The organism is Candidatus Hydrothermales bacterium, from assembly GCA_039630235.1.
Taxonomy (GTDB): Bacteria; Hydrothermota; Hydrothermia; order Hydrothermales; family JAJRUZ01; genus JBCNVI01.
Genome location: JBCNVI010000003.1, coordinates 115,344 through 173,014 on the forward strand (window position 1 = coordinate 115,344; position 57,671 = coordinate 173,014).

A 57,671-nucleotide genomic window follows, 5' to 3' on the forward strand; every position below is an offset into this window, starting at 1 on the left:
CGCTTCTTCCTAAAAATAGTATTCCCACGTTATAGACACTTACAATGTTTCCATGCAAAACTGTGTATGGCGATAAAAGGGAAGATAGGATAAAAAAGAGTTCCCTCATAAATGAAGTTGTAGGCTCAGTTACAGTAAAAAGTGGTACCTTATTTTCTTTTGCCCTTTCTAAAAGATCAAAGGGGGGTTTAAAACCTTTTGTAACGAAAATTGCAGGTATAGGGTATGAAAAAAATTTTTTTATAGCCCTTAATCTTTCTTCTTCATTCAGAGATTCAAGAACAAGAATCTCAGTCTCACCAATAATCTGAATTCGGTCGTATAAAAATATTTTTTCAAATCCCTTAAAAAGAAGAGCGGGTCTATTTAAGTTAGCATTCTGAATTACAGCACTAAGCCTTAATTCCGGAGTATGGTTTATTAATGTAAATCTTTTTTTTAAAATATTAACAAGATCACAAACTTTAATTTCGTTAAAGTATATTTTTAGATTTTCGAGTTCTTTCACATTCCCTTTAATTTTTGTTCATATTTTTTAAGCTGGGAGGTAATTTTATCTTTAAGATCATCTACAACTGAAAAAAAGTCTGAATTTTGTGCTTCTGCTTTTAAGATCCCCTTTCTTGTTACTTCTATGATTATTTCTCCACGATATCTCCCTCTTTGTTCTTCAAAAATTAGGTTTGACTTTATTATATGATTTGAAAACCTATCAATTTTCGAAAGCCTCTTTTCGACATATCTTCTCATATCATCGGTTAATTCAAAATTTTTTGCCATAATATTTAGACTTTTCATGGAAGTAAAATTAAATTCATAGGGATTGAACCTTGATAAATTTTATTATAATCTAAAAATTTAATCAATAAAGTAGGCTCTTGCCTCTTTGTCTTCAAGCTTTTGAAACTCTTCTATAGTTCCAACAAATCTTACTCTTTTGTTATAAAGCCAAATAATTTTGGTAGCAACAGCTTTTGAAAAATTAAAGTCATGAGTCACTGCTAATGAGGTTATCCCTCTTTGCTCCCATAATCTTTTTATTAAATTTGTTATCTTATCGGCTGTCTCTGGATCTAATCCTGTAGTTGGTTCATCATAAAAGATATAATCAGGGTCATGAACTATTGCTCTTGCAATAGCCCCCCTTTTTTTCATACCCCCTGAAAGCTCTGAAGGATAAAGATTTTCAAAGCCTCTTAAATCAACTGCTTCAATAGCCTTTAAAACCTTATATTCGATTTCTTTTTTAGTTAACTTAAAGTGTTCCCTTAGAGGCAGTGCCACGTTTTCAAAAAGTGTCATAGAATCAAACAGAGCGCTCCCCTGAAAAACAAACCCTATTTTTTTTCTTAACTCAATAAGATCTTTTTCACTTGTCTTAGTTATTTCTAAATTATCATAAAAAACATAACCCCTCTCAGGTTTTAAAAGCCCTACCATTATTTTAAACAAAACAGACTTCCCGACGCCGCTTTTACCAAGTATTATGACAAACTCACCATCGTAAACCTCAAAGTTTATATCTTCAAGAACCCAATCAGAAAATCTCTTATATACCTCTTTTACCTTTATCATCCAAAAATTAAGATACCCAGGATATAGTCAAGAACAAGAATAAGTATAGAAGATAAAACAACTGCTTTAGTCGTAGCTTTGCCAACTCCTTCTGCGCCTCTTTCAGATGAGAGGCCAGAAATCGCTCCAGATAAAGTAAGAGCATAACCGAAAAACATTGATTTTAAAAGTCCACCAAAAAGATCTCTTGGAAGGAAAAACATTTTAGCGCCTGTTGAAAATTCAAAATAATTTGCCACCCCAGAGAGATTCGCTATAAACATACCTGAGAAAATTGCAACTGCAATAGATACTGAGGTGAGAAGGGGTAAAACAATAATTCCAGCTAACATTCTGGGCATTACGAGAAACCTATAAGGATTAATTCCCATAACATAAAGAGCGTCAATTTGTTCTGTAACAACCATTGTTCCAAGCTCCGCAGCAATGCCAGAACTTATTCTTCCAGCTACTACAAGCCCAGTTATTACAGGACCAAGCTCAATCATAACAGCTTTTGCTACACCAGACCCTATGTAAATAACAGGTACATAATCTCTTACTTGGTACGCAGTTTGAATTGTTGCTACCATTCCTACAAAGGAGGATGTAAAAATTACAAGTAAAAGTGAATTGTATCCTATTTCATAAATTTCATAGATTATCTCTCTAAAATACTTTCTGACAAATCTTAAAGAGGTGAAAAAGCTAACTGTAGTATAAGAAATTTCACTTAATAATTCTAAAAAAGATAAAAAAAATCCTTTAAAAGGGAATACCACCTTCCTCAGTACCAAGATATTCTCTACCAGGATTTTCAAATTTCATGAATTCTTTTCTAAACGCGAGAACAAACTTCCCTTGAGGTCCATTTCTATTTTTTGCCACATAGAATCTTATCAAATTTTCCGCATATGGCTCTGTAGGTTCAAAAACTTCATATTCCTCTTGTTTTTTGTAAAGAAAGACAACAATATCAGCATCCTGTTCAAGTGCCCCTGATTCTCTTAAATCTGATAGTTTGGGAGCCGCATCTTCTTCTTTTCTTTCCTCTGCCTTTCTTGAAAGCTGAGATAGAGCTACTACAGGTACGTTTAACTCTCTTGCCAATTTCTTTAAAGAGTCTGTAATATAAGCTAATTCTCTAGGTCGGCTCTCAAATCTTGGTCTTGATTCATGTAAGGGGGCTTGAATAAGTTGAATATAATCAATAAAGATAATTTTTACTTTATGTTCAAGAACTGCTCTTCTTGCCTTGGCTCTAAGTTCCTGTATTGATATTGATGGTGTATCATCGATAAAAATTGGAAGATTTTCAATTCTACTTGCTGCCTCAAGAAGTCTTCTCATTTCGCTTTCACTTAATGAATTTAGGTTTCTAAATTTAATACTGTCAATTTCAGATTCAAGAATTAAAAATCTCATTGCTATGTGTATCTTTGACATTTCTATGCTGAATAGAGCAGATGGAATGTTATAAAATTTTGCTAATCTATATATTACATTGAGAATAAAACTTGTTTTTCCTACTGAGGGTCTTGAAGCAACAACTACAAATTCTCCTGGATGGAATCCCCCTGTAATTTCATCGAATTTTGTATAACCTGTTAAAATACCCTGTACACCTTCTCTTTCTCTTCCCTTTATTTCGTTTATGTAAATTTTAAGCACTTCACTTATTGGCAAAAGTCCCTCCCTTATCTTTATTTGGGCAATTTCAAAAATTTTTCTATCTAATTCATAAAGAATCTCCTCTGCTTCCTCTTCACCACTTTCACATCTTTTTATAGTGTCATAACAGAGTTCTATTGTTTTTCTTAAAATGTACTTTTCAGTCAGTGACTTTATGTAATCGTCAATGTAAGATGGATTTATTGCATATTCTCCCAGCTCTACAAGATACTCTATTCCTCCAATTTTATTTAGAAGATCTTCTTTTTCAAGAACTTCTGCTACGTTTATTGGATCTAGTTTCTTTCTTTTGTCAACTGTTTTTAACATTGCTCTATAGATATCTCTGTGAGAGGGTTCATAGAACATCTCCTCTTTTAGTTGTTCGAAGGCTTTTGTTGCGGCACTTTCTAGAACAAACATTGATCCAAGTATTGCTTTTTCTATCTCTATATCAAAGGGAACTTTAAACTTTTCGTCTTTCATTGAAAAATTTTACTGTTTCTTTTAGGGCTTCTTCAATATCCCATTCGGGTTTAAAATTTAATTCTTTCTGAGCTTTTTTAATATCAAGAGCTATCCTTGTAATTTCAGCTTCCCTTTTTGCTAGATAAATTGGCCTTTTTTTATAGCCTGTTAATTTTTTTAATTTTTCAAATATTTGGTTTATACTTGTCTCTTTGCCTGTTCCTATGTTAAATATTCCCGTTTTGCCTTTTAGTATATATTCTGTTGCAAGGAGATTTGCTTTTACTACATCATTTATAAATATAAAATCTCTTGTTTGGTTTCCATCACCATATATGTGAACCTCTTCATTATTTAGCATTTTTTCACAAAAAATAGCAACAACTCCGCTTTCACCGTGTGGATTTTGTCTTGGTCCAAAAACATTTCCGTATCTTAAAGAGACAAAAGGTAACTTCTTTGAATAATAGAGGCCGTACATTTCACCTGTTATTTTGGATATTCCATAGGGGCTTATGGGAAAGAATCTATAACTTTCTTTTACAGGCAATTTTTTAGGTTCACCGTAAACTGTACCTCCGGAACTTGCAAATATGAATCCCTTTAGATTACATAAAACTGAAGATTCAAGCAAAAAAATTGTTCCTCTTATATTGACTTCCATATCAAGAATCGGATTTTTGACTGATTCTACTACTGAAGATTGAGCAGCATGGTGATTTACTATGTCAGGTTTAAACTTTTTAAATATTTTTATTATCTTGTTTTCATCTGTTATAGATACCTTTTCAAACTCAGCTTCTTTAGGTAAATTTTCTTCTTTACCTGTGGATAAGTCATCTATTATAAGAATTTTAAATCCCATTTTTATATATAACTCAGAAACATGAGACCCTATAAAACCTGCTCCTCCAGTTAAAATAACACGCATTTTCTAAATTACTTAGCCTTTATGAACTTTATTTTTTCTATTTTACCTTCTCTATTTTTTAAAACTAAAAAATAGATCCCCCCTTTTTCTACGTTAATGATTATCTTATCTTTTTTTATTTCATGTGAAAAATAAACTTTTCTTCCAGCACTGTCATAAATTTCAAAACTTTCTATAGCTTCAAATGGAGTCAAGATTATCTTATCGCCCTTAATTAACAATTTTACGTCTAAATTTTTTATAATGGATTTTTCAGATAACTTAGTGAATGATCCTCCGATTATTTTGGAGCCTGATAAAGGATTGTTATAGTAGTCAAAAATAAAGTTGTTTAAAAATTTGACAGTATCACCTGGTCTTACGCTTGGTTTTCCACCATCAGTTGAGAGAAATACAAAAATATAGCTGTCATAAATTATGATATTGCCAATTTCTCCATTTCCTGAAAGCCAACTGTGATTATTTGAGAGTTTAAAAACACTGTTTATATTCATTTTATTTATTTCATTTTTAGGTAAAATATTTTCAGAAAAATAAAAGGCTATAAAATCATCGCTGTCGATGGAAGTATCTGGATAGATATTGTCAAAAGCTAAAATACTGTCGCAACGTGGAAGTTCTAAATCAAAGCTACCTTCAATAGGAGAAAAACCGAAGCATGGATTACCCTTTGTATCATAAATCCTATAGCCCCTAACATAAACTGTATCAAAGTTAAAGATTCTGGAATCCGAGCCTGTAAAAACAAAAAGAAGTGTTTCAGGAGTTATCCAAAGAGAGTAAAAGTTTTCTCCAAAATATCCCCCTTTTTTAAAGTAGAAAAAAGAGTCAACATTTGCTGGATAAATATGAGGCATATTTGTTTTTTCATTAAATATAAAAAACATTGAGTCTCCACTGTTTATACCGTTATCAAAGAAACTCCCATCTTTAGCAATTGCCCTTATTAATTTTGGACCAAGAATATCATCAAAGCTTCCACCTATAATTACTTTTGATCTTCTCCAAAAGCCAAAAGAGTCACTCATTTTTACTTTTACTGTGTCACCCACTTCTACTGAGGGGTAAGTATTTCCTGAGAAGGCAAGAAACACTTTTAGGGTTTCTCCGTTTGTTGACCATTGGGCTCCCCCAAAGTCTCCATAAATATTAAGCCATGAATGATTGTTTGATAATTTAAGGAGGCTATCTACGTTATTTTTATTTATAAACAGCTTTGAAGTCGGTTCGTTAAATATAAAAACTACATAATCATCAGGATCTTTACCGTCCCTTTGAAATGTACCATCCTTAGCCTCAGCCCAAATAGCTATGGGTCCAGTTGTGTCCTCCTCGTAATAAATTCTAATTTGGTCAACAATGGGAGAAAATTCAGGATTTGATGTAAAAAGTTCTAACTTGTATTGAAAAAGAGTATCAGAAAATTTAACAAAACTGTAATTTTCTAAAGATGAAGAGTCAGCTTGTAAGGGGGTAATGTGGCTAAAAGGAATGGTATCATTTATGTTATTAAAACTTCTTATTTTTAATTTGAAGTTGCCAAAAAGCTTACCCTTAATTTTGTATGCCTTAACCTTTATTGGTCCTCTTCCCCCCTTCAGTTTAATATAATTTGAGATTATGTGACCACTACTTTGAAATTTTGACTTAAAAAGTCTTGGTTTATATGAGGTTCCGACTAATATTTCGTTTCCTTTATATCCTATCCCCGTAGAGGGTATAAGAGTTCCAAGATTTGAGTATTTATCGAGCGATTCTATAAGGTTCCATTCAATTCCATCAGAGGAAGCATAAATCCTTCTTTTAGGGTATGTATTTTCGCCATAGGCAAGTAAATATATAATTCCGCTATTTGATTTAAAAATATCGAAAATTTCTACTTCAGAGCTTTGGAATGTTGTGTAGTAACTATTATTTTTTATCAAATAACAGGCTGTTGGTAAATTTCCTGCCACTATAAGGTTTTTCTCAGGGTTTGATAAAACCCCGCCCACTATTTGTTTTGAAGGTAAAAGGGGTGAAATTGGATAAAAGTTTACATCATCTAAGGTTTCATAGATTTTTGATCCACTTCCGTCAGCTAAAGCAATAGCTATTCCTAACCCATTTCTAGTTTTAAAAAGACAATGTGCATCAGGCTCACTTCCAGGAGGTGATGGGAACTGGTATATACTCTGCCATATATTTTGTGATTTTAAATATCTAAAAATTCTTCCCCTATTTGTAGAGCAGTACATTTTAAGAGGAGAAAATATTAAAAAGTCTGAGAAACTATGACCCGAAGCACTCGGTGAGTTAGGAATCCACCTGAAATTTTGTGGAGGAAGATATTCTAATTCATTAGAGTAAAATATCCAACCTAACCCAGAAACAGAGCCAATCCATAAATTATTCCCAAAATCTTTGGAAAAATAAATCCTTTTTACAAGGTTAAAAGATTTATCGTCGTACAGCACTCTACCAGAGGTAAAACTTAGAGAGTCAAGAGTGTAAAAGATTTTAAAATTTTGGACAGTTATGTTTGGATAAAAAACACCTACAAATACAGTATCAGGAGATTTTAAGGCTATACCCTTTACTTCGTATCCACCGAAATCGAAAACTTGTGAGCTTGGAACTAAAAAAAGTGAGTCTCTTGAAATTATTAAAGAATCAGTTTTATAAAAGGGGTCAACTTGATAAGCCTTTAAAAAAGTTCTCAGTGTATCTCTTTTTACTACTATTGTGTCCCTGCCCCCCGCCCAAGTATCTTGGAGAATAAAACTTAAAGAGAAAATTAAATTAATAATCATGCTTTTAATTTTTTAATTTCTTCTGTTAGTGCAGGAACAACTTGAAAGAGATCACCAACAATTCCATAGTCTGCTATTTGGAAAATCGGGGCATTTGGATCCTTATTAATTGCAACGATCACTTTACTTGTTCTCATCCCTGCAAGATGTTGTAAAGCTCCAGAAATTCCACATGCAATGTATAAGTTTGGAGAAACAGTTTTTCCCGTTTGACCCACCTGGTGTGAATGGTCTATCCAACCTGCATCAACTGCAGCTCTTGACGCTCCTACTGCTCCCCCAAGAATTTTTGCTAATTCTCTTAGGGGTTTAAAACCTTCGGGTCCACCAACACCTCTTCCACCTGATACAATTATCTCTGCCTCTGTTACATCTATTTCTTCCTCACCTTTTTCCCTTGTTTCCTTTATTTTTAATCTCTCAACACTCTTTACTACTATTTTTTCAAATTTACCACTTTTTGGATTTTCAATGGGATTTACTATGTTTGATCTTAGGGAAATGGAGTATTTTTCGGAGTTAACCACTTCCCAGACATAGGCCTTTCCAGCAAAAATTGGTCTCTTAAAGATTTTTTTACCATTTTCTTCTTTTACTTCGATGATATCTTGGATTAAGGGTAAATCAAGTAGCGCTGAAACACCAGCTGCAATTATTCTTCCAGTGTTTGAAGCAGGAAAGATTAAAACGTTAAAGTTTTTATCTTTTAAAAACTCAAAGAGAGAATTTATAATTCCATCTTCAGATTCTACTTTTTCTGAGGGTGAAATAAGATAAAGATAATCTGCTCCGTACCTGAAAACTTCTTCTTTTTCTATTTCTTCACCCAGGGCAAAGGCAAATATCTCAGAACTATAGTTCTTTAGGGCAAAAGTTATTAATTCTAACGAGTGTTTTTTTACCTTTCCATCCTTTGTTTCAAGATAGATTCCTATCATTTTCCCCTCCCTTTTAAAGAACTTTGGCTTCTTCCTTTAACAGCCTTACAAGCTCCTTAACATTATCAGGAAAAGGCAAATTTATAATTTTTCCAGCTTTCCTTGCTGGAGGTGACTCAAATTTTAGTGTCTCAATCTTTTTATCCACTAAGTTTGATACTACTATCTCATCCATCTTCTTAGATTTTGCCATCATTATTCCTCTTAAAGATGGATACCTTGGTTCAAATTGACACTTGTCAAATATAATAAAAGAGTTAAATGGGACTTCGTATACAACGAGCCCCTTCTCGGCTTCCTTTGTTACTTTAAAACTTGAATTATCTACCTCAAGATTTACTGCGCCATAAATAAAAGGCTTTTGAATTTTTGTAGCTAGATATATATGAATATAGTTTCTTTCATCGTCAACGGCCTTTTTTCCGCAAAAGATAGCATCTGGATTTTCTTTTTTGATTTCTTCAAGTAAAAGGTTTGCTATTTGAAATGAATCAAGTTCACTTACTTTTTCGTATTTAATAAGTTTTGCTCTATCTGCACCCATAGCAAGTCCGTGTCTCAGTGTTTCTTTATAATCTTCACTACCGAGTGAAAGTAAGACTATTTCCACATTTTCTTTTTTTTCTTTTACTCTTAAAGCAGCTTCCAAAGCATATTCATCGTAAGGATTCATAACAAATGGTATTGATGAAAGGTCTATACCACTACCGTCTGATTTTACCTTTATGGGTACGCCTGTATCTGGAACTCTTTTAACTAACACCAAAATTTTCATATATTCTAACGAAAAATTAAGGGGAATTTAACCCTTTAAACCACAACTTTAGATAAATCTCCATACTTCCTAAAAATTTCCCAAACTCTTTTAAGCAAATTCAATCGATTCTCTCTTAATTCTATATTCTCCGTCATTACAAATACATTATCAAAAAATCTGTCTATAGGTTCTCTTAGTTTTAAAAGTTCTTTTAAGGCCTCCTCAAAGTTTTCTTTTTCCATATGAATCAAAAAAATAGGTTCAATTTCCTTTACTTTCTCAAAAAGCACTTTCTCTTCAATTTTTTCAAAGAGATCTTCTCTAATTTCTCCACTCAACTTTTGATCCCTTATTATATTGTATGCTCTTTTTTGTCCGATTATGATTTTTTCAAACATTTCTTTCTCTTTCTGGAAATACTCTTGTAAAACTAAGGCTTTTTTGTATATTAGATACAAATTTTTAGTTTCACTCTCTATTGTAGCATCTACAAAATCGTATCTTATACCTTTTAGTTCTTCAAGATAATTCTCAAATCTCCTTAAGATCTCTTTCTCTATTTCTTGAGCTTTTACGTTAATTCTAATGTTTTGTTTTCTCAAAAGATTTATCACTAGTTCAATTAATTTTTCAAGGTCAAATCTTATGTCCTTTTCTATTATTAAATAAAATGTTGAATAAAGGGTTCTTTTGAGCCCAAGGGGATCCTTTGAACCTTTTATCTTGTAGCCGTTAGCTAAGAGAGAGATAATTGTATCAATCTTATCAGAAATTGAAATTAATATACCTTCTGTTGTTTGAGGTAATTCATCACCATGAGTTTTTGGGAGCCTATACTCTCTTAAAATTTTAACTATTTTCTCATCTTTTCTTTGAATCCTTGCATACTCTGATGCTATTATACCTTCAAGTTCAGTAAATTCTTTACCGTCCCTGACCATCTCAGTTGTAAGGTCAGTTCTAATTAAATCAATAATTTTATTAATAAATTCTCTTTCCTGAGATAGATTAAGGTTTGAATTTTTTACAAAAAAGTTAGTAATTTCTTTTACTCTTGAGTTTTTTTCGTATATGCTTCCAAGGTCTTTTATCCAGACTACTCCCTTTAAATAATCGGTTCTTTCTTCAAGTGGAATTTCATTATCTTTTTTAATGTAAAATATCGCATCTTCAAGTCTTGCTATCAAGACATCAATAAGGCCCTTTTTTATTTTATCAGCTTTTTCCTCTTTGTTGTTTATTACAGCTATGAAATAAGGCAACACTTCCTTATTTTTTGAAACAAGAGGTATATATCTCTGGTGAGATCTCATAGCAGTAAATATTATTTCTTTTGGTATTTCAAGAAAGTGAGAGGGAAAATCACAGAGGATAACACCTGGATATTCAACAAGACCTGTAAGTTCTTCAATGTGTTCTTCAGTTAAAATAGGCTCAGCATTTAGCTTATCAGCAATTTTATAAATTTTTTCTGTAATTTTATTTTTTCTTTCCTCAAAATCAGGTATAACCCCGTTATTTTTTAGTGCCTCTTCGTATTCATCTATGGAGGTGATTTCAATTTCTTTATTACTAAAAAGTCTATTGGGTCTTGTTTTATTTGAAACTCTAATAGGTAAGGGAAGTTCAAGAATTTCATTATTCCAAAGAGACAAAATCCATCTGATAGGTCTTGCGAATGTCAAATTTTCTATACCCCATCTCATCCTTTTAGTAAATGGTGTCCTTTTTAAAATGTCCAGAATATTTTCTTTTATTATTTCTCTTGTGCTCCTGCCCCCTCTTTTTATCTTCAAGAAAACATACTTTTTCCCCTGTTCTTCTTTTATATAAAGTGTATCAGGTGAAGCCCCCCAACTCTCTAAAAATTTTTTTAAAATTTCTGTTTTTTCTCCCTCTTTATTAAAAGAAAGATGATAGGGCGGCCCCTTTATTTCCTCCTCATACTCTCTTTGCTTTTCATCAAGATTCTCTACCAGTATAGTAAGCCTTCTTGGTGTAGCAAAGGTGAGCACTTTCTCATAACCGATCTTGTTCTCATTAAATAAATTTTCAAACTCTTCTTTAAGTTTCAAAGAAGAACTTCTAACTTCAAGTGGCGGAAGCTCCTCTGTACCAATTTCAAGTAAATATTTAGCCATAAATTTCTATATACTTTTTTGCAACTAGATGACTTAGTCTTCTTATCCTCTGTATCATAACTTGTCTCTCAGCAGGGGAAATTACCCCTCTTGCATCTAAGATATTAAAAGCATGGGACACCTTAATCACACAATCATAGGCAGGGAAAATCAGTTCTTTCTCGATTAATCTTTCCGTCTCCCTATACAATTCTTCAAAGAAATTTCTCCATAAGAGGGGATCTGCTAAGTGATAGTAATACTCAGAAAACTCTTTCTCATTCTGCTTATAAATATCTCCCCACTTATAATTTTCATTCCACTCCACTTCAAATATTGACCTTTTGTTTTGAAGAAACATGGCAATTCTTTCAAGTCCATAAGTTATCTCACAGGTTATAGGATCAAGGTCAATTCCACCTATTTGTTGAAAGTAGGTAAATTGAGTTATTTCAAGTCCATCAAGCCATACTTCCCAACCGATACCCCATGCTCCTAAAGTTTCTGACTCCCAATCATCCTCTACAAATCGAACATCGTGATCTTCAACATTTATACCTAAACTTCTAAGTGAATCAAGGTATATTTCTTGAACATTTTCAGGGGGAGGTTTTAAAACAACCTGATATTGAAAGTATTGTAAGACTCTATTTGGATTTTCACCGTATCTTCCGTCTTTAGGTCTTCTTGTTGGTTCAAAATATGCACATTTCCACTCTTTTTTTCCGAGACACTTTAAAAAAGTAGCCGGATTAAAGGTGCCCGCTCCGACTTCAGAGTTATAGGGAGTAAAAATTAAACATCCTTTCTTTTTCCAAAAATTATTCAAACTCTCAATTAAATCCTGAAAATACATACCTTTAAATTTTATAACAAGTATTGAAATCCTATCAACAAGGGAGTATAATTAATCCTTAAAGGTTCAAGCCCTAAAAATCTAAGGAGTTACAAAATGTTTGAAAAGGTCTCAGAGAAAGATGTTTCGAGGGCTATTACAGTTTCATTTTTAAGGATGTTTGAGAGTGTGATAGAAAGTGATGTAATAGTAGTGGGAGCAGGACCAGCAGGTTTAACTGCTGCGAGGGAGTTAGCTAAAGAGGGTTTAAATGTTCTTGTGATAGAAAGAAATAACTATTTGGGGGGAGGGTTTTGGATTGGTGGTTTCTTTATGAATAAGGTAACTTTTAGGGCACCGTCTCAGGAGTACCTAAGAGAAATTGGAGTTAGATTTGAAGAGGCAAGTCCTGGTTTATATGTGACTGATGGAGCTCAAGCTTGTTCAAAACTTATTGCTGCAGCCAGTGATGCTGGAGTTAAATTCTTACAGCTTACAAAGTTTGAAGATGTAGTAATAAGAGAGGAAAATGGGAGTGCAAGAGTTGCAGGTGTTGTTGTAAATTGGTCACCAATAGAAGGCCTTCCAAGACAAATAACTTGTGTTGATCCTATAGCTCTTGAATCTAAATTCGTTATAGATGCATCTGGTCATGATGCTTTTGTGGTAAAGGCTCTTGAGCAAAGGGGTTATATTAAAGTAAAGGGTGTAGGGGCTATGTGGGTTGAGGCTTCAGAGGATGCTATAGTGGAATACACAGGTGAAGCTTTCCCTGGACTTATAGTAGCTGGGATGGCAGTTGCTGAAACCTTTGGTTTACCAAGAATGGGACCAACTTTTGGCGCTATGCTTTTATCTGGAAAAAGAGCTGCTGAAATTATTATTGAAAAACTTAAGACTTACGTGAAAGTTTAATTTTTATCAGACTGCATCATGGAAAATAGGGGAAGGAAAAAAAAGGGGGAAGAAGGAAAAGGAAAAAAGTTTCAAATTTACTGTTCTTGAAAAGAAAAATTTACATCTACAAAGTGAATTATGAAAGTGTTAATTACAGTGAAATAAAAGATTTTTTTGAGAATGAGGGTTTTTCTGTTTCATTAGAGGAAGATCCACTTTTAAGGCTTGATCGTGAAAAGTTAAATGATATAGCGGTTTTTTTTGCGAAATCGAGAATTTTAAATGCCTTTAAAAGGGAGCTTAATGAAAATCCCTTAAATGTAGAGATTGAGTATGAGAAGAGAAATTTAGTTACTCCTAATAGAAAAAAGGGTATTATATATGATGGGCTTAGACTTATAGAAGTTTATAGAAATTTCATTCCGAAAGAATTAAGAAATATAGAAACTTTTGCGCACTTTTTTTTAACAGATCAACTTATTTCTACGTTTTCTGACAGGTGGCATTTAAGAGTAATCATTTTTTCTTTTCCTGTTTTAATATCTATTCCTGGAATTATTTACGCTCCTGCTAAGGATAGAGACTATTACATTTCAAGTAGTTTAGGATATCTACCGGTTCATAAAGATTATTATTTAACTGAAAAAGATAGAAGAATTACAAAAATTATCTGTGCCTACATTATTCAGGGGATGTTTTTTTATAAATCAATCATAGAAAAAAGTGAATTTAAGTTCTGTGATAACAAGAGATGTCTTATGTATAACAGTCATTATCAAAAAGAAGTAATAGAGGCTCAATTTAACCTAAATTTTTGCGATAAACATAAAAGTGAGTGGAAAAAAATAGTTGCTTAAAACAATTGTTTAAAATAAAATTATCTTATAATTGCTTAAAAGGAGGTTTAAAATGAAGAAAGCCTTTATCGGGGGAGTAATTGGTATAATAGGAGGGTTTATGTTTACAGGTTTAATACCTAACTTTTCGGGCAAAAGAGAAAACCCAAGTCTTTTATGGATTGGGCCACGAATGGGTTGGGAAGTTGATTACACAAATAACAGAATATATGCCATTGATAATTCTGGAGGTGTTACACCAAGTGTAGGTATTGGAACAAATTCGCCTTTATCTAGATTTCACCTGGTCGGTGATTTTTATAATCAAGGATTTGTTGGAACACAGAGCTATTACGAGCCTCCTGGTATCTCTTGGGCGAATGTAGCTTCATTAAGCTATACTTCTCACGGTTCAGGTGAAGATAACTCAGTTGTGTTGATATACGCTCATCTTATATCAAATACAAGTGGTGGTTATGTAGATGGTTTTATAAGAGTTTTAAGGGGTAATACACCTATTGCTATTGCTTGTGGCGGCGGTTACTATGATGTTTGGTCTGGTTTGTCAGCATTTTTTGGAGTAACTCTTATAGCCTATGATAACCCACCTCCAGGTACCCATACTTATACCTTACAGCGAGAAAGTGTAATACCTCAATACGGATATACTTTTTATGTAATAGAGCTTAAAAGGTAATTAATTTTTTTACTTTTGTTCCTTCTCTTATAAAATATATTCTTCTTTTCTTAATCCCTTTTTCAATTTTTCTTCCTGCAGGATTAAAATAAAGAGAAATTTTTGGTTTTTCAATTTCAGATTTCTCCCTAATTTCTGTTACATTAACGAAAAAGCCATAAGTAATCGTAGGTGCCCCCTCAGGATCGTAACTTATATTTCCAGGTATATCTTTAGCCTTAATATAATATCTTATAAAAGTTGGCCCATTGACTTGAGGGATTAAAAATAAAAACCTATTTAACATAGAGTCACAGGCATAAATTGAATCCCAAGGCTGTGTGTTGAACTTATAGTATAAAATCTTTTTCTTTACACCAAATAAATCTCTTATTGTGGACCACGTAGGAAAAGGCCCAGGAAAGCTTGTATCTGACCAAACTGTTGTGCCTGATATAAAAGGACCTATAGTATCGTTTCCACCTAAGCAGGCTAAAGCGTCTATTCTACCAAATCCATAAAGAGTATCATAACCTGGTGAACCTAAGTCTTTTGAAAATGTTCTAATTATCTTTCTAACATTTTTTGAGGGTATTCCATAAGAAAGCATAAGTGCTATTACCCCTGTTACATGAGGAGTTGCCATAGAGGTGCCACCCATTCCAACATAAAAGAAAGTATCAGGTTTTGGCTTTGAAAATCCTATTGCTCTCATACCTATTGTTTGTTGAACTACAAGATCTGGGAAGCCATTATAATCTCTATCTATTAAATCTCCACCAGGTGCTACAACATCAATGGTATCTCCGTAGTTTGAGTAAAAAGTAAGTGAGTCTGCTGAATTTGTAGCTCCAACTCCTATTACCTCGATATAAGCTGCTGGAAAAGTAGGTTGATTGGCACTATTATTTCCTGCGCCTGCTACCATTATTACTCCCTTTGAGTGTGCGTATCGAATTGCTTCATAGAATATTGGTCCTGGATCTTGTGCTGAAGCAATACTCATATTTATAACCTTACATCCATGCTCTACCGCATAGTAAAGACCATCAGTTACCCAATCAGTTGATCCCCACCCTATACTGTTTATAACTTTTATAGGCATTAATGTTACGTTAAAAGCAATTCCAGCAACTCCTATGCCGTTATTTGTGCTCTCAATAATTGTTGCAGATACAAATGTTCCATGTCCGTGATCATCATTAGGATGTAAATCGTTATGGACAAAATCATAGCCCGGAATAAAGTTCGCAAAGTTAAAATCTGGTGCTCTTTTATACGTAGTGCAAGAGGGATGTACTTCGTCTTTTTCGTACGGAGGTACGGGATAGTCTTCATAGGCACAACCTGTATCTAAAACTCCAACCACTATCTCTTCCTTTCCCCCCTGTTCAATATCCCAAGCTTCAAAGAGCCTTATTTTGGGGAAATGCCACTGGTAGGATAGGTAAGGATCATTTGGTATCCATTTTGGTTCATACTCCAGTACATACCATCTTACGTTTGGTTGAACATAAAGAACTTCCCTCTCAGTTTTCAGTCTTTCTATTAAATTGTTAACGTCCTCCTCGGTAAAAATAGTATAAAAGTTTCCGTATCTACTTTTTCTTATAACTTTTAGTTTCCTCTTTTCAAAAAACTTTTCTACATCTACGTTCTCTCTTAATTTGATAAGTATTTGATTCTCTACATAGGGTGGAAGAGGAGGACTCTGTTCTATTTTTTCGATCTTAATAATACCAAAAATTAAAAAAAGGTATATTTTCATTTCAAAAGGATGATCCTTTCAACTTTTCTTTCTTTACTGGAGTTTAGAACAAAATAGTAGATTCCTTCTTTTAGTTCCTTGAAGCTAAACTCATATAGTCCCTTTTTAATGTTTCCTTTTATAAGTATTTTCCTTGTTCTCCCGATAGCATCATATACTTTTAGAGAAATGAAATCGTTGTAGGGGATATAGAGGGAGACCTTTTTCTCTTTAGTATTTACTTTAAAAGAAATCTCTTTCCGTTTGAAATGACTTTCCTCAACATCTACGTAAGTTGCAATAAATTGATAGTACTGTCCTGGAGCAGCCGGGTCTCTTCCAACGTTTTGATTATTGTCTTTTGCTTTTAGGTAGTATCTTATTACAGAGGTTTGGGTTATTGGTGGGATGTGGAAATAAAAGGTGTCTCCTTTTACGGAGTCTGAGGGCAGTGAATCCCATGGGTTTATATGGATTTTGAAGAAGATCTTTGCCTGTGCGATTCCTGATGGATCCCTGATAATAGACTTTACAGGGAATGGACCGTTAAAAGCGGTGTCTCTCCAGACAGTTGTTCCTGTAAATGTGGGTGGAACCTTATCACGAACGTTAAATCTATAAACTGAATTTGGTGCGTTCTGAGGATCGTAGCCTACATTTCCATTAGTAGACATGTCTTGAGCTAATAAATAATATTCCACAACTGCCGGTGGAACAACAGAGGGGATTTTAAAATAATAGTTATTTTGTCTTACTGAATCAGGTAGCCTTGCGGTAAAGCTACCAGTGGTTCCTATTCTGTAGTATAAAATTGCAATATCTACACATCCTCCTGAGTCTATAATCGTAGATTTTATAGGAAAGGGTCCTGCGTAGGATGTGTCGGTCCAAACTGTTGTTCCAGAAAATTTCGGAGGATAATTATCCTGATTTGGATCGATGAAAAAGAAAGAGTAAGTATTTGTCGGTGCTCCTTGAGGATCTGTGCCTCTGTTTTGATTTACTGAGTTATCGTATGCAACAAGATAGTAGCGTACTGTTACAGGTGGATTAACAGCAGGGATTGTAAAGTAATAGATGTTATTTTTGACGCTATCATGAGAGACCCTTACCCAACCACCGGTTGAAATCTTGTAGTAAAGTGAGTCTTTTAGAATACCAGCAGGATCAGTGATTTTACTTCTCACAATGAATGGACCGTAACATGAAGATGGAGTAAGTAGTCTTGTATCTGAAAAAACAGGTGGGGATGTTTCATTAATTGAAGCGCCTTTAAGTCTTATGTAATATTCTGCTGTTGTAAAGTAAGGGTTATATTCAGGAGATTGGCTTCCAATAAATGCAGCTACTCCCAAGTTTGGAACAACCCACTCATAGTTATATCTATGTTCATTTATAAATCCGTAATCATCCCAAGCGCGATACTTTTGTCTAATAACAAGACAGGGATAGGGTCCTCCAAGCGGATCTGGCAAATATACTGTTCCCTCTTTAACTATTGTATCTACATATTCCTCATAAATTGTAATACCGTAGTATTCCCATTGGAAACTACTTATCCATTTAGATCCAAGTTGCATGGGAAAATCATAAGGAATCCAATAAGGAGTAAATGTTATTTGTCCATATGATTGATTATAAAATCCGTATACAAACATGGCATTTATGTTTTCAGACTCGTACATGTACGTTAGCGGGTTCCCAGGGATTTGTTGCATTTCTGCAAATTGTGAACCAGGTGGAGGTGTTCCTGGGGTTTGATTTAATGCTATAAGTGTGCTTGTCCATATTCGTGCAGTTGGCCCTGTTTCAAAATGCCATACATTTGTCTGATTTATAAGGGAATCCGTGTTTACAGGTACGGGTGAAGAGTTTGCATACCATTGCCACTGGTTTCCTATTTGATCTAATCCATAGGGCCAATTTGTATGAGTAATTATTATTTGGGAATAGAGAACCCCACTTATTAATACCATGAGCTTTTTCATTTTAACCCTCCTTTAATTAATTATAATTATACATCTTCAAATATTCAAATTCAAATATTCAAAAATCTTCAAATATTCAAAAAAGCTAGGACTGGGATTAACGCTGAAAGGTTCTAACTTAATTAAATAATATCAAAATTAAGCTTACCCTTTTCTCCCTTAACAACTATTTTACCTTTTTCCCTTAATTTACCCTCTATGATAAAATTTGCTATTTCATTTTCCACATATTTTGATATCGCTCTCTTTAGGGGTCTTGCCCCAAAACTTGGATCATAGCCTACCGATATAATAACTTCTTTTGCCGAGTCCTCAAATATAAGATCTATCCCTTTTTCTTTTAACGCTTCTTTCAAAGGCTCAAGCTCAAGATCAACTATTTTCTTGAGATCTTCCCTTGAAAGAGTTTTAAAAATTATTATTTCATCTATTCTGTTTATAAATTCAGGCGGTAAAGTTCTTCTAACAAGATTTAAAACTCTTATTTTTTTACTCTCAAAATCTAAGGTATCATCAAGTAATAGATCTGAACCTAAATTACTCGTCATTATAAAGATCGTATTTTTAAAATCTACTGTACGTCCGTGAGAATCCGTCAATCTCCCAGCATCAAAGACCTGAAGTAGAAGGTTTAAAACTTCAAGATCTGCCTTTTCTATCTCATCAAGCAAAATAACTTGATACGGCCTTCTCCTTACTGCCTCAGTTAATCTTCCCCCCTTTTCATATCCCACATATCCAGGTGGAGCCCCAATCAACTTAGATACTGAGTGTTTCTCCATAAATTCAGACATATCTATTCTTAAAAGAGCATCAGGATCTTTGAAGAGGAAACGGGCAAGTTCTCTCGCTAAATGAGTTTTACCAACTCCGGTTGGACCCAGGAACAAAAAAACACCTATTGGTCGATTTTTAACAGAAAGACCTGCTCTTGACCTTTTTATTGCCTCTGATATAGATTTAACTGCTTCTTCTTGACCGATAACTCTCGCCTTTAACTCATCCTCCATCCTTAGTAGTCTCTGCGCCTCCTCTTCAACCAGTTCAGTAGCCGGTATTCCAGTAATTTTTTCAACTATCTTCGCTATATCATTTTTATCTACTATATCATCAAATTTGTATTTTTCCTGATACTCTCTCTTTTTTTCTTCATAAATTTTTAAATACCTGTCAAGTTTCTCCTTTATTATTTTTGCACCCTCATAGTCACCGTACTTTGCTTTTGTTTCGCCTTCTTTTTCTAATCTTTCTATCTCTTCTTTCAAAGACTTTATATCTTCAGGCATTTCAGATAGTTTCATTTTTGTGTATGCACAAGCTTCATCAAGTAGATCAATTGCTTTGTCGGGTAGCTTTCTACCTTGGATATACCTTGCTGATAGTTTAGCAGAAGCCTCTATAGCCTCATCTGAGATTTTTACCTTATGATGCTCTTCGTATCTTGGTCTTAGTCCCTTTAATATTTCAACTGTTGCTTCAACAGTAGGTTCACTTACAAATATAGGTTGAAATCTTCTCTCTAGTGCTCCGTCTTTTTCAATCTTTTCCCTATACTCATCAAGGGTTGTGGCACCTATAACTCTTATTTCTCCTGATGCAAGTGATGGTTTTAAGAGATTAGCAGCATCTATAGCACCCTCTGCCGCGCCTGCTCCAACTATAGTATGAATTTCATCTATAAAAAGTATTATTTCTCCCTTTCTCTTTTTAACTTCATCAATCACCGCCTTGAGTCTTTCTTCGAATTCCCCCCTGAACTTTGTACCGGCAAGTAAGGCTCCCATGTCAAGTTGCAAAATTTTTTTGTCTTTTAGTGGATCCGGAACCTCCCTTTTTACAATCTTATAAGCAAGACCATTCACTATAGCTGTTTTACCAACTCCTGGCTCTCCTATTAAACAGGGGTTATTTTTTGTTTTTCTTAGTAATACAAGGATCACCTTCTCTATTTCTTCTTCCCTACCTATCGTAGGATCAAGTTTTTCATTTTTTGCTAAATTGGTTAAATCTATAGTAAATTTTTCCAAGGCCCTATATTTACTTTCAGCCTGTGGATCGAGAACCCTCTGTGAACCTCTTATTTCGTATAAAGCTCTATAAACTTTTTCCTTATCTATTTGATAATCCCTCAAAATTTTACCGGCATCCCCATCTTTTCTTTCGACTATTCCCAAGAAGAGGTGTTCGGAGGCTATATAGTCGTCACCCATTCTTTTTGCCTCTTCTTCAGCTATTTTAAATACATCATTTAGCCTAGGAGTAATATAGATCTGGTTAATTGGAAGACTTCCCTTTTCAATCTGTGGTAATTTTTCTAAGGCTCTTTTCAGTCTTTCTTTTACAATATGTGGGGAGATGCCTAATTTATTCAAAATGTCAGGTACAGGTGAGTTTTCAGTATCTAAAAGGCCATAAAAAAGGTGTTCTACATCTAATTGTGTATGATTTAGATCCATAAGAATACTTTGTGCCTTATATATTGCCTCCCTTGCACTTTCAGTTAGTTTTTCTATTTTCATATTTTCAACTTTAAAAATAACTTTAAATTTCATTATTTGCAAGCCCTTAATTAAATAAATTAAAATCTATATTCCACAGAGCTTTTTAATTTGGTAGTATGAAATATGAAATAAAAAGAATCTTAGTTGTTTTTAATCCTAAAAAAGAGAACGTTAAAAGTGTAATAAAGAGAATAGAAAAATTTTTTAAGGGAAAGGATATTGAGATAGAGTATACAAGTGAGCCAGAGAAATTGGGGCACAAAGGTTTTGATCTTGTTATAACTCTTGGTGGTGACGGAACACTTCTCAGGGCAGTTCACTGTTTTCCTGATTCTATTTTTTTAGGGGTCCATCTGGGTAAAGTTGGCTTTTTGTGTGATGTAAAAGGAGAAGACTTAGAACTTTATCTTAATGAAACTTTGAAGAATAACTTTCATATACTTGAAAGGGAGACAGTGTATATTAAGTGGGATAGTGAAAAACATTTTGCATTAAATGATCTTTTAATAAGAAATGAGCCGGCTGGAAGAATAATGGAATTTGACCTTTATATTGAAAATGTTAAATTTTTTTATTCAGCCGATGGAGTTCTTATATGTACTCCTACAGGTTCAACTGCCTATAACCTTGCTCTAAATGGTCCCATTTTATATTATGATTTGAAGGGTTTTTGTATTAACGTAATTGCACCATTTAACGTTAATTCAAGACCAATTGTTGTTCCATCAGGTAAAAAAATATATATTATTCCAAAGGGTAAGACTAACATTCCCAAACTTTGGGTTGATGGACAGAAAGAGTACATTCTGCCCTTAAATAAAAAAATCTTAATTTCAAGTGGTGAGAGAAGAATAAAATTTATTAGTTTTAAAGATAAGGGGAAAAGTATTTATAAAAGGTTAAAGGAGAAGTTTAACTTTTAGAATGCTTCTTTATTTACACCTTAAAAACTATTTGTTGGTACCAGAGGTTGAGCTTAATTTTAAGGAGGGATTTATTTGTTTTACGGGAGAGACCGGTGCAGGAAAGTCAATGATTTTAGAAACGCTTCTTCTTTTAAGGGGAGAAAAGATTGACTGGTCTATATTTGAAGGTCAAAAAGAGATTATACTGGAGGGTTTGTTTAAAATTACACAATCTCTAGATTTTCTTAAAAAATATGATATTTTTCCTGAAAATGAGGTTTTTGTTCAAAGGGTTATTAGCCCCGAACACAAAGTATCAAGAGTTAGGATTAATGGTATTCCCGTTTCACTTTCAGTGCTTAGGGAAATTCTGGGAAAAGAGATAGAGATACACGGTCAAAGTTCTCAACTACACTTTTTTAATAAAAAAAACTACTTAGATATTTTAGATAGATACTCTAGAATAAAAGAAGAGTCGCTCAAGTTTGAGGAGCTTTTTAATTTATATAAGAAAAAATTAAAAGAGTTAGAGGAACTCGAAAAAGATTATGAGAGAATTTTAACAATGAAAGAGTTTATGGAGCATTCTGTTAAAGAGTTAGAGGAAATAAATATTGAAAAGTTAAATGTAAGTGAAGTTTTTAAGGAATATGAAAGACTTATAAAAAGAAGAGAGTTAAAGGAAAAAATTGACGAAATAGTTTATTCCTTAGGCGAATCCGAAGACGCGGTATTAAAAAATATTTCAAAAGTTCTGAAAAAAAAGGAGATATTTAAAAAAATGGGCACAAGGGCATTTGAATTGTTAGAAGAAGCAGAAATCTTGCTAAATGAGGCTTTAAGTGAATTTGTTAAAATGAAGTTTGAAAAAGAGGTAGATGAGAAAAGATTAGAGGAGCTTGAGAATTTACTTCAGAAAATAGAGGAGTTAAAAAGAAAGCATAGAACCTTTGAGGATGGTTTAATAATACTTTATAAAAAATGGAAGTCTGAGCTTGAAAATCTTGAAAATCTGAGAAGAAAAATTTTTGAACTTAAAGAAAATATTAGAGAACTCGAAAATGATTTAGAAAAAAGAGCAGAGTTTATTTCCTCTGTGAGGAAAAAAAAGGCAAAAGAATTTGAAATAGAACTTGAGAATATGCTTTTAAAGCTTGGATTCTCTTATGTTAAATTTGAGATTCAATTTTCGGAAAGAAAGATTTATGAAAAAGGAAAGGATGAAGTCGATTTTTTGATTTCAACTTTAAGAGATACAAGTCCTTTTCCTTTAATTAAAGTTGCCTCCTTAGGTGAGCTTTCAAGAATCATTCTTGCGATTAAGGCCCTAATTTCAGAGATAGATGAAAAAAAGATAATGATTTTTGATGAGGTGGACACAGGAATAGGGGGTGAAGTAGCAAGGATAGTTGGTAAGAACTTAAAAAGTATATCTAAGGGTAAGCAGGTTTTCTGTATTACTCATTTACCTCAAATTGCCTCTTATTCTGATCAGCACTTTTATGTCTATAAGGAAACAAGGGGAGATAGGACTGAAATTGCTGTTAAGGAGTTAAAAACTCTTAGTGAAAGAAAGGTAGAAATAGCGAGAATGATATCTGGGAAAAGTATAGATGAAGTTTCTTTAATGGCTGCTGAAAAGCTCTTAAGGGAAAGTATATTATGAGTGAAATTACAAAGATTCAAAATATTTTGACTCTTCTGAGATTACCGATTTTAGCTATTGTTATTTATCTATTAAGTAAAGATGAAAAGTTTTTAGTTCTTATTTTTCTTTTACTTTCAGTTTTAACAGATATTTTGGACGGTTATATAGCAAGGAAAAGGGGTGAACACATGGGCCTGGGAAGAGTGCTTGATCATGTTGTTGATAAAGTTTTTTTTAACTCACTTTCAGTTACTCTGTATCTTTTAAAAAATTTGCCGCTTTTTTTTGTTTTAATTCTTTTAATAAGGGATTTTTTAATTATTTTTTTGGGTTATTTTCTTTTAAAAAAGAGTAATGTTTTAACTTCAAACCTTTATGGTAAACTTGCTGGATTTACTCTTTCACTTCTTTTTGTATCTTATATTTTCGAGTTAAATTACAGAGAAAGTTTAATTTTTATTTCGCTTTTTTTTATTTTTTTAGCCTCCATAGTTTATTTTAAAACTTTTCTACTTTATATTAGGGGAAAATAATCATAGCGTCACCGTAGCTGAAAAATCTGTATCTTTTATTAATTGCCTCCTTATATGCTTTTTTTAAAAAATCATCATCTTTTACAAAGGCTCTTGTTAACAAAATAGGGGAGAGATTTTCAAGGTGGAAATTTGTTAAAAGGACATCTGTTATTTTGAAATTAAAGTTTGGTTTAATTATAAGATCTGTATATCCTTTAAGAACTCCCTTAATTCCCCATGTTTCAAGAGCTCTTGTAACTGTTGTTCCAACTGATACTATTTTTGATCCTCTTTTTTTTGCTTCTTCAATTTCCCTTGCTGTATCCTCCGGCACTTCATAAAATTCTTTTATTATCTCGCTATCTTCCATATCATTTAAAAAAGTGAAGGGTCCTACATGAAGAGTTATCTCTTTAACTTTTATGTTTTTTTCTATTAATTTTTTTACAAGTCTTTTTGTAAAGTGTAGAGAGGCTGTTGGAGCTGCAATTGAGCCTTCCTCTTTTGCAAAAATTGTGTTGTAATAATAATTGTCCCTCTTTATAGGTTCTCTTTTAATATAGGGTGGTAAGGGCATTTTCCCATACTTTTTAATAAGCTCTTCTACCTCTCCGTTTTTTATTTCAACTATATAAAATTTGTCTTTATCTTTTACTTCGAGTTCAAACTTTCCTATATAGATTTTTTTTACATTTTTTCCTTTTAAGAGAGAAAGAAATTTTCTATCATCAATTTTTTTAACAAATAAAAGCTCAACTTTTCCACCTGTTGGTTTAAATCCATAGAGTTTTGCTGGAATAACCTTAGTATTGTTAACAACAATAATATCACCACTTTGTAAAAATTCGTAAAGCTTATTAAATTTTGAGTGAATAATCAACTTTTCTTTTAATTTTAAGACCATAAGCTTACAGGAGTCTCTTGGTTTTGCTGGAAAAAGGGCTATATAGTTCTTTGGAACCTTTATCATAGAAAAATATTATAAATTTAATTTCTTTTTTTCAATACCTTATTCTCAGTTAGTTTGCTCATCAATATAAGCTACTAGCTGTGTGTACTTGTTATTTTACTCCTACTTCATAGGATAGATAAGGAAGTGCGGATTATAAATAGGTGTAGAGTAGATTAACTTGAAATTTCCCAGTTTTTACCTTTAAATTAATTAATGCCAGCGAATCTTACTCCAGAGTACCTGGCAGCTGAGAAAAAGTATAGAGAAGCGAAGACTTTAGAGGAGAAGCTTTTAGCATTAAAAGAAATGTGGGCTAAACTTCCTAAACATAAGGGGACAGATAAACTTCAAGCTGATTTAAAAAGAAAAATATCTCAAATTAAAAAAGAAATAGAAGAAGAAAAGCAGAGGAGAAAAAGGGGGGCTCCAGCCTTTCTTTTTCCTGAAAGGGAAGGAGCTGGCCAGGTTGCAATATTAGGAAAGCCTAACTCTGGAAAATCTTCAATTCTTAAAGCTTTAACAAACGCAAACCCAGAAATTGCAGATTACCCCTTTACTACAGTTTTACCAAGAGTAGGAATGATGGCTTTCGAAGATATCCAAATTCAGATAATCGATTTACCTCCTTTTTTACCCTCTAAGTACCAATGGTGGCAAAGAGAAATTGTCAGAGGCTCAGACTCAGTTATGGCTGTTTTAGATGGCTCATCAGATGAAATTATAGATGAATTTTATGAATTGAAAGAAATTTTAAAAGAATTAAAGATAGAGTTTTCTGATAAAAGAGAGTATAACTTTGAGGGAGTTGTAAAAAAAGGTGGATTTTTTGTTGTTAATAAAATTGATACACCTGGGGCAGAGGAGAGATTTAAGATCTTAAAAGAAATTTTTATAGATGAAAAAATTTTACCCTTTTCAGCTGTTACAAATTACGGTATAGAGGATCTAAAGAGAGAGATTTTCAAGTCCTTAGGAATAATAAGAGTGTATACTAAAGAGCCAGGTAAAGAGCCTGATATGAAGGATCCAATGATTTTGAAAGAAAATTCTTCTATTTTAGATGCTGCAGAGGAACTTCATAAGGATTTTGCAAAAAACTTAAAGTATGCAAGGGTTTGGGGTTCCACTAAGTTCCCTGGCCAAAGAGTTGAAAGAAACTACATTCTAAAAGACAAAGATATAGTAGAATTCCACATTTAATGTGTATATAATTTTAAAATTTTCAGAAATCTTCACAAAAACAAAGAGAGTAAAAGAAAATTTTTTGAAAATTTTAGAGAACAACATAAGGTCAGCCTTTGAGAGGGAAAATTTTCAAGGTACTCTATTTGTTGAAAGGGATAAGATTTTAATAATATCTGATAGTTATAATAACTTTTTTCAGAGAATTTTTGGTGTTAAAAAAGTTGTCGTCGCAGAAAGGGTAAATTTTGAGGAACTTAGAGATCTAAAGGAGAGGGTGGCAGAAATTTTTGGTGATAAGGTTAAAAATAATACCTTTGGAGTAAGGGTTAAAAGAAAGGGAGTCCATAGCTTCAGCTCTCTTGAAGCTGAAAGGGAAATAGGAAGTTTACTTGTAGAAAAGGGCGGTAAGGTAAATTTAAAAAATCCCTCAATATGGGTGAAATTAGAAATAGAGGATCACAAAGCTTATGTAACTTTAGAAGAATTTGAGGGTGCGGGAGGTTTGCCCCTTTCTTCTCAAGGAAAGGTTTTATGCCTTGTTTCAGGGGGATTTGATTCCATTGTTGCCTCTTACATGTTAGCTAAAAGAGGCACAGCTTTGTCGTTTTTATTTTTTAACCTTGGAGGCTACTCTCACCTAAGGGGAGTTGTTGAACTTTTAAATTATTTTTATAAAAGTTATCTCTACGGAATCGAACCAGAACTTATCGTTTGTGATTTAAGACCTATAGTAGAAGATATAAGAGGCGTTATACCCAGTTCCTATTGGGGTATTGTCTTGAAGAGAAGAATGTTTGAGATTGCTGAAATAATAGCAGAAGAGAGAGGTTTTAAAGTTATAGCAACTGGAGAATCACTTGGTCAAGTTTCTTCACAAACACTTGATTCCCTCTTTGTGATAGAAAAAATCTTAAAAAAAACTATTTGTCTTAGACCCCTTTTAGGTTTTGATAAAGAAGAAATAATAAATTTAGCAAGAAAAATCGGAACCTATGAGTTTTCAAGTAAAGTAAAGGAGTACTGTGCAATAGTACCAGAAAAACCTGTTACAAGACCTAAACTTGAAGACATAGAAAAATTAGAGAATTTACTTGAAAAAAAGTTAATTCAGCTTATTCCAAAATCTGCAAGAGTTCTTTATCCACCATACAAAATTGAGGAAGAAGATATCGAAATCGAGAAAGTTCCAGAGGGAGCAATTAAGGTTGACATAAGAGAAAAATATGGAGCTGAAAGTATTCTCTTTAATGCTGACTTAAGAATTCCAAAAAGTGATATTGATAAATATGATTTTGATAAGGATAAGATCTACGTAATTTTTTGTAACTATGGTCTATTTTCACAAGAAGTCGCAATAAGACTCAGAGAAAGGGGCATAAGAGCTTACGCCTACAAAGGAGGAATAGTTAAATACAGAGGATAAAATTTTTTAAAAATTTATTCTCCTTTTATTTCACCTGTTCCTAATAGATAAAATAAAACTGCCATTCTAACCGCTACTCCATTTGTAACTTGTTCAAGAATTACACATCTTTTATCTTTTGATACCTCATAGTCCATTTCTACCCCCCAGTTAACAGGCCCAGGATGCATAATTATTGCATTTTCTTTGATAAGTTTTAGTCTATCTGTGGTTATTCCAAAGAATCTCCTATAATCCTCAAAAGAAGGTATGTAATTTGCGCCCCCTCTTTCCTTTTGTATTCTTAAACCCATGATAACGTCCATATCCCCTATTTCCTTATCAATATTTTTCAGTATTTTTGCACCAAGTTTTTCAAACTCATCAGGAACAAGGGCCGCAGGACCTGCCAAAAAGACTTCTGCTCCAAGCTTTAATAGACCAAAAAGATTAGATCTTGCAACCCTTGAATGAAGAATATCTCCAATTATAAGAACTTTTTTCCCCTTTAAGTCTCCTAGGTGCTTTCTCATCGTAAAAATATCTAGTAAACCTTGAGTGGGATGTTCATGAGTTCCATCACCAGCATTTACAACACTTGCACTTGTATTTTTAGCAAGAAAATGAACAGCACCACTGTAAGAATGTCTTACTACAAACATATCAACTTTCATTGCAAGAATATTTTTTAAAGTATCAAGTGTTGATTCACCCTTTTGAATTGAGGAAGCACTTGCAGTAAAGTTTATTACATCAGCAGACAATCTCTTTGCAGCTAGCTCAAAAGATAATCGCGTTCTCGTTGACGGCTCAAAAAAAAGATTACAGATTGTTTTACTTTTTAACGTAGGTACCTTGGGAATGGGCCTTTTAAGTATCTCTAGGAATTTTTCACTTAAATCCAAAATAGTCTCGATCTCTTTCTTTTCTAGCTCCCTTAAACTTAAAAGGTCCTTTCTTTTCATTTAATAACTCCAATTTTGTTGTTCAAAGTGATTATTAGTGGTGCAAAAACAAGTGAAACTATGGCCATTAACTTAAGTAGTATATTTAGAGAGGGACCTGCCGTATCTTTAAAGGGATCTCCTACAGTATCGCCCTCTACAGACGCTTTATGAGCCTTTGACCCCTTCCCTCCATAATTTCCAGCTTCTATGTATTTTTTCGAGTTATCCCATGCTCCGCCAGAGTTAGCCATAAAGAGTGCAAGGGGAACCCCAGTTACAAGAGAACCAGCAAGAAGTCCTCCAAGCGACTCTGGTCCTAAAATAATTCCCATTACAAGTGGTGTGAAAAAGGCAACAAGACTTGGAATTATCATACTTTTTAAAGCTCCCTGTGTAGTAATATCTACACATCTTGCATACTCTGGTTTTGCTTTTCCCTCCATAAGTCCTTGTATCTCTCTAAATTGTCTTCTCACCTCTTCTACTACAAGTCCTGCTGTTTTTCCTACTGCTTTTATAGCTGATGCTGAGAAAAAGAAGGGGATTATGCCACCTATGAAAAGTCCTGCTACAACCCTTGCGTCAAGTATATTTAAATTCAGAGAAATCCCTGTAAGTGACCTTATAGTTTGGGAGTAAGCAGTAAAAAGGGCAAGGGCTGTTAAGGCAGCAGAACCTATAGCAAAACCTTTTCCAATGGCAGCCGTTGTATTACCAGCCGCATCTAAAGAATCGGTAATTTTTCTTATATCTTCTCCAAGATGAGACATCTGAGCTATACCACCTGCGTTGTCAGCTATTGGTCCATAGGCGTCTACTGAGACTGTCATACCTGCAATCGAAAGCATACCAATACCGGCAAGGGCAATTCCAAAGAACCCGCTTGATATATATGAGATAATTATTGCTATGCTAATTAAAATCACTGGTATAACAACACTCATCATACCTACTGAGACACCAGCTAAAATGTTGGTTGCAACTCCCTTTGTTGCAGCTTCTGCAATTTCTTCCAAAATCCTTTTATTGATCGTATAGTACTCTGTAATATATCCGATCAAAACGCCTACAAGAAGACCTGATAGTATTGCCCAATAAACTCTTAGATTTCCGTAAAAAGTTACTGTGGCTAAAAATGAAAAAATAGCAAATAGAATTGCTGAAACTAACGTAGCCCTTAAAAGAGAGGCAGAAGCGTTTTCTTTTGCAGTTTTAATTGTAAAAACAGATATTATTGAAGAGGCTACTCCAAGGGCAGCAAGGAAAACTGAAAAATAGACGCCCTTTAGATCGGCATTGGCAGCTGCTATTACCATACCTGAAAGTATTGATCCAACAAAGGATTCGTAAAGGTCTGCACCCATTCCAGCACAATCACCTACGTTATCACCTACATTATCAGCAATAACTGCAGCGTTCCGGGGATCATCCTCAGGGATACCTGCTTCAACCTTGCCAACAAGGTCTGCTCCAACATCGGCAGCCTTTGTGTATATACCTCCTCCTACTCTTGCAAATAACGCAACAGATGAGGCTCCCATTGAAAATCCTGTAAGTATAGAAACCACAAACTTAATATTTTCTGGAACGTCTTTAAAAACGTTTGTAAAAGTTAAAAATAAGACCGTTATTCCCAGGACACCAAGACCTGCAACGGTCATTCCCATAACAGATCCGCCAAAAAATGCAATTTTTAAAGCTTCAGAAAATCCCTTCCTTGCACCCTCTGCGGTTCTTGCATTTGCCCTTGTAGAAATACTCATTCCAAAATAGGCTGATAATAAAGAAAGTGTAGAGCCAGTAATGTAAGAAATCGCAGTTGCAAGAGAGTAAGAAATACCGTTATAGGAAAGACCTATAAGAATAAGGATCACAACAAACAAGATAAACCATAAGATTGTTTTAAACTCCCTTTTTAGAAAAGCCATTGCACCTTCATAAATTGCATTTGAAATTTTTACCATCTCCTCATTTCCAGGCGAGTGTTTCAAGACATACCTTGACATTAAGAGAGAATAAATAACTGCAGAAAGACCTATTAAACCACTTACAATGATAACTTCCATTTTGATTGTTCCCTACTATTCTTTTTGTCTGGGTTTTAAACCCTCCCTATTAAAGTTATTTATATAGTTTTCAAATTTATCAATCATACCTTCTTTTAGAAATTTTTCTATACCCTCTTCAATATAGGGAAAAACCTTTTTTTCAAGGAAAAAAAGTTCATCTTCACTAAATTCCTGAAGGACATAAATTTCAGCAGGTATATCGTAGTTAAATCCTATGCCAATTCTTAGTCTCATTATTTCGTCTGTCTGTGCATAATAAATACATGATCTTAGTCCCTTATGACCACCATCTGATCCCTTTTTTCTAAATCTTATTGCTCCAAAAGGTAAGTTTAAATCGTCAAGAAATATAATTAAGTTTTTTAAATCAAAGCTAGAAAAGTTTTTTAAATCTACTATAATTTTCCCATTTTCATTCATAAAAATAAGAGGTAAAATTCCAATAAAAAACTCCTTTTGCGCAAATAAAAAATTAAAGCCCTTCGGTTTAAATTCACAGGTTCTAAAAAAATAGCTTATAAATTTATAGCCTGCATTGTGTCTTGTATTCAAATGTCTTTTTCCAGGGTTTCCAAGACCAAATAAAAAATAATTTATCACTCCTTCTTTTTCTTTTCCTCACCCTTTTCTTCTTTAATTTCTGGAGCAATGATTTCCTGAGCAGTTACCTCTGTTACTCTTTTTCCTACTATAGTACATATTGTTTCATCAGGACTTTCCTCTATCTTTATTCCCTCCTCTAATTTTATGTCTCTAACGTGAATACTTTCCCCGATATCTAAATCAGAAATATCTATCTCGATGTGACTTGGAATCTTAGATGGAATTGTTCTTATATGTAATTGATGAGCAAAGTGTTCAAGTATGCCTCCTGATTTTACTCCCTTAGCTTCTCCCTTTAATATTACAGGTACAGGAACAGTTATCTCTTCTTTTTCGTGTAAAATCTGGAAATCTATATGTATTGGATAACCGTAAAGCACATCTCTTTGGATTTCCTTTATGACAGTACTATACTTTTTATCGTTAAATTCAATCTCGAAGATAACAGTTTCTCCGTGAATTTCACGCCAAATCTTTTCAAACTCTCTTCTTTCAAAGAATATGTGATAATTTTTTTCTTTTGCTCCGTAAACTTCACCTGTTATAAAGCCTTTTCCCCTTAGTCTTCTTGATTCCCTTGTACCAGTTTTTTCCCTTATTTTTGCTAATAATTTAACTTTTTTCATTTCCTCCCCCTTTTAAACATTTAAATAAAAAGTTCACTTATAGAGACCTCTTCATGAATTCTTTTAATAGCCTCCGCAAGTAGGCCTGAAATATCTAATATTTCAAGTTTTTTAAATCTTTTATGGTGCGGTATAGGAATAGTGTTTGTAACTATAACTTTTTCTATAGGTGAACTCTCAAGTAACTCTTTACAGTTTTCGGATAAAAGGGCATGTGTAGCACAGACCCATATACTACGGGCCCCCTTTTCTTTTAAAACAACTGCCCCATTTGAAACTGTCTTACCCGTATCAATTAAATCATCAACTATTAACAAATTTTTATCCTTTACATCACCAATTACATTTATTATTTCAGCAAGATTCGGCGCAGGTCTTCTTTTATCAAGAAGAGCTAAAGGTAAATTTCCTAACCTTTTGGCAAAAGCTCTTGCTCTATTTGTTCCGCCAACATCTGGCGAAACAACAACAAATCTATCGTTTGGTAAAACTCCAAAAAAATCTCTAAAGACTGGAAAGGCATATAAATTGTCAACAGGAATATCAAAAAATCCTTGAATTTGATCAGAGTGAAGATCGCATGTTAAAACTCTATCTGCTCCTGCTGTCTGAATTAGATTTGCGACAAGTTTGGCAGAAATGGGAACTCTTGGTGCATCTTTTCTATCTTGTCTTGCGTAACCAAAGTAGGGCACCACAGCTGTTACTCTCTTTGCCGATGCTCTAACAGCTGCATCAATTAAAAGTAAAAGTTCCATTAAGTTATCTGAGGGTGGATGAGTTGATTGAACTATGAAAACATCACATCCCCTTATATTTTCTTTAATTTGAACTCTTATCTCACCATCTGAAAATCTTGAAACTTCTATGTCAGTAGGTTCTATTCCAAGTTTCTTACATATCCTTTCTCTTAACTCCCACGATGCTGTACCGCAAAGTATCTTTAATTTATTCATTTAGCCTCTTTTGCTCATAAAAGAGATCTTATTTTATTCTCAAAGAAAACCTCATCTCTATAGCCAACAATTTTTTCTACTATCTCACCTCTTTTATTTATTATAAAAGTAGTCGGAATAGCTCTTATATCCCCAAATTTTTTAACAACTTCCCTATTTCCCATCATAATAGGGTAGTTTATATTGTGGTCTCTAGAAAAACTTTTAACCCTTTCTAAGGCATTCTCGCCTAAGTCAAGCGATATGCCTACAATTAAAAGGCCCTGATCTTTATACTTATCATAGAGTCTAATAAATCCAGGAACTTCAGCTCTACAAGGTGGGCACCAAGTTGCCCAAAAGTTTATTAATATAACTTTTTTTCCAAGGTGTTCACTTAAGTTAAAAACAGATCCATCTATAGTCTCTAATGTAAAGCTTGGAGCCTTTTTTGGGGTATTACCACCACACGCGAGTGTCCATAAAAAGATTAATGAAATAACTTTTTTCATCATATTTCACTCCTTAGGTTTTCTTCAATAATTTGTGAGAGTTTCTTAAAGAAGTTTTCATCATCTTCTTTAAAGCCCTCTTTAGAATTTGTTCTCACAATCAATTTAGCTATTTCTTCATCATTTTTAAATAAGGGGAATTGAATTTCATGATGTATACTGGGCTTTTTTTTATTTTTTCTTTCCTTTCCTTCTCTATTAAAAGAGTAAATAAATTTCCCTTCTCTCATAATACCGACAAATGAAAAATCTTCAAAATCTTCAATAAGTAAGTTTAGGATTTTTTCAACTTTATCCCTTTCGTTTTCTGTAATTAGATTTTTTATAGTTTTTAGGAAACTTTCCTGCTTGAGTTTCTTTTTATAGTGTCCCAGTTCCTCCTCCCATGTAATAATTGAGTGAAAGAAGATACGATCACCCTCTTCTAATCCTCTTGTAATTTCACTAATATGGACATTTTCAGCTTTAAATTCTTGGAGAGCAAAATTAACTGCTGCTTCAGGATTTGAATGTTCGCCACATGTATATATATCAAGTGCAACATAACTATATTCAGGCCAAGTATGAACTGAAATATGTGATTCTGAAATCACAATGACACCAGATACTCCCTGAGGAGGAAACCTATGAAATGATACTGCCCAGATCTTTACATTTGCCTTGTGTGCCGCTTTTACAAGTATCTCCTGCACTTTCTCAACATTTCCAATTATTTCGGGGTCACAACCTGACGCCTCTACGATATAATGCTCCCCGACTGGTTTCATCTTTATCTAAGTATCTTGGAATTGAACCATTTTAAGGTTATCAGTATTAATATTAAGTAAAAAGAGACCAATTTTCAAATTTAAATAACACATTTTAGTTTAATATAATTAAAAGATGCAAAAAGGTGAACTTTTTGTGGTTGGAACTCCTATTGGAAATCTTGAGGATATAACCTTAAGAGCTTTAAAAGTTATTAAAGACTCAGATTTAATAATATGTGAAGACACAAGAAAAACGCTTATTTTACTAAAAAAATACAATATCGAAAAAAAACTATACGCTTACTTTAAGGGACAAGAGAAAAAAAGAGCTGAGTATGTAATTGATGAGCTTAAAAAGGGCAAAAAGGTTTCCCTACTTTCTGAAAGTGGAACACCTTGTATTCACGATCCAGGAGTTTATCTTGTAAGGAGGTGTCATGAAGAGGGAATAAAAGTTATCCCAATTCCTGGACCTTCAGCACTTACCTCTTCGGTTTCTATATCAGGAATCGATGGAGATAAGTTTGTTTTTTTTGGTTTTCCTCCTAAAAAGAAGTCTGAAAGGGAAAAAGTATTTCTTTCTCTAAAAGAAGAGACAAAAACTGCAATCTTTTATCTACCGCCACACAGAATTGAGGAGATCTTGAAGGAAATGTCAAATCATATTGGAAACTCAAGGAAAGTTTTTATAGTAAGGGAGATGACAAAAAAATTTGAGGAATACTGCTACGGAACAATTGAAGATGCAATTTTATGGGTTAAAAACAAAAAGGGTGAGTTTACCATTGTAATAGAGGGTAAAAGGTGAAAAATCTAAAAAAAGCCTTTGAGGATAAAATTGTGCCCTTACTTAAATTTTTAAATAAAATTGGAGTGAGACCCCTACATCTGACTCTTTCAGGCTTTATCTTTTCCCTGATTCCTGCCATGTTCTACATAAAAGGCAAATTCTTTTTAGCAGGAATCCTTTTACTTTTATTTTCCCTCTTTGATACTTTAGATGGTGCTCTTGCAAGATATCAAAATAGTATAACTGACTTTGGTGCCTTTTTGGATTCTGTAACCGATAGAATTCAGGAAGCTACAATTTTTCTATCTCTTATATATTTTTATAGAGAGAAGCTTGCTTTCTTACTGATTATATTTCTCTCTTTTCTATTTTCTTTTCTGATCTCATATACAAGGGCAAGGGCCGAGGGTCTTAATTATAAAGTTAAAAAAGGCCCTATGGAGAGAGAAGAAAGGATAGTTTTCTTAGGTGTTTCATCTATAATTGGTGAAAAAGTTTTCCCTTATCTTTTAATATTATTTTTAATACTTGTAATAATTACATTTATTAGAAGAATGGATGAAGCCTACAAAATTATGAAAAAATGAATAAGGTTCAAGTCCCTGAAACAATTAGTCTAAAAGGAGAAAACTAATGGGAAAGGTCAGAGTTGCTATAATTGGAGTGGGAAATTGTGCCTCCTCTTTAGTTCAGGGTGTTTATTACTATAGAAACTCTAAGGAAGATGAATTTATACCTGGAATAATGCATGTGAACCTAGGAGGGTATCATATAGGTGATATTGAATTTACTCTTGGCATTGATATAGATAAAAATAAAGTTGGAAAAGATCTTGCAGAAGCGATATTTACTTATCCTAATAATACTTATAAATTTTGCGACGTTCCGAAATTAAATGTTCCTGTAGTAAGAGGAATGACACATGATGGACTAGGAAAATACTTATCCAAAATCATACAGAAAGCTCCTGGAGAAACAGCAGATATTGTAAGGCTCTTAAGAGAGACAAAAACAGATGTTGTTGTAAACTTTTTACCTGTTGGAAGTGAGGAAGCCACAAAATGGTATGTAGAACAGGTTTTAAAAGCTCGTTGTGCCTTTGTAAATGGTATTCCAGTGTTTATTGCAAGGGAACCCTACTGGCAAAGGAGATTTGAAGAGGCAGGAGTACCCGTAATAGGTGATGACACAAAATCTCAGGTTGGGGCTACGATAGTTCATAGAACACTTGTTCAACTTTTTATAGATAGAGGAGTAAAGATTGAAAGAACAAGCCAATTAAATGTTGGAGGAAATACAGATTTTCTTAATATGTTAGAGAGGGAAAGGCTTGAGTCAAAAAAGCAGTCAAAGACTACCGCTGTAACATCTCTTTTGCCCTATGATATAGGTGAAGAGAATATATATATAGGACCATCTGATTATGTTGCCTGGCTTAAGGACAGAAAGTGGGCTTATATGAGAATAGAAGGAAGAACATTTGGGGATGTGCCTTTGAATTTAGAGCTTAAGCTTGAAGTCTGGGATTCACCGAATGCAGCCGGAGTAATTATAGATGCCGTAAGATGTGCTAAATTGGGGTTAGAAAACAATTTAAAGGGAGCTTTGATAGAACCATCTGCATACTTTATGAAATCACCACCGAAACAGATTCCTGATCATTTAGCAAAAAAGAGGCTCGAAATGTGGATTAAAAAATACTCTAAAAAGAGGAAAAGGTGACCTCTTGTGGGTAAGTGGGGCTTTTTTATAACAGTCGAGGGTATAGAAGGAAGTGGAAAAACAACATTAGCAAAGAGTTTGTTTAATGAGTTAAAAAATAAGGGATTTCCAGTTATTTTAACTTGGGAGCCAGGGGGAACAGAGATTGGCGAAAAGATCAGAAAAGTGCTTTTATATTCAAAAGATCTATCAAGCTGGACTGAACTCTTACTTTTTCTTGCATCAAGAAAAGAGCATGTAGAAAAGAAAATTCTTCCTGCACTAAGGGAAGGCAAAATTGTAATAAGCGATAGATTTGATGACTCAACTATAGCTTATCAATGTTTTGGACGCGGGCTAAACTTAAGAATTGTTAAAAGAATTAATAAGATTGTCACTTTAGGTTTAAAACCTAACTTAACTTTTCTATTAGATTTAGAACCTGAGTTAAGTCTAAAAAGACTAAAAAGAAAAGATAGAATAGAAAGAGAAGATTTGGATTTCCATAAAAGAGTAAGACAAGGGTACCTGGCAATTGCTGGAAGGGCTAAAAAGAGGGTTGTTGTTATTGATGGTAGTCTCAATAAAAAGAAAATTTTAGAAATAGCTCTTTTGAAAGTCATTGAAAGACTAAAAAGTAAAAAAAAGTTTATTTCACTTATAAAGTCAATGTAGCTTAAAATTTTATTTAGAGAAAGGAGGATAGGATGAAAAAACTCACAGTTGTTATATTGCTAGTATCACTTCCCTTTTTTATTTTGAGGGGAAAAGATGAAAAAGAGGAGAGAAAGCCGACCTTAACTTTAGAATTAAGGAATTTTTCAAAGATTTTAACTCTTATTCAGGAAAAGTATGTTGATGAAAAGTATCAACTTGATGAAAATTTAGCTCCTGTGCTTGAAAAATCTATTGATTACATGCTTCAACAACTTGACCCCTATTCTGAACTTATGACACCAGAGGAGTGGGAAGAACTTAACGTCCATTCTACTGGTAGATTTGGAGGAATTGGGATTCAAATTGGTATTAAAGAGGGTATATTAACAGTTATTTCTCCCCTTGAGGGAACACCAGCATACAGAGCAGGAATACAGGCAGGAGACCAGATCATTGAAGTAGATGGAAGATCAACTAAGGGATGGTCTCTGCAGAAAGCAGTAAGAAATTTAAGAGGTGAGCCAGGAACAAAAGTCAAAATTAAAATTAAAAGACCATTTTTAGATGAACCCTTTGAAGTTGAGCTAGTTAGGGAAATGATAAAAATTAACGTGGTGCCCTATTATTCAATTATTGAACAAGATATAGGGTATATTAAAATCAATGAGTTTTCAAATACAACAAAAGAGGAGGTATCTAAGGCTATAGAGGATCTGAAAAAGAAGGGAATGAAAAAATTGTTGATTGATTTGAGAGGTAATCCAGGGGGATTACTTGATGCTGCTGTTGAGGTTGCTGATCTTTTTTTACCAAAGGGTAGTGAGATTGTTTCAACGAGGGGAAGAAACAGAGTCTTAGAGCATTCCTTTAAGGCAATAAAAAGAGATAGCTTTACTGAGGAAATCCCACTTGTTGTACTGGTGGATGGAGGATCTGCTTCAGCTTCTGAGATTATTTCAGGTGCTCTTCAAGATTGGGATAGAGCTATTATTATGGGTGACACCACTTTTGGAAAAGGCTCGGTTCAGAGACTTTTTCCACTGGAGGGTGGATATAAGGTTAAGCTAACTACAAGCCTTTATTATTTGCCTTCAGGTAGATCAATCCACAGGTTTGAAGTAAAAGATGATACTACAAGGGAAACAAGTGATGAAAAAAGCCTTAAGAGTCTCATAGCTTTCCATAGAACAATTAAGTTAAAAAGAAAAATGGTAGAGGGTTTTGGTGTAATTCCAGATATAGTCTTAAGATCTCCGAGGATCTCATCAGAAGTAACAAAACTCATTTCAAGAAGGGTTTTCTTTGATTATGCTCTAAGACTTAAAAATAACGAAGTAAAAGAGGTTGATATGTCAGAGGTTGATAGGTTTATAAATTTTTTAAGAGAAAACTATAAAGATATAAATTTGAATGAACTTACAAAAGAAAGGGAGGTTCTCTATAATTATATTTTAATCAACTTAGGTGAGGTGTGGGGGGGTGAGAGGGGAAGATATGAGAAACTTTTGAAGAATGACGAATGGGTTAGAGAGGCAGTGAAGATTTTAAAAAGAGTTAACAAAAAGGAGGATCTTTTCAAATACGTTGAAAATTAAACTATAGGGGGAAGCATGTTTGTAGTTACTCCCCTTGAAATGAAAGAAATAGACAGAAGAACAATTGAGGAATTTGGTTTAGACGGCAGAATTTTGATGGAAAATGCCGGAAGGAGTGTATTTGAAGTTATATTGAAAAAATACCCTGATTCTTATAAGTTTACTATTTTATGTGGCAAGGGAAACAATGGAGGTGACGGATTCGTAGTTGCGAGATATCTTTTAAATAGAGGTAAGGATGTAAACGTGTATCTTTACGGGTCACCCCAGGAGCTAAAGGGAGAATCTCTTTATAATTTCCGATTACTCGAGCTAATGAGGACAAAAGTCAAAATTCTTGACTATAACGATCCAGAACTTAAATTTGATATTCTCTCGTCAGATGTTGTTGTTGATGCGATCTTTGGAACCGGCTTTAAAGGTGAAATTCCGAAGGATCTAAAATTAGTTATGAGTTTATTGAAGGAAAGAAGAGGTAAGCTTGTTGCTGTGGATATACCTTCTGGTGTTGATGGAGAGACAGGTGAGGCAGAAGCGTTTTTACCTCAGTGTGATTTAACTGTAACTTTTGCTTTCCCAAAATTGGGACATGTTCTTTACCCAGGTAGAGATAAAGTTGGAGAACTTTACGTTACTGATATAGGGGTTCCCGGATTTTACTCAGATTCAATAAGAAGAAAAATAATTTTTCCTGAAGATGTTTATCCTTTTTTGCCAGTAAGGGAAAAAAATGTGCATAAGGGGAAGTGTGGTAGGGTTTTGATTTTAGGTGGTTCAAAAGGGTATGGTGGAGCAGTGTATTTAGCATCAAAGGCTGCATACTTTGCTGGAGCAGGTCTTGTTTACACTGCTATTCCAGAAGATGTTTATCCTTCTATAGAGGCAAATTTAGTAGAGGCAGTGAAAGTACCCTTACCATCGAAAAATGGAAGGCTATTTTCAAAGTCTATAAGTCCTATTATAGAGTATTTAGAAAAGATAGATGTTGTGGCATTTGGGCCTGGTCTCCAAAGAGCGGATGAGACAAAAAGTTTTATTTTAGAACTATTAGAGAAAATAAAGGATAAAAGGGTTTTAATAGATGCGGATGGAATTGTACTTTTGAGAGACAATAAGGAAGTTTTTAAGGAAAGAAAAGAGGCGACTATAATCACACCTCATCCTGGTGAAATGAGCCTTTTTTTAGGTGAAAAAAGTGCAGAGGAGGTTGATAAAAAAAGAGTTGAGGTAGCAGAGAGTGTTTCTTTTGAATATGATATTGTTGTTGTTTTAAAGGGAGCTCCAACTGTTATTTCCTCTAGTTATGGTACCCGTATATGTATACTTGGAAATCCTGGGATGGCCACAGGTGGCTCAGGTGATGTTTTGACTGGACTTATAGCTGGACTTTGGGCTCAGGGCATTCCTTCTGAGAAAGCGGCACAACTTGGAGTTTTTCTACATGCTCTTGCAGGAGACATTGCTGCCTCAAAAAAAGGTATTTATTCTATAGTTGCCACAGATATTTTAGAAGAGATTCCTTCAGCTTTTAACTATAAATTTCAGCTTGAATCTATCGGTCTTACTACGAAGATATTGCCTCTAATTTGATAATTTTCCTTCTATTTTTTTTAATTAAGATAAATGAAATTCCTCCACTTTTAAATCCCCATTTTGTTTCAAGTGATGATGAACATATCTATATTACCTCGCAAGATGGGATAGGAATTGTTGAAAAATCTAGTTTTAATTTTAAAAGGGGAATTATATTAGAAAAGATTCCAAGATACAGTTTTCCTGATCCTTTTACTGGTGAACTTTATATCTTTTTTAGTGATGGTGAGCTTGTTTCGCTTTATTATGATAAACCATATCACCAAGTTAGAAGAGGATTTTTTCCAGATGCAACCTCCTTTTCTGTATCCTCTACAACGTTTAATGTTGAGTTTAATGATGTAATTAAAATATTTGATAAATACACGATGAAGGAGGTAGAAAGAGATGAGAATTCTCTATTTTGGTGGGGTTTAAAAAGTATAAAAAGCTTTGAGAAAAACGATATTTCTTTTCTTGCTCCCTTTTATTTTTTTACTGAAGATGGAGAAAAAGTAAATTTTAGTGTTATTTGTGAGGATAGGGATTTTTATTATGTATGTACTGAAGGAGAGGGTGTACTTGTTTATGAAAAGAACTTTTGGAGAAATGTAGCCAAGTTAGCCATTGGAACAAATTATATTGAAATAAGGGTAATAAAGAGGTTAGAAAATGGTTTAATTTTTATTGGAGGTATAAGAAAATATGGAGACAAAGGTGGATTGATAGTTAAAAATAATTTTAATTGGAAGAGGTTGAGTAAATTTCATTTTGGACTAAATATTGAAGATTTTTACTGTGGAGGAAGCTATAAAAACATTTTGGTTCTTGGATCAATAGGAAAGATAGCTATTTATAGAGATGGTAAATTTATGACAAAGAATTTTGATAGATTTGGTTTGATTTATAGCATTTTAATAGAGTCGCCCATTTTATTTATTGCTACTGAAAACGGATTATATTTATCGGACATTGAAAAGTTAGATATAACTGAAGTTGTGAAAGACTTGAGAGTATATTCACTCGAGGTTACAAATAGTTATATATACCTAGGGACAGACTTAGGTCTTTTTGCAATAAAGAGAGATAATTTAGAAAATATTAGGGTTCTTGACAAAAAACTTTTTCTTTTGAGTAAAATAAATACTATAAGGAAAGATAGAGGAGATAATATTTGGGTAATGAGCGATAAGGGTCTTGTGAAAGTGATGGAGGTGGCTGATACTTTTTCTTTTTTTTATCCAGTACCTGTTCCCTTTAATCCATCAAATTTTTTTGTACAGGCTTCGATGTATCTACATGATAGTCTAATTTTTGTTGGGACTTATAAAAGTGGTTTTTATATATACAACTTAGTTAAGGATAGATGGGAACGTTTAACTGACGATAGTTCAATTATAAAAAGAACTGTATATACTTTTGAGGTTAAAGAAGATACTCTTTTTGTTGGCACTGACAAAGGAATTTTCTTATATAAATTTAATCGTGAGTGAGATATTTGAAAGACTCTTGGCTCTTTTAATGCTTTTTTTTCTATTACCGTTTATTGTAGTAATTGCAATAATAATAATGTACGAAAGCAAGGGAAAACCCTTTTTCAAACAAAGAAGAGTTGGAAAGGGAAAGAAGGCTTTTTATATGTATAAATTTAGAACGATGTATGTAGATCAAGAGGAGAAGTTAAAGGATTTTCTTGAAAAGAACTTAGTAGCAAGGGAGGAGTGGAATATTTACAGAAAAATTAGGGGTATAGATCCAAGAGTAACCAAAACAGGAAAGTGGCTAAGAATTTACAGTTTGGATGAGATTCCACAACTTTATAACATATTTAGAGGAGAAATGAGTTTTGTTGGGCCAAGACCCTACCTTATGGAGGAATTAAATCGCTTCTTAAGTGAGGATGAAATAATTTTTAGTGTAAAACCGGGTTTAACAGGTCTATGGCAAATAAGTGGTAGAAATAAACTAACTTTTAGAGAAAGAATTGAACTTGACAAGATTTATATTAAGAAAAAGAAATTTATATACGATCTTTTAATTATTATTAAAACTATAAAGGCTGTGATTAGCAAAGAGGGCGCCTATTAAAAATTAAGTTTTTTAGCTATTTTATTGAATAAAAACCCCCGCCGTGATTTCTGATGATTCCTTTGATTTCGAGATTAATAAGTAAAGAAATTAAATCTGCCGTATCTATTTTTAGATTCTCTCTAATTTCGTCTATATGTGTTTTACCCTTTTCTTTTAGATAATTAAAAATTTCTTCTTCTTCAGGTTCAAGTTTTATTTTTTCATCAGAGGGTTTATGTTTTATGCCTAAGTGTTCTAGTATATCAGAGGGATCAGTTGCAAGATGTGCTCCCTGTTTTATTAGAAAATGTGGTCCTTTGCTTTTGGGTGAAAAGATTTCTCCTGGTACGGCAAAAATATCTTTACCCATTTCAAGAGCCCATTTTACCGTAATGAAGGTTCCAGACTTTTCTCCTGCCTCAACAATGATTATTACTTCTGAAAGAGCTGCTATTAGTCTATTTCTCATTGGGAAATTGTATGAAAACGGTTTTGTTTCAGGAGGATACTCTGATATGAGAATTCCTCTTTTTTCTATTTCTTTGAATACTTTCGTGTTTTCAGGGGGGTAAAAAACATCAAGACCAGAGCCGAGAACACATATTGTACTTCCCTCAGCTTCAAGGGCAGCAACGTGGGCAACTGTATCTATTCCTCTTGCTCCGCCACTTACTATAGAAATTTTCTCCTTTGATAGTGCTCTTGAAAACTCAAAAGCCACATCCTTGCCATACTTTGTTGGTTTTCTTGTACCAATTATACCTACTTTTCTGTTCTTAAGCAATTCTAAATTTCCCTTATAATAAACAACTAAGGGAGAATTAAAGATATTTCTAAATTCGTTAGGATAATCTTTATCAAATCTTGTTAAGATATTTACTCCTTTGTTATTACACTCTTTAATGATTTTTCTTGCCTTTTCCAGCTTTTCTTTATCTACTTGAATATTTTCAAGTTCATCTTCTTCCTTTATTTTTAGGTTTTTTATAAGTGAGATTGCTATGATTTTTTCTAAATCCACTTTTAGAAGAAATCTTTAAAATCCCTTTTAATTTTTTCAGAGTATTCTTTTTTTTGTAAGCTTACAAAAATATCGTATAGTTTTTTTATTATACTTGGATCAAGATTTTGAGGAAGTGATGGTAGCTTTTTTAACAACTTATAAAGGGAGATGGCTGCCTTTTCAACGATATAGCTATTTTTGTCGTCGAGAAATTTTAAAAAAAGATCAATATCATTTTCATTTGCCCATTCTGAGAGGATCTCTAGACATGCACCTTTTTCATACCAGTAGCCTTTCATAAGGATTTGTAAAATTTTTTCTTTTAAATGCTTTCCAGTCCTTGCAATTGCTTTAGCTGCCTCTTCTCTTACAAGAAAACTATAATGTGATAGATACTCTAATATTTTTTCAGGCTCCCTTTTTTCCTCCAACTTCTTTATTTCGTTTATAATTTTTATGAATTCATTCATTTAAGAGTTCTTCTATTTTTTCTTTTAGAGTTTGAATACCAATTCCCTTTAGGGCTGAAATTTCAATACTATTTTCTTTAAAGGGATTTTTGAATTCTTTTAAATCCTTTTTATTAACAACTAAGATTTTCTTTTTATCCAAAATGGAAGGGTTATAACTTTTAATTTCTTTTATTAAAACTTCGTAGTCTTTTAAGGGCGAGTCTGATGCCCCATCAATTAGTATTAATAGTATTTTTGTTCTTTCAATGTGTCTTAAAAAAGTAAGGCCTAATCCTTTTCCCTTACTTGCCCCCTCAATAATGCCTGGTATGTCGCATAACGTATATCTTCTTAAGTTTGAGTCTCTCTGTACCCCAATATTAGGTGTAAGAGTTGTAAAGGGATAAGGAGCTGTTTTTGCACTGGTTCCTGTTAATCTATTTAAAAGAGTTGTTTTACCACTGTTAGGAAGTCCAACTATAGCAACATCTGATATTAGTTTTAATTCTAAGATTATTTCTTTTTCTTCACCCTTTTTTCCCTTTTCACATATTTTTGGTGCTCTATTAGTAGGACTTACGAAGTGCACGTTTCCTCTTCCACCTTTTCCTCCTTTTGCTACGCAAAGTCTTTGCTCTTTGCTTAAAATTTCTCCGATTATTTCTTTAGTTTTTGAGTCTATAACAACAGTTCCAAGTGGAACTTTAAGAATTAAATCCTCACCCTTTTTACCATGCATTTTTTTTCCCTTTCCGTGTTCCCCATCCTGTGCCTTATAGAATCTTTTGTACTTGTAATCAAGTAGTGTCATAAGGTTTTCATCTCCTTCAAGGATAACACTTCCACCATCTCCACCGTCTCCTCCGTCAGGTCCCCCCTTTGGAACATATTTTTCTCTTCTAAAACTTATGCATCCGTTACCTCCTTTACCCCCTTTTACTTTAATCTTAACGTAATCTACAAAATACTCCTTATTCATTTATATAGCTTTTTCTTTATGAATTCTTCAACAACAGGTGGTACTAAGCCCTTTAGGTCTCCCTTAAGTAAGGCAATTTCTCTTACCATTGTGGAGGATAGGTAAGCGTATTTTTCAGAGGGCATCATAAATATAACTTCTATGTCTGGGTTTAGTTTTCTATTCATCCAGGCCATTTGAAACTCGTATTCAAAGTCTGAAACAGCTCTTAAACCTCTAATTATAACCTTTGCTTTTTTCATTTTTGCAAAGTTAACAAGAAGGCCCTCCAGTTTTTCGACACATACTCTTTTTTCTTTTTGGAAAACTTTTTTGATTAATTCGATTCTTTCTTCAACAGTTAGAAGTTGTTTTTTGTAAGTAGGTGTGCCAACTGCTATTATTACTTTATCAAATATGTAAAGAGCTCTTTTTACTAGGTCAACATGTCCAAAGGTTAGTGGATCAAAGCTTCCCGGATAAATTGCCAAAGAAGAGGATTTTGCTTTCACCATATGTTTCCTCCCTTTTTATCATTTCTCTTATATTATTTAATTTTGATCTCTTTGATACTTCAAAAATTAGTATCCCCTTTTTAGTATTTAAAATTTTTAAAATATTTTCTATGAGATCTCTTCTAATTTTGAAGTTATATGGTGGATCAGCAAAAATTATGTCGAAAATTTCCTTATTTTTTCTTAAAAAAGTTAACACATCACTTTTTATTATTCTTACCTTATCCTCTATGTTTAGTTCCTTAACATTTTTTACTATAGCTTTTATGCATGTAGGGGATTTTTCAACGAAAAAAACTAGTTTGGCGCCTCTTGAAACAGCCTCTATACCAACGTTGCCTGATCCTGCAAAAAGATCAAGAAAAAGGGCCTCTTTTACTGAATCGCCCAATATATCAAAAAGTGCTTTTTTGAATTTTTCTTGAGTTGCTCTTATAGATGATGGTACGTATATTCTTTTTCCCTTAAGAAATCCTCCTATTATTCTTACATAGGACATTAGAAATTTTACTTGACTTCTCCATTTTTTTTCTATAAAATATTTTTATGATCAAGTATAGAGTTATTTTATTTTTGTTACTTTTGATTTTTGGTTCCTTTTTTTTCTTTCTTTTTAATTACTTACAAAGCAATAGGGTAAATAGTATTGAAAATTTTAAGTCTTTTTTAGTTAATAACTATGGGAATTCTCTTTCAGTTTTTGCAAGAAATCTTGTTGATCCAATTTTACTCAACGAAAAAGAAGTAATAAGTGAGGTTATTTCTGATTTAAACAAAATTGACGGTATAGTTTATGTTGCTGTGGTAGATAAAGACGAGAATTTAATTGCATCTTCAAGAGTTACAGACGAAGGGAAAAAGGTAGGAGAGGTCTTAGGAAAAGAGGTTAATTTAGGGCTAAGTTCTCAGTTAGAAATCGCTAACGAACTAGGCGCGTTTTACTTAATTACCCCTGTTAAGTTAAAGACAGGAGATCTAGAGAGGGTCATAGGAGGTCTTTTAATAGGTTTCAGTTCTCGAGTAATAGAAGACATATTTTTTGTTCAAGAACTTACCAATGCGTTAGTAATTTTTTTGCCAGTATTATTTTTATCTTCTCTTCTTATTTTTGTACTGGCTCAGATTTTTATTTTTGGTCCTATCTCTCGAAAGTTGAAAAATTATGAGTTAAGAGAAAAGAGGTATGTAACGTATGATGAATTAAAAAGAAAAGAAGAAGGGTTAAAGGTTTCTATATCTCAGCTAGAGGAGAAAAAGAGAAATATTGAGGTTGAAATTGAAGAGGTTAGTAAAGTTTTAGAAAATAAAAGGAAGGAAATAGAGGAGTCAGAGTTAGGTAAGATTGTAAAAGAACTTGAGGAAAGAAAAGTTACACTTGAAAATGAGATAGAAAAGTTAAAGAAAGAGAGAGAGGAAGTTGAGGCAAAGTTAATAAAACAAAAGATGGAGCAAGAAGAATTGAAGAAGAGATTAGATATTATTAGGGAAAAAATGAGACAAATAATGGGCCCTTAAAGATTTTTTAGCATTTTTTTAAAGTCTTTTAAAAAAATTTCGCTAAGATAAAATTGAAAAACTTAATTATAAGTTTAACGAAAAATTCAAAGTTATTAATTTTTAAATTTTCAGAGTAGCTTTTTTGCGTGAGAGAAATTTTAATAGAGAAAGGCTTTGCCTTATCCACCGGGATTTTACTTTTGAATTCCGATAAGCAGGAGACACAAATTATTCCTCTCTATTAATCTCTGAATTTGAGTTTATTTCAGTTGAAAAATTTAAGGCAAATTGGTAAATCAAGGGGAAGTGAACATTTTCTTCAGTACATTTTTCTACCTTTGTAATTATTAGAGGGACTCCACAAAAGTTTTTGTGCTTCTCATTTTTCCAAACTCTGAGTTTTTTTAAAGTCAAAAGTTTTTAGAACAATTCCCTGTTTTTATAAATATTTGGTTCTTAATAGTTTCTTACCGTTATTATAAAAATTATTCTCCTATCAGGAGGTATTTTTTCTGAAATGTTTTCACTATATTTTGCTAAGATGTATAGCATTTCTCCTTTAAATTTTAATCCGAAATATAATCTACTACCGTTGCCATAGAGAGGTTCTAAATAAAAGGATGTTGGGGGTTCAGCTTCATAAACATATATTCTTTTGTTATAACTGTTTATACTAAAACTATAGACACCGAAAAAGAATATCCCTTTTTTAAGTTCTATTCCACCTAAAACACCAGGAGACGTTAATAGATAGTTATCCCATTCAAAATAGATTTTGTTTGAAAGTTCAAAATCTTTTGTATCATACCTTAATTCATTTTTAAGTCGTAACCTGTGAACATTTGTTTTTCTATCTTTTATTTCAAAAGTAAAATTTAAGGGTCTATTTAATCTTAAAAAGCCTTTTATATAGCTTTCATATCCACCCTTTTTTTCTGATTTTATAAATAACCTTTCATCAATTCTTAAAATTAATTTCTCTATTTTTCCCTCCCATCTTATCCCCGCTCCTATTTCATCTTTCCCTTCTCTTTTATAATCAAACTTGGTGTTAAAATATGATATATGATTACTAGGTAGTGTGTAGAAAAATAGTGAAAGTTTTGAAGAGTTGTATATTTTTCTTAAACCAAAATAGGTATATACATTGTTATTAATTAGTCCTGTTTCATAGAAAAAGTAAAATGGTCCGTATATTGATCCTGTAAAAGCAACAAAGGGTAAAGTTTTTTTATTTTTAATGTCTCTTAAAATACCTAAAAGTGGTGTAATTTCAAATTTTTCAACTATAAATGTTATGAAACCTGTTAAAAATGTATCTTTTTTCAAAGCAAAAGCTAGATTGGTGTTGCTGTATGTTAATGCCGCTCCCTTTATTCCTATATTTGGTGAGTAAGAAGCAGTAGGATTTATCCTTTTTAAATTAGAGGGTAGATTAAAAAGTTCATTAGAGTAGGTGAAATACCTTCCAAATAGAAGACCTTTACCAAACTCAAAAAGATAATCCCCCAAAATAACGATTATTCCTTTGTATTTAACCTCACCATAAAATTTATCTATTTTTCTATAATTATGATGGGATAGGCCAAAATCAAAGATAGAATAAAGTCCCTTTACTTTTCCCTTCATGTTTCTATAAAATTTGTTTTCACCATATTTATCATTGTAATAGCCTTTTGTTTCCTGATAGAAATTAAAAATAAGAGTGTTAAAATCGAGGTAATTTTCAAGGTAGTTATATTCAGGTGGTAAATTTAATCTTTTTCTGAAGTCATCAAAATTAATATAAAAACCATTTTTTCTTTCTTCTATTATTTTTTTAGCAAGACTCTTAGAAACCCCGGGAAGGTTTAAAATTTCTTCAAAATCAGCCTTATTAATATTAATTTTAACAAATTCTTTTTCATATATATCTTCCACAAAAATTTCTCCACCTGTTTCCTCTTCTTCTATTTCTTGAGTAAAGAGAGGGTTAATAAAGAAAAGAATTATTAAAATTCCCTTTCTATAATAAAGTCGCATAGCTTTATCAAAAATTCTGCTTTATTATTAAATTCTTCTAATATTGATTTTGCCCTATTAATATGCTCTTTTGCAATTTCTAGGGATTTTTCAACACCATAGGCTTTTACATAAGTCATTTTGTTAATATCTTTTCTAACTTTTTTGCCTATTTTTTCTTTTTCTCCAATTGCATCAAGGATATCGTCCTTAATTTGGAAAGCCATTCCCAGTTCAATACCTGTATTTTTTAATTTTGTAATTGTTTCTTTATCTGCATTGCCAAGTATTGCACCAATTTCAAAGCAAGAGGAAAAAAGTAGAGCTGTTTTTTTAAGATGAATATTTTCAAGATATTGGGTGTTTAATTCCATTTTTTCGCCTTTTATATCTAGAACTTCACCCTCTATAACACCTTTTGGACCCAGTGCTTTTACTAAAGAATTTAGAGCCAAAAGAACTTTTTCTGGTCTTGCTTTTGAATCTAAAAAAACTTCAATTCCAAAGATAAATAGAGCATCTCCAGCTAAGATCGCTATATCTTCACCGTAAACTCTGTGAACTGTTGGTACACCTCTTCTTAAATCGTCGTTATCAATGGCAGGAAGATCGTCATGTATCAAGGTGAATGTATGGACTATTTCGATTGCGCAGGCTGGTGGTATTATTTCTTCGTCTTTTTCTCCGCCACAAACTTTATAGGCCTCATATGTTATTATGGGTCTTACTCTTTTTCCTCCAGCTAATATTAAATGTCGCATTGCTTCTCTTAATGGTGAGCTTACGTCTTTTAAGTCGATGTATCTTAGAAGACTTTCTTCAATTTTTAATTTCCTTTTGTTATACTCTTCAAGAAAATTTTTCATAATACTATCTTTTGCCCCCTTTTTTATCAAGTAGAGAAAATTTATGTTTTGTTCCCAAACGTAGGTAGACAAGTTAGAGCTTGAGCTAATTGAGCTTCAGTTTTCGGAGTATTTAGAAATTTGTGATTTAAAGAGTAAGAGTTATTTGAAGTGTTTCTGGTAGGGGAGTTTAGGTATCTCTGAGATGTTGGAAATAGAAAATGGAGCATTTTTAAAAGCGGAGAGGGCGGGATTTGAACCCGCGAGACCCCTTTTGGGGGTCTGCACGATTTCCAGTCGTGCCCCTTCGACCAGGCTCGGGCACCTCTCCCTTTTATAAAGATTAATATAAACTTTCTGATTAAATCAAATATATAGAAAGTTTTTCTTCTCTTTAGCTTTATAGAGCTTTTGGTCTAAGGTTTTAAGCACAGCTTTAATGTCTTTCATTTCATCCCATGTGAAAAGTCCCCCACCTATACTCAAAGTTATCCTTATTTTTTCTTTATCTATTTTAAAAACTTTCTTTTCAAAGCTTTTTCTTAAATCCTCCATAATTTTTTTGGCCTTTTCAAAGGGTTCGTCAAATAAAATTACAAATTCATCTCCACCGTACCTAAAGGTGATGTTTTTTGAATTTTTTAAAAGAGATCTCATTTCAGTTGAAAATTCTCTGAGAAAATTATCACCCACAAGATGTCCAAATTTATCGTTTATCTGTTTAAAATTATCAATATCAATCATAAATGAAGGTATTTTATCGTTTCTAAAAGAACTTAATATGTCTTTTAGATGCTCTTCAAAATACAAAAGATTATAAAGGTTTGTTAAGGGATCTCTAAAGGCTAATTCTTTTAACGCATAATTCTGAATAGAAATTTCATCAAAAAGCATTATTGTGAGTTCCTCGACTCCCTGAAACATTCCTCTAAATCTTTTTATGTTATTTGGCAGTTTTTTGTTGTTTATAATGTAGGCAAATAGTTTGTAAAGTTCTTTTTTGTAAAAAAAATCAATAAAAAAGACGTAAAGCATAGCTATAGAATAAAGTAGCAAAATTATAGTAAATAGCTTGTGGTTTCTTGTTACAAAAAGTAGAAAAGAAAAAGCAAATATAAAGATAATTCGAAGATATAAATTCATTTATTAAATATAAAGGTTTTTCTTATAATTTTCCATTTCAAATGGAGTTTATTGAAAAAATTTTGATTTTTTGTGCTGGTGGAAATAAAATAATTTTAGCTCTGATAGGTGGAATAATAATTTCTCTTTTGAATCTGTTAGGCGCTTTGCTTGTTTTCTTTATTCCTAAACCCTCTGATAAGTTAATGGATACTTTGCTTGGTTTTGCTGCAGGTGTAATGTTAGCCGCAAGTTTTACAAGTCTAATAATTCCGGCAACAAATTATAATGGGATTTTTCCAGTTATTTTGGGAATTATTCTCGGTGCAATAGTGCTAGATCTGGGTGATCACATTATACCTCACATTCATAAAGTAATTGGAGAAGAGGGTATAAAAAGAAAAAGAATTAGGGGCGTTTGGCTTTTAATACTTGCAATAACTATTCACAATATGCCTGAAGGGCTTGCTGTTGGTGTTGGTTTCGGATCAGGTAACATAAAAGATGCTATTATACTTATGCTTGCAATAGGAATTCAAAATATACCGGAAGGCTTTTCAGTTTCAGTCTCTGCTTTTGAGGCAGGCTATGGAAAGAAATTTTATTCGGTGCTGGTTGGTCTAAGATCAGGCTTAGTTGAAATTCCCTTAGCGGTTTTAGGGGCTCTATTTGCTTCAATTAGTGAATATATTTTACCTTATGTGATGGGATTTGCCGCTGGTGCAATGCTCTATGTTATAAGTGATGAAATTGTTCCAGAAACCCACAGAAAAGGACATGAAAGGCTTGCAACTTTTGGAACTATTATCGGACTTGTTTTAATGCTTTATATGGACATTGCTTTTGCAAGTTAAAAGCCAATGAAAATTTGGGATTTATTTCAAACAGCCATTTATGGAGTTAAAACACATAAGTTAAGATCTGTTCTTACAACTTTAGGCGTAATAATTGGGGTTGGGACAGTAATTTCGATGGTATCTATAATAGAGGGTATCAATGAATTTGTGTATAAACAGTTTGGGACAATTGGCTTTAATGTAATTTACATACAAAAGTATAAGTGGAGAATAGCACCGGGATCGATTGAGGAAGATTGGTTAAAAAAAGCTAAAGATTACCCTGATTTTAATGAGGAGGACTTAAAAGATATTAAAGAGCTTTATTTTGTTGATAAAGCCTCTATTTCGATTGATCTTTGGATGATGTCCAAGGTAGAGTACAAAGATAAAACACTTGAAAATATAGAATTAAGTGCTGCCACGCCTGAAATCTTTGAAATTTTAGGTTATAACCTAGAGAGTGGAAGGAAGTTAAACGAGGATGATGAATTTTATAGAAGGAATGTTTGTGTAATTGGTAAATATGTAGCGTCTAATTTATTCAAAGAAAAAGACCCTCTTGATAGGGAGATAAAAATTGGTGATGAAAATTTCTTAGTCGTAGGGGTTTTAAAAGAAAAGGGAGAAATTTTTGGATATTCTCTTGATAGGAAAATATTTATACCTTTTTCTAAGGGAAAGGAAATAAAGGGTATACCAATTTTTGATTGGGAAAAAATTTTTATAGCGCCGGTGATTGAAGTAAAAATAAAGGATAACATTGATATAAAAAGGGCAATTGAGGAGCTCAGAAAATTTTTGAGAAAAAGAAGGGCGCTTTTTTTTACAGATGAGGATAATTTTTACCTTAATACACAGGGGGTTCTTTTGGATGTCTATAGGGCACTGACAGGTGGTATATTTGCTGCTATGATAGGTATTTCTTCACTTGCCTTAATTGTGGGTGGGATTGGAATAATGAATATAATGCTTGTATCAGTATCTGAAAGAACAAGGGAAATAGGGATAAGAATAGCGGTTGGTGCAAGAAGAAAGGATATTTTGTATCAGTTTTTACTTGAAACTATTCTTTTAACTTCGATTGGTTCTTTTTTAGGTTTACTCTTTGGTATAGGAGTGGGAAAACTTATTGATTTTTTAACGCCTTTGCCATCAAAAGTTCCACTGTGGAGTGTCCTTATTGCTTTTTTATTATCTTTTGTAGTTGGAATTTTTTTCGGTATATATCCAGCAACTCAAGCAGCTAAAAAGAATCCCATTGAGTGCTTAAGATATGAATAAAAGGAGGTTCTATGATATCTATATGGCTATTTATTATATCAATAGATACTTTGGGAATTAATTTAGAAGAGGCTCTTAAAAAAGTCTTAGAAAATTTTCCAGAAATGGTAATCCAGAAAAAGAACTCTTACCTGAGAAATATTGAATACATAAATTCAATTCTTAATTTTGCACCTAATATTAATGTGGAGGGCGGTTTCTCTGATATCGAAAAAAATTCTTTTACTTCTCCAATTTTATCGTCCATAGAAAGAGGTTACACTTTTAAAGTCTCTCTTTCTCAAAAAATTTTTTCTCCTTCTAGCGTATATAACTTGTTATACCATTACTCATTAAAAGAAAGTAATGAGTTAACTTTGCTTGAGTCTAAAATGAGATTACTTTATGAATTGGAAACAAAGTATTTTAATGTTTTGAAATCAAAAGCTGTTCTTAAAGCTTATGAAAAAAGTTTGGAGCGAGCTAAAAGCTATTTACAACTTGCTGAGGAAAAATTTAAAAGCGGATTACTTTCTCATTTTGACTACATGAACATAAAGTTAGATTTAGAAAATTTAATTTTAAATATTAGACAAGCTGAGAAAAATTTTTACGATGTACTCTATGATTTTAATTATCTGCTGGGAAATGATGGAAAAATTCTTTATGTTCCAAAGGAAGTAAAATTGGATAGTGTACCTGTTAAAGAAGTTGAAAAAATAAATTTTTATTCTTATGAATCTGAGAAATGGATAAAGAGGGGTTCAACGTTTAATCTAATTTACAATATTTTTTCTTTCCTACCAGAGGTTTATCTTTCTTTATTTTGTTCTTATTCTAACACTACCTTTAAGGATCTTTTTGAAAAACCTGAATCTTCAAGGGGTATTTATCTTTCATTTTCTTTACGTTTTTGGGATTATCCATTTAATTTGGTTAAGAGTAAATTAAAGGATGAAATTGAAAGGGAAAATCTAAAAAGGATTTACCTTTTGTCAACTTTAAATTATGAAAAATCTAGGAGAAATCTCGAAATTGCAAAAGAAGCTTTTAAACTAGCAGGTGAAAAACTTAAAACTTCTGAAATTGGCTATAAATTAGCTGTTGAAAGCTTCAAAGTCGGTAAAATATCTTCTATAGAACTTCTAAAGGCGGAAGAGAATCTGAGAATTAGTGAAATAGACTACGTAAATTCATATTATAATTATAAACTAGCCTTTACTCTCTATCTTTATTTAACGGGAAACTTAAGCTACTAAAAATGAAAAAATTAGTCTTTTTCATAATTTTTTTGGTGCTCATATTAGCAATTCTAATAGTGCTTAGAATAAAAGTAACCAAAGAGGAGAATGTGGTAGAAATAGAAGTAGTAAAGAAGGATTATATTCAAGAGGTTATAAAGGCTTATGGTTTTCTTGAAGCTAGTAAACAGGTAGAGATCGGATCTGAGGTAATAGGTAAAATAAAAAGAATATTAGTTTCTAAGGGAGACTTTGTAAAAAAAGGAGATCTCGTATGTATCATAGATCCCACTGAATATCAGGCTCAGAGAGATAGAATCAAGGCAATACTTGAGCAGAATCTTTATGAGTTAAATTTAGCAAAAATTGATTACGAAAGAGAAAAAAATCTCTTTGAAAAAAAACTGATCTCTCAAAAAGAGCTTGAAATAGCAGAAGCGAGATTTAAAAGTTTACTTTTCAGGATAAAGCAAGATAGTTTTAATTTAAAAGAATACGAAAATAGGTTACAAAAATGTTTTATAAGATCTCCGATAGATGGAGAAGTTATGGAGATATACAAAAAAGAGGGAGAAACAGTTGTACCTGGAACAATAAATAATCCAGCATCAATAATAATGGTCATAGGAGATAAAAGTAAAATGATTGCAAGATGCGAAGTAGATGAAACAGAAATACCCAAAATTAAAAAGGGGCAAAAAGTAAAGATAAAAGTGAATGCGTTCCCTGATACGTTTTTTAGCGGAAGTGTAAACAAAATTGGAGGAGTTAGAACTTCTTCTTTAGCCCAAGCTCAAACGCAAAGAGTTATAAAATTTCCCATAGAAATAGAAATCAATGAGGAGTTTAATTTATTTTTACCAGGAATGAGTGTATCTTGTGAAATCATAACGGCTGAGAAAGAAAGCACAATAACACTTCCTTACTCAGCTTTGGGAAGAGAAAAAATCAAAAATAGGGCACGAGAAGAATTTAATACTTTTCTTTTTGTATTAAAAAATAGAAGAGCTAAAAAGATATACGTAAAAACTGGGATAAGAGGATTTAAAAGAATCGAAATTTTAAGTGGTTTAAATATTAGCGATACGGTGATTGTTGGTCCCGAAGAAGTTCTCAGGAAACTTAAGGATGGAGAAAAAGTAGTAGTAAAGCCCCTGGATAAAAGAGAATGACTCTTATTCAACTTTTAAATGTTAGAAAAATTTACAAAATGGGTAATACATTTGTAAAAGCGATTGATGGAATTACTTTAAAAGTAGAGAAGGGAGAATACCTAGCAATTATGGGGCCATCAGGTTCTGGAAAGAGTACACTTTTACATATAATGGGTTTTTTAGATAGAGTAAGTGAGGGAACATACATTTTTAAGGGCAAAAATGTTTCAGATTATACAGAAGATGAGCTTGCAAATATAAGAAATAGGGAGGTAGGATTTGTTTTTCAGTTTTTTTATCTTATACCGAGAATAACAGTGTTTCAAAATGTGGAGTTACCACTTGTATACCGTGGTATCCCAAAAAGAGAAAGGGTAGAAATTGTTGATTATTATTTGAAAGAAGTAGGACTTTTTGAAAGGAGAAATCATAGACCTCACGAGTTATCAGGTGGAGAAATGCAAAGAGCAGCTATAGCAAGAGCACTTGTCTCAGGAGCAGAGATTTTACTAGCTGACGAACCAACTGGGAATTTGGACACAAAATCTGGAAATGAAATTTTAAATATTTTTGACAAATTGAATGAAAAGGGTATAACAGTAATTGTTGTAACACATGACCATGACGTTGCAAAAAGGGCAAAAAGAGTTATTTCCTTAAGGGATGGAAAAATAGAAGGAGAAAAGTTGAAATAGTCTTATCTTAGTACTTACAATTAATCTATGAAAATCAAAGACCTTAGGGCTTATGAGGTTCTCGATTCAAGGGGGAACCCTACGTTAAAGGTAGTGTGTGTCTTGGAGAATGGGGTTAAGGGGGCGGCTTTTGTTCCATCTGGTGCTTCAACAGGGACTTTTGAGGCACTTGAATTAAGAGACGGCGATAAAAAGAGATTCTTGGGAAAAGGCGTTCTAAAGGCTATTAGTTCAGTAGAGAAGGAGATTGCCCTAATAATAAAGGGCATGGATGTTTTTGATCAAAGGAAAATAGATGAACTGATGATAAACCTTGATGGAACTGAAAATAAAAGTAGACTTGGTGCAAATGCGATCCTTGGAGTTTCACTTGCTGTTTCAAGAGCTGCAGCTTCTCTTGTAGGAGAGCCACTTTTTAGATATTTAGGAGGCGTATTTGCCTCTTATATTCCCATCCCTCTGATGAATTTTATTAACGGGGGAGTTCATGCAGATAATCCCTTAGACATACAGGAATTTATGATAGTGCCTATAGGATTTGATACTTTTAGTGAGGCCCTACGTGCAGGCTCTGAAATTTATCATACACTTAAAGCCATTTTGAAGGAAAAAGGGCTAACAACAGCAGTCGGAGATGAAGGCGGTTTTGCTCCCTATATTGAAAATACAAAAAAGGCTCTTGATCTTATTCTTTTAGCTATAGAAAAAGCAGGCTATAAACAAGGCGAAGAAGTCTATCTTGCACTAGATGTTGCAGCAAGTGAACTGTGGGATAGTAAAGAAAATACTTACAAAATAGATGGTAAAGTTTATAAACTTGATGATCTGATAGATTTTTATTTAGATATTGTTAATAACTATCCTATTTTTTCAGTTGAGGATCCCTTAGCTGAAGAGGATTGGCAGGGGTGGAAGGTCTTTACTGAGAAGTTCAGGGAAAAGATAATGATAGTTGGGGATGATGTTTTTGTGACAAATGTTAAAAGATTTGAAAGGGGAATAAAAGAGGAGGTGGCGAATGCTATTCTTGTTAAATTAAATCAGATAGGTACATTAACTGAGACACTGGATGTTATAAACATTGCAAAAGCGCACGGTTATAAAACAATTATTTCTCATAGATCTGGGGAAACAGAGGATACCTACATTGCTGATCTTGCCGTTGCAACGAATTCTCTATTTATTAAAACAGGTGCTGTTGCAAGAAGTGAAAGAACCTGTAAATATAATAGACTTTTAGAAATAGAGAGAGATTATCCTGAACTTGTTTTCTGGGGGAAGAAAATTAAAAAGTGAGGAAAAGAAATTTTTTTACATTATTTTTTCTTACTCTGATGAGTATTTATTTACTTTTTTTTGATAACTATGGGCTTTTAAAGTTTTTTTCGCTTAGTAGAAAATTAAATAAGTTAGAAGAAGAAAAGAATTTCCTGATGGCAAAGCAAATTATTTATAAAGATAGAATAAAATTTTTAAATACGGAGTTGGGAAAAAAATTAAAAAAATATTTTTAAACTGGGGGTAAAAATGGCAAAAATTCTTGATGGTAAAATCGTAGCTTCTGAGTGGAAAAAGGAAATTCATAAAAAGGTATTAGAACTTAAAAAAAATGGGGTTATCCCTTTTTTAAATGTTTTTTTGATTGGTGATAATCCTGCCTCAGTTCTCTACGTAAAAAATAAGAAAAAATCCGCTGAAGAAATAGATATGAACTGTGAAATAATCCATTTTGAAAGCAACATTTCAAAGGAAAGCTTAAGAGATGAGATAAAAAAAAGAAGCGAAGATAAAAATGTGCACGGTATAATCGTTCAACTTCCCCTTCCTCCACACCTTAACTCAGATGAAGTAGCTGAGTATATCGTTCCTTCAAAAGATGTGGATGGATTCTCACCGTATAACCTAGGAAGATTACTAAGAGGTGATCCCGTGTTTATTCCAGCAA

Annotated in this window: 54 protein-coding genes and 1 tRNA gene (2 of these 55 cut by a window edge); 24 read left to right on the forward strand and 31 right to left on the reverse strand. The window is 33.0% G+C overall.

The annotated features are described in order from the left end of the window. The 11 genes from hprK to ABDH49_04550 form a co-directional block, all read right to left on the reverse strand. Positions 1–508, reverse strand: partial view of an HPr(Ser) kinase/phosphatase gene (hprK, locus tag ABDH49_04500; protein MEN3046226.1) — the 5' portion only. The gene continues 443 nt to the left of window position 1, outside the view; 508 of the gene's 951 nt are visible here — the first part of the coding sequence; it begins with the start codon at positions 506–508; its stop codon lies off the left edge, out of view. Continuing rightward, entirely contained in the window at positions 505–780 is a 276-nt protein-coding gene (gene raiA / locus ABDH49_04505; protein MEN3046227.1) for a ribosome-associated translation inhibitor RaiA, read from the reverse strand. The genes hprK and raiA overlap by 4 nt, the downstream gene beginning before the upstream one ends. Positions 781–858: 78 nt before the next feature. Then, positions 859–1,575 (reverse strand): ATP-binding cassette domain-containing protein, encoded by a 717-nt coding sequence (locus tag ABDH49_04510; protein MEN3046228.1) that lies wholly within the window; start codon positions 1,573–1,575, stop codon positions 859–861. After that, positions 1,572–2,336, reverse strand: coding sequence for an ABC transporter permease (locus ABDH49_04515; protein ID MEN3046229.1), 765 nt, complete (start codon positions 2,334–2,336; stop codon positions 1,572–1,574). Before ABDH49_04515 ends, ABDH49_04510 begins: the two co-directional genes overlap by 4 nt. Beyond that, positions 2,320–3,711 carry a replicative DNA helicase gene (gene dnaB / locus ABDH49_04520; protein ID MEN3046230.1) on the reverse strand — a complete coding sequence of 464 codons (1,392 nt, stop codon included), beginning with the start codon at positions 3,709–3,711 and terminating at the stop codon, positions 2,320–2,322. The genes ABDH49_04515 and dnaB overlap by 17 nt, the downstream gene beginning before the upstream one ends. Beyond that, the gene (locus tag ABDH49_04525) at positions 3,692–4,624 is read right to left on the reverse strand and encodes an NAD-dependent epimerase/dehydratase family protein (protein MEN3046231.1); all 933 of its coding nucleotides are present in this window, start codon (positions 4,622–4,624) and stop codon (positions 3,692–3,694) included. Before ABDH49_04525 ends, dnaB begins: the two co-directional genes overlap by 20 nt. Before the next feature lie 8 nt (positions 4,625–4,632). Further along, a complete protein-coding gene (locus tag ABDH49_04530) occupies positions 4,633–7,416 on the reverse strand; it encodes a T9SS type A sorting domain-containing protein (protein MEN3046232.1) in 2,784 nt (927 codons plus the stop codon). Next, on the reverse strand, positions 7,413–8,354 hold the full coding sequence (locus tag ABDH49_04535) for an electron transfer flavoprotein subunit alpha/FixB family protein (GenBank protein MEN3046233.1): 942 nt from the start codon (positions 8,352–8,354) through the stop codon (positions 7,413–7,415). The genes ABDH49_04530 and ABDH49_04535 overlap by 4 nt, the downstream gene beginning before the upstream one ends. A 13-nt stretch (positions 8,355–8,367) precedes the next feature. Next, positions 8,368–9,129 carry an electron transfer flavoprotein subunit beta/FixA family protein gene (locus ABDH49_04540; GenBank protein MEN3046234.1) on the reverse strand — a complete coding sequence of 254 codons (762 nt, stop codon included), beginning with the start codon at positions 9,127–9,129 and terminating at the stop codon, positions 8,368–8,370. A 35-nt stretch (positions 9,130–9,164) separates the two neighbouring features. Continuing rightward, positions 9,165–11,252 (reverse strand): glycine--tRNA ligase subunit beta, encoded by a 2,088-nt coding sequence (glyS, locus tag ABDH49_04545; protein ID MEN3046235.1) that lies wholly within the window; start codon positions 11,250–11,252, stop codon positions 9,165–9,167. After that, positions 11,245–12,087 (reverse strand): glycine--tRNA ligase subunit alpha, encoded by an 843-nt coding sequence (locus ABDH49_04550; GenBank protein MEN3046236.1) that lies wholly within the window; start codon positions 12,085–12,087, stop codon positions 11,245–11,247. The genes glyS and ABDH49_04550 overlap by 8 nt, the downstream gene beginning before the upstream one ends. A gap of 96 nt (positions 12,088–12,183) precedes the next feature. Here ABDH49_04550 and ABDH49_04555 point away from each other — a divergent pair, with 96 nt between their 5' ends. From ABDH49_04555 to ABDH49_04565, 3 genes are all read left to right on the forward strand, one after another. Further along, on the forward strand, positions 12,184–12,981 hold the full coding sequence (locus ABDH49_04555) for a sulfide-dependent adenosine diphosphate thiazole synthase (protein MEN3046237.1): 798 nt from the start codon (positions 12,184–12,186) through the stop codon (positions 12,979–12,981). An 86-nt stretch (positions 12,982–13,067) separates the two neighbouring features. Beyond that, entirely contained in the window at positions 13,068–13,820 is a 753-nt protein-coding gene (locus ABDH49_04560; protein ID MEN3046238.1) for a DUF6775 family putative metallopeptidase, read from the forward strand. Between the two features lie 52 nt (positions 13,821–13,872). After that, positions 13,873–14,496 (forward strand): hypothetical protein, encoded by a 624-nt coding sequence (locus tag ABDH49_04565; protein ID MEN3046239.1) that lies wholly within the window; start codon positions 13,873–13,875, stop codon positions 14,494–14,496. Here the strand turns inward: ABDH49_04565 and ABDH49_04570 are convergent. From ABDH49_04570 to ABDH49_04580, 3 genes are all read right to left on the reverse strand, one after another. Then, complete coding sequence (locus ABDH49_04570) at positions 14,486–16,243, reverse strand: S8 family serine peptidase (GenBank protein MEN3046240.1); 1,758 nt, start codon at positions 16,241–16,243, stop codon at positions 14,486–14,488. The genes ABDH49_04565 and ABDH49_04570 overlap by 11 nt on opposite strands. Beyond that, positions 16,240–18,210, reverse strand: a complete 1,971-nt coding sequence (locus ABDH49_04575) for a hypothetical protein (GenBank protein MEN3046241.1) — start codon at positions 18,208–18,210, stop codon at positions 16,240–16,242. The genes ABDH49_04570 and ABDH49_04575 overlap by 4 nt, the downstream gene beginning before the upstream one ends. A 122-nt stretch (positions 18,211–18,332) precedes the next feature. After that, complete coding sequence (locus ABDH49_04580; protein ID MEN3046242.1) at positions 18,333–20,762, reverse strand: AAA family ATPase; 2,430 nt, start codon at positions 20,760–20,762, stop codon at positions 18,333–18,335. 65 nt (positions 20,763–20,827) lie between these two features. Here ABDH49_04580 and ABDH49_04585 point away from each other — a divergent pair, with 65 nt between their 5' ends. The 3 genes from ABDH49_04585 to ABDH49_04595 are packed head-to-tail and all read left to right on the forward strand — an operon-like array spanning position 20,828 to position 23,797. Next, entirely contained in the window at positions 20,828–21,634 is an 807-nt protein-coding gene (locus ABDH49_04585; protein ID MEN3046243.1) for an NAD(+)/NADH kinase, read from the forward strand. Position 21,635: 1 nt separating this feature from the next. Next, positions 21,636–23,282 carry an AAA family ATPase gene (locus ABDH49_04590; protein MEN3046244.1) on the forward strand — a complete coding sequence of 549 codons (1,647 nt, stop codon included), beginning with the start codon at positions 21,636–21,638 and terminating at the stop codon, positions 23,280–23,282. Continuing rightward, positions 23,279–23,797, forward strand: a complete 519-nt coding sequence (locus tag ABDH49_04595; protein ID MEN3046245.1) for a CDP-alcohol phosphatidyltransferase family protein — start codon at positions 23,279–23,281, stop codon at positions 23,795–23,797. The genes ABDH49_04590 and ABDH49_04595 overlap by 4 nt, the downstream gene beginning before the upstream one ends. Here the strand turns inward: ABDH49_04595 and queA are convergent. Continuing rightward, positions 23,784–24,749 carry a tRNA preQ1(34) S-adenosylmethionine ribosyltransferase-isomerase QueA gene (queA, locus tag ABDH49_04600; GenBank protein MEN3046246.1) on the reverse strand — a complete coding sequence of 322 codons (966 nt, stop codon included), beginning with the start codon at positions 24,747–24,749 and terminating at the stop codon, positions 23,784–23,786. The two genes, ABDH49_04595 and queA, sit on opposite strands and share 14 nt — an antisense overlap. Positions 24,750–24,944: 195 nt before the next feature. Between queA and ABDH49_04605 the strand changes: the two genes are divergently transcribed. After that, positions 24,945–25,931 carry a GTPase gene (locus ABDH49_04605; GenBank protein MEN3046247.1) on the forward strand — a complete coding sequence of 329 codons (987 nt, stop codon included), beginning with the start codon at positions 24,945–24,947 and terminating at the stop codon, positions 25,929–25,931. A gap of 1 nt (position 25,932) precedes the next feature. Continuing rightward, complete coding sequence (gene thiI / locus ABDH49_04610; GenBank protein ID MEN3046248.1) at positions 25,933–27,339, forward strand: tRNA uracil 4-sulfurtransferase ThiI; 1,407 nt, start codon at positions 25,933–25,935, stop codon at positions 27,337–27,339. 14 nt (positions 27,340–27,353) lie between these two features. On the opposite strand, the gene ABDH49_04615 is transcribed toward thiI, so the two are convergent. The 7 genes from ABDH49_04615 to speD are packed head-to-tail and all read right to left on the reverse strand — an operon-like array spanning position 27,354 to position 33,777. Further along, positions 27,354–28,283, reverse strand: coding sequence for an aspartate carbamoyltransferase catalytic subunit (locus tag ABDH49_04615; GenBank protein ID MEN3046249.1), 930 nt, complete (start codon positions 28,281–28,283; stop codon positions 27,354–27,356). Further along, entirely contained in the window at positions 28,280–30,331 is a 2,052-nt protein-coding gene (locus tag ABDH49_04620) for a sodium-translocating pyrophosphatase (protein ID MEN3046250.1), read from the reverse strand. Before ABDH49_04620 ends, ABDH49_04615 begins: the two co-directional genes overlap by 4 nt. A gap of 15 nt (positions 30,332–30,346) precedes the next feature. Continuing rightward, complete coding sequence (gene pth / locus ABDH49_04625; GenBank protein ID MEN3046251.1) at positions 30,347–30,934, reverse strand: aminoacyl-tRNA hydrolase; 588 nt, start codon at positions 30,932–30,934, stop codon at positions 30,347–30,349. Then, positions 30,931–31,563, reverse strand: a complete 633-nt coding sequence (locus ABDH49_04630; protein ID MEN3046252.1) for a 50S ribosomal protein L25 — start codon at positions 31,561–31,563, stop codon at positions 30,931–30,933. The genes pth and ABDH49_04630 overlap by 4 nt, the downstream gene beginning before the upstream one ends. 20 nt (positions 31,564–31,583) lie before the next feature. Beyond that, complete coding sequence (locus ABDH49_04635) at positions 31,584–32,519, reverse strand: ribose-phosphate pyrophosphokinase (GenBank protein ID MEN3046253.1); 936 nt, start codon at positions 32,517–32,519, stop codon at positions 31,584–31,586. Between the two features lie 14 nt (positions 32,520–32,533). Then, positions 32,534–33,013, reverse strand: coding sequence for a TlpA disulfide reductase family protein (locus tag ABDH49_04640; protein ID MEN3046254.1), 480 nt, complete (start codon positions 33,011–33,013; stop codon positions 32,534–32,536). Beyond that, positions 33,010–33,777 carry an adenosylmethionine decarboxylase gene (gene speD, locus ABDH49_04645; protein MEN3046255.1) on the reverse strand — a complete coding sequence of 256 codons (768 nt, stop codon included), beginning with the start codon at positions 33,775–33,777 and terminating at the stop codon, positions 33,010–33,012. Before speD ends, ABDH49_04640 begins: the two co-directional genes overlap by 4 nt. Positions 33,778–33,892: 115 nt before the next feature. Here speD and rsmI point away from each other — a divergent pair, with 115 nt between their 5' ends. From rsmI to ABDH49_04685, 8 genes are read left to right on the forward strand one after another with little or no spacing between them, the layout of a single operon-like run. After that, positions 33,893–34,567 (forward strand): 16S rRNA (cytidine(1402)-2'-O)-methyltransferase, encoded by a 675-nt coding sequence (gene rsmI, locus ABDH49_04650; protein MEN3046256.1) that lies wholly within the window; start codon positions 33,893–33,895, stop codon positions 34,565–34,567. Beyond that, positions 34,564–35,136 carry a CDP-alcohol phosphatidyltransferase family protein gene (locus ABDH49_04655; protein MEN3046257.1) on the forward strand — a complete coding sequence of 191 codons (573 nt, stop codon included), beginning with the start codon at positions 34,564–34,566 and terminating at the stop codon, positions 35,134–35,136. Before rsmI ends, ABDH49_04655 begins: the two co-directional genes overlap by 4 nt. Before the next feature lie 46 nt (positions 35,137–35,182). Then, the gene (locus ABDH49_04660; protein MEN3046258.1) at positions 35,183–36,271 is read left to right on the forward strand and encodes an inositol-3-phosphate synthase; all 1,089 of its coding nucleotides are present in this window, start codon (positions 35,183–35,185) and stop codon (positions 36,269–36,271) included. 6 nt (positions 36,272–36,277) lie between these two features. Continuing rightward, the gene (gene tmk, locus ABDH49_04665; GenBank protein ID MEN3046259.1) at positions 36,278–36,925 is read left to right on the forward strand and encodes a dTMP kinase; all 648 of its coding nucleotides are present in this window, start codon (positions 36,278–36,280) and stop codon (positions 36,923–36,925) included. A 32-nt stretch (positions 36,926–36,957) separates the two neighbouring features. Then, positions 36,958–38,502, forward strand: a complete 1,545-nt coding sequence (locus ABDH49_04670) for a S41 family peptidase (GenBank protein MEN3046260.1) — start codon at positions 36,958–36,960, stop codon at positions 38,500–38,502. A gap of 15 nt (positions 38,503–38,517) precedes the next feature. Continuing rightward, positions 38,518–40,092: an NAD(P)H-hydrate dehydratase gene (locus ABDH49_04675; GenBank protein MEN3046261.1), complete on the forward strand. Its 1,575-nt coding sequence runs from the start codon at positions 38,518–38,520 to the stop codon at positions 40,090–40,092. After that, positions 40,089–41,567, forward strand: a complete 1,479-nt coding sequence (locus ABDH49_04680; GenBank protein ID MEN3046262.1) for a hypothetical protein — start codon at positions 40,089–40,091, stop codon at positions 41,565–41,567. The genes ABDH49_04675 and ABDH49_04680 overlap by 4 nt, the downstream gene beginning before the upstream one ends. After that, complete coding sequence (locus ABDH49_04685) at positions 41,560–42,162, forward strand: sugar transferase (protein MEN3046263.1); 603 nt, start codon at positions 41,560–41,562, stop codon at positions 42,160–42,162. The genes ABDH49_04680 and ABDH49_04685 overlap by 8 nt, the downstream gene beginning before the upstream one ends. A 16-nt stretch (positions 42,163–42,178) precedes the next feature. Here the strand turns inward: ABDH49_04685 and dprA are convergent, their stop codons facing one another. From dprA to rsmD, 5 genes are read right to left on the reverse strand one after another with little or no spacing between them, the layout of a single operon-like run. After that, positions 42,179–43,165, reverse strand: coding sequence for a DNA-processing protein DprA (gene dprA, locus ABDH49_04690; GenBank protein ID MEN3046264.1), 987 nt, complete (start codon positions 43,163–43,165; stop codon positions 42,179–42,181). Between the two features lie 2 nt (positions 43,166–43,167). Further along, entirely contained in the window at positions 43,168–43,617 is a 450-nt protein-coding gene (locus tag ABDH49_04695) for a hypothetical protein (GenBank protein MEN3046265.1), read from the reverse strand. Beyond that, positions 43,610–44,578: a GTPase ObgE gene (gene obgE, locus ABDH49_04700; GenBank protein ID MEN3046266.1), complete on the reverse strand. Its 969-nt coding sequence runs from the start codon at positions 44,576–44,578 to the stop codon at positions 43,610–43,612. Before obgE ends, ABDH49_04695 begins: the two co-directional genes overlap by 8 nt. Beyond that, positions 44,575–45,072 (reverse strand): pantetheine-phosphate adenylyltransferase, encoded by a 498-nt coding sequence (gene coaD / locus ABDH49_04705; GenBank protein ID MEN3046267.1) that lies wholly within the window; start codon positions 45,070–45,072, stop codon positions 44,575–44,577. The genes obgE and coaD overlap by 4 nt, the downstream gene beginning before the upstream one ends. After that, entirely contained in the window at positions 45,023–45,571 is a 549-nt protein-coding gene (gene rsmD / locus ABDH49_04710) for a 16S rRNA (guanine(966)-N(2))-methyltransferase RsmD (GenBank protein ID MEN3046268.1), read from the reverse strand. Before rsmD ends, coaD begins: the two co-directional genes overlap by 50 nt. 47 nt (positions 45,572–45,618) lie before the next feature. Here rsmD and ABDH49_04715 point away from each other — a divergent pair, with 47 nt between their 5' ends. After that, positions 45,619–46,587, forward strand: a complete 969-nt coding sequence (locus ABDH49_04715) for a hypothetical protein (protein MEN3046269.1) — start codon at positions 45,619–45,621, stop codon at positions 46,585–46,587. Between the two features lie 438 nt (positions 46,588–47,025). On the opposite strand, the gene ABDH49_04720 is transcribed toward ABDH49_04715, so the two are convergent. From ABDH49_04720 to ABDH49_04735, 4 genes are all read right to left on the reverse strand, one after another. Further along, positions 47,026–48,591, reverse strand: coding sequence for a helix-hairpin-helix domain-containing protein (locus tag ABDH49_04720; protein ID MEN3046270.1), 1,566 nt, complete (start codon positions 48,589–48,591; stop codon positions 47,026–47,028). Then, positions 48,561–49,436: a polyprenyl synthetase family protein gene (locus ABDH49_04725; protein ID MEN3046271.1), complete on the reverse strand. Its 876-nt coding sequence runs from the start codon at positions 49,434–49,436 to the stop codon at positions 48,561–48,563. Before ABDH49_04725 ends, ABDH49_04720 begins: the two co-directional genes overlap by 31 nt. 218 nt (positions 49,437–49,654) lie before the next feature. Further along, a tRNA-Ser gene (locus tag ABDH49_04730) sits at positions 49,655–49,746 on the reverse strand. A gap of 35 nt (positions 49,747–49,781) precedes the next feature. Then, positions 49,782–50,558, reverse strand: coding sequence for a GGDEF domain-containing protein (locus ABDH49_04735; protein MEN3046272.1), 777 nt, complete (start codon positions 50,556–50,558; stop codon positions 49,782–49,784). 41 nt (positions 50,559–50,599) lie between these two features. Between ABDH49_04735 and ABDH49_04740 the strand changes: the two genes are divergently transcribed. From ABDH49_04740 to ABDH49_04770, 7 genes are all read left to right on the forward strand, one after another. Further along, entirely contained in the window at positions 50,600–51,391 is a 792-nt protein-coding gene (locus ABDH49_04740; protein MEN3046273.1) for a ZIP family metal transporter, read from the forward strand. Between the two features lie 6 nt (positions 51,392–51,397). Then, positions 51,398–52,657, forward strand: coding sequence for an ABC transporter permease (locus ABDH49_04745; protein ID MEN3046274.1), 1,260 nt, complete (start codon positions 51,398–51,400; stop codon positions 52,655–52,657). A gap of 11 nt (positions 52,658–52,668) precedes the next feature. Beyond that, a complete protein-coding gene (locus tag ABDH49_04750; protein ID MEN3046275.1) occupies positions 52,669–53,895 on the forward strand; it encodes a TolC family protein in 1,227 nt (408 codons plus the stop codon). Positions 53,896–53,897: 2 nt separating this feature from the next. Continuing rightward, complete coding sequence (locus ABDH49_04755; GenBank protein ID MEN3046276.1) at positions 53,898–55,049, forward strand: efflux RND transporter periplasmic adaptor subunit; 1,152 nt, start codon at positions 53,898–53,900, stop codon at positions 55,047–55,049. Further along, positions 55,046–55,726 (forward strand): ABC transporter ATP-binding protein, encoded by a 681-nt coding sequence (locus tag ABDH49_04760; protein MEN3046277.1) that lies wholly within the window; start codon positions 55,046–55,048, stop codon positions 55,724–55,726. The genes ABDH49_04755 and ABDH49_04760 overlap by 4 nt, the downstream gene beginning before the upstream one ends. Positions 55,727–55,753: 27 nt before the next feature. Then, positions 55,754–57,022 (forward strand): phosphopyruvate hydratase, encoded by a 1,269-nt coding sequence (gene eno, locus ABDH49_04765; protein ID MEN3046278.1) that lies wholly within the window; start codon positions 55,754–55,756, stop codon positions 57,020–57,022. Between the two features lie 231 nt (positions 57,023–57,253). Beyond that, positions 57,254–57,671, forward strand: the start of a protein-coding gene (locus ABDH49_04770) for a tetrahydrofolate dehydrogenase/cyclohydrolase catalytic domain-containing protein (GenBank protein MEN3046279.1). It continues 440 nt past the right edge of the window; only the first 418 of its 858 coding nucleotides appear in the window; it begins with the start codon at positions 57,254–57,256; the stop codon falls past the right edge of the window.

Excerpts from the sequence above, each read along its gene's own strand:
- raiA (MEN3046227.1), bottom strand. The coding sequence starts at position 780 with ATGGCAAAAAATTTTGAATTAACCGATGATATGAGAAGATATGTCGAA.
- ABDH49_04510 (MEN3046228.1), bottom strand. The coding sequence starts at position 1,575 with ATGATAAAGGTAAAAGAGGTATATAAGAGATTTTCTGATTGGGTTCTT.
- dnaB (MEN3046230.1), bottom strand. The coding sequence starts at position 3,711 with ATGAAAGACGAAAAGTTTAAAGTTCCCTTTGATATAGAGATAGAAAAA.
- ABDH49_04525 (MEN3046231.1), bottom strand. The coding sequence starts at position 4,624 with ATGCGTGTTATTTTAACTGGAGGAGCAGGTTTTATAGGGTCTCATGTT.
- ABDH49_04530 (MEN3046232.1), bottom strand. The coding sequence starts at position 7,416 with ATGATTATTAATTTAATTTTCTCTTTAAGTTTTATTCTCCAAGATACT.
- ABDH49_04535 (MEN3046233.1), bottom strand. The coding sequence starts at position 8,354 with ATGATAGGAATCTATCTTGAAACAAAGGATGGAAAGGTAAAAAAACAC.
- ABDH49_04540 (MEN3046234.1), bottom strand. The coding sequence starts at position 9,129 with ATGAAAATTTTGGTGTTAGTTAAAAGAGTTCCAGATACAGGCGTACCC.
- glyS (MEN3046235.1), bottom strand. The coding sequence starts at position 11,252 with ATGGCTAAATATTTACTTGAAATTGGTACAGAGGAGCTTCCGCCACTT.
- ABDH49_04550 (MEN3046236.1), bottom strand. The coding sequence starts at position 12,087 with ATGTATTTTCAGGATTTAATTGAGAGTTTGAATAATTTTTGGAAAAAG.
- ABDH49_04555 (MEN3046237.1), top strand. The coding sequence starts at position 12,184 with ATGTTTGAAAAGGTCTCAGAGAAAGATGTTTCGAGGGCTATTACAGTT.
- ABDH49_04565 (MEN3046239.1), top strand. The coding sequence starts at position 13,873 with ATGAAGAAAGCCTTTATCGGGGGAGTAATTGGTATAATAGGAGGGTTT.
- ABDH49_04570 (MEN3046240.1), bottom strand. The coding sequence starts at position 16,243 with ATGAAAATATACCTTTTTTTAATTTTTGGTATTATTAAGATCGAAAAA.
- ABDH49_04575 (MEN3046241.1), bottom strand. The coding sequence starts at position 18,210 with ATGAAAAAGCTCATGGTATTAATAAGTGGGGTTCTCTATTCCCAAATA.
- ABDH49_04580 (MEN3046242.1), bottom strand. The coding sequence starts at position 20,762 with ATGAAATTTAAAGTTATTTTTAAAGTTGAAAATATGAAAATAGAAAAA.
- ABDH49_04585 (MEN3046243.1), top strand. The coding sequence starts at position 20,828 with ATGAAATATGAAATAAAAAGAATCTTAGTTGTTTTTAATCCTAAAAAA.
- ABDH49_04590 (MEN3046244.1), top strand. The coding sequence starts at position 21,636 with ATGCTTCTTTATTTACACCTTAAAAACTATTTGTTGGTACCAGAGGTT.
- ABDH49_04595 (MEN3046245.1), top strand. The coding sequence starts at position 23,279 with ATGAGTGAAATTACAAAGATTCAAAATATTTTGACTCTTCTGAGATTA.
- queA (MEN3046246.1), bottom strand. The coding sequence starts at position 24,749 with ATGATAAAGGTTCCAAAGAACTATATAGCCCTTTTTCCAGCAAAACCA.
- ABDH49_04605 (MEN3046247.1), top strand. The coding sequence starts at position 24,945 with ATGCCAGCGAATCTTACTCCAGAGTACCTGGCAGCTGAGAAAAAGTAT.
- ABDH49_04615 (MEN3046249.1), bottom strand. The coding sequence starts at position 28,283 with ATGAAAAGAAAGGACCTTTTAAGTTTAAGGGAGCTAGAAAAGAAAGAG.
- ABDH49_04620 (MEN3046250.1), bottom strand. The coding sequence starts at position 30,331 with ATGGAAGTTATCATTGTAAGTGGTTTAATAGGTCTTTCTGCAGTTATT.
- ABDH49_04630 (MEN3046252.1), bottom strand. The coding sequence starts at position 31,563 with ATGAAAAAAGTTAAATTATTAGCAAAAATAAGGGAAAAAACTGGTACA.
- ABDH49_04635 (MEN3046253.1), bottom strand. The coding sequence starts at position 32,519 with ATGAATAAATTAAAGATACTTTGCGGTACAGCATCGTGGGAGTTAAGA.
- ABDH49_04640 (MEN3046254.1), bottom strand. The coding sequence starts at position 33,013 with ATGATGAAAAAAGTTATTTCATTAATCTTTTTATGGACACTCGCGTGT.
- speD (MEN3046255.1), bottom strand. The coding sequence starts at position 33,777 with ATGAAACCAGTCGGGGAGCATTATATCGTAGAGGCGTCAGGTTGTGAC.
- rsmI (MEN3046256.1), top strand. The coding sequence starts at position 33,893 with ATGCAAAAAGGTGAACTTTTTGTGGTTGGAACTCCTATTGGAAATCTT.
- ABDH49_04660 (MEN3046258.1), top strand. The coding sequence starts at position 35,183 with ATGGGAAAGGTCAGAGTTGCTATAATTGGAGTGGGAAATTGTGCCTCC.
- ABDH49_04670 (MEN3046260.1), top strand. The coding sequence starts at position 36,958 with ATGAAAAAACTCACAGTTGTTATATTGCTAGTATCACTTCCCTTTTTT.
- ABDH49_04675 (MEN3046261.1), top strand. The coding sequence starts at position 38,518 with ATGTTTGTAGTTACTCCCCTTGAAATGAAAGAAATAGACAGAAGAACA.
- ABDH49_04695 (MEN3046265.1), bottom strand. The coding sequence starts at position 43,617 with ATGAATGAATTCATAAAAATTATAAACGAAATAAAGAAGTTGGAGGAA.
- obgE (MEN3046266.1), bottom strand. The coding sequence starts at position 44,578 with ATGAATAAGGAGTATTTTGTAGATTACGTTAAGATTAAAGTAAAAGGG.
- coaD (MEN3046267.1), bottom strand. The coding sequence starts at position 45,072 with ATGGTGAAAGCAAAATCCTCTTCTTTGGCAATTTATCCGGGAAGCTTT.
- rsmD (MEN3046268.1), bottom strand. The coding sequence starts at position 45,571 with ATGTCCTATGTAAGAATAATAGGAGGATTTCTTAAGGGAAAAAGAATA.
- ABDH49_04715 (MEN3046269.1), top strand. The coding sequence starts at position 45,619 with ATGATCAAGTATAGAGTTATTTTATTTTTGTTACTTTTGATTTTTGGT.
- ABDH49_04720 (MEN3046270.1), bottom strand. The coding sequence starts at position 48,591 with ATGCGACTTTATTATAGAAAGGGAATTTTAATAATTCTTTTCTTTATT.
- ABDH49_04725 (MEN3046271.1), bottom strand. The coding sequence starts at position 49,436 with ATGAAAAATTTTCTTGAAGAGTATAACAAAAGGAAATTAAAAATTGAA.
- ABDH49_04735 (MEN3046272.1), bottom strand. The coding sequence starts at position 50,558 with ATGAATTTATATCTTCGAATTATCTTTATATTTGCTTTTTCTTTTCTA.
- ABDH49_04740 (MEN3046273.1), top strand. The coding sequence starts at position 50,600 with ATGGAGTTTATTGAAAAAATTTTGATTTTTTGTGCTGGTGGAAATAAA.
- ABDH49_04745 (MEN3046274.1), top strand. The coding sequence starts at position 51,398 with ATGAAAATTTGGGATTTATTTCAAACAGCCATTTATGGAGTTAAAACA.
- ABDH49_04750 (MEN3046275.1), top strand. The coding sequence starts at position 52,669 with ATGATATCTATATGGCTATTTATTATATCAATAGATACTTTGGGAATT.
- ABDH49_04755 (MEN3046276.1), top strand. The coding sequence starts at position 53,898 with ATGAAAAAATTAGTCTTTTTCATAATTTTTTTGGTGCTCATATTAGCA.
- ABDH49_04760 (MEN3046277.1), top strand. The coding sequence starts at position 55,046 with ATGACTCTTATTCAACTTTTAAATGTTAGAAAAATTTACAAAATGGGT.
- eno (MEN3046278.1), top strand. The coding sequence starts at position 55,754 with ATGAAAATCAAAGACCTTAGGGCTTATGAGGTTCTCGATTCAAGGGGG.